Annotated in this window: 44 protein-coding genes, 1 tRNA gene, 1 rRNA gene, 1 other RNA gene and 6 pseudogenes (2 of these 53 only partly in view); 27 read left to right on the forward strand and 26 right to left on the reverse strand. The window is 35.1% G+C overall.

Annotated features, from left to right (window positions below):
• From ssrA to ispG, 11 genes are all read left to right on the forward strand, one after another.
• Positions 1 to 44, forward strand: a transfer-messenger RNA (tmRNA) gene (gene ssrA / locus OOK97_RS02605); it begins 293 nt to the left of the window's first position.
• Between the two features lie 23 nt (positions 45 to 67).
• On the forward strand, positions 68 to 505 hold the full coding sequence (locus tag OOK97_RS02610; protein ID WP_006279412.1) for a ClpXP protease specificity-enhancing factor SspB: 438 nt from the start codon (positions 68 to 70) through the stop codon (positions 503 to 505).
• 200 nt (positions 506 to 705) lie between these two features.
• Complete coding sequence (locus tag OOK97_RS02615; RefSeq protein ID WP_006279413.1) at positions 706 to 924, forward strand: hypothetical protein; 219 nt, start codon at positions 706 to 708, stop codon at positions 922 to 924.
• Between the two features lie 67 nt (positions 925 to 991).
• Positions 992 to 1,198, forward strand: coding sequence for a type II toxin-antitoxin system RelE family toxin (locus OOK97_RS02620; protein WP_231115925.1), 207 nt, complete (start codon positions 992 to 994; stop codon positions 1,196 to 1,198).
• Between the two features lie 105 nt (positions 1,199 to 1,303).
• Positions 1,304 to 1,525, forward strand: a complete 222-nt coding sequence (locus OOK97_RS02625) for a hypothetical protein (RefSeq protein WP_006279415.1) — start codon at positions 1,304 to 1,306, stop codon at positions 1,523 to 1,525.
• Positions 1,516 to 1,791, forward strand: a complete 276-nt coding sequence (locus OOK97_RS02630; protein WP_015588829.1) for a type II toxin-antitoxin system RelE family toxin — start codon at positions 1,516 to 1,518, stop codon at positions 1,789 to 1,791. Before OOK97_RS02625 ends, OOK97_RS02630 begins: the two co-directional genes overlap by 10 nt.
• 171 nt (positions 1,792 to 1,962) lie before the next feature.
• Positions 1,963 to 2,241: a YggT family protein gene (locus OOK97_RS02635; protein ID WP_006279515.1), complete on the forward strand. Its 279-nt coding sequence runs from the start codon at positions 1,963 to 1,965 to the stop codon at positions 2,239 to 2,241.
• Complete coding sequence (locus OOK97_RS02640; protein ID WP_264705559.1) at positions 2,242 to 4,356, forward strand: FtsK/SpoIIIE family DNA translocase; 2,115 nt, start codon at positions 2,242 to 2,244, stop codon at positions 4,354 to 4,356.
• 154 nt (positions 4,357 to 4,510) lie between these two features.
• Positions 4,511 to 5,056, forward strand: coding sequence for a hypothetical protein (locus OOK97_RS02645; RefSeq protein ID WP_264705560.1), 546 nt, complete (start codon positions 4,511 to 4,513; stop codon positions 5,054 to 5,056).
• Between the two features lie 188 nt (positions 5,057 to 5,244).
• On the forward strand, positions 5,245 to 5,871 hold the full coding sequence (locus tag OOK97_RS02650; protein WP_264705561.1) for a TRP75-related protein: 627 nt from the start codon (positions 5,245 to 5,247) through the stop codon (positions 5,869 to 5,871).
• A gap of 25 nt (positions 5,872 to 5,896) precedes the next feature.
• Complete coding sequence (gene ispG, locus OOK97_RS02655) at positions 5,897 to 7,177, forward strand: flavodoxin-dependent (E)-4-hydroxy-3-methylbut-2-enyl-diphosphate synthase (protein ID WP_264705562.1); 1,281 nt, start codon at positions 5,897 to 5,899, stop codon at positions 7,175 to 7,177.
• Positions 7,178 to 7,972: 795 nt separating this feature from the next.
• Here ispG and gyrB read toward each other — a convergent pair.
• The 4 genes from gyrB to OOK97_RS02675 form a co-directional block, all read right to left on the reverse strand.
• Entirely contained in the window at positions 7,973 to 10,360 is a 2,388-nt protein-coding gene (gene gyrB, locus OOK97_RS02660) for a DNA topoisomerase (ATP-hydrolyzing) subunit B (RefSeq protein WP_264705563.1), read from the reverse strand.
• Positions 10,361 to 10,576: 216 nt separating this feature from the next.
• Positions 10,577 to 11,185, reverse strand: coding sequence for an SCO family protein (locus OOK97_RS02665; protein ID WP_010962368.1), 609 nt, complete (start codon positions 11,183 to 11,185; stop codon positions 10,577 to 10,579).
• Positions 11,186 to 11,229: 44 nt separating this feature from the next.
• Positions 11,230 to 11,925: a DNA polymerase III subunit epsilon gene (dnaQ, locus tag OOK97_RS02670; protein WP_010082574.1), complete on the reverse strand. Its 696-nt coding sequence runs from the start codon at positions 11,923 to 11,925 to the stop codon at positions 11,230 to 11,232.
• Positions 11,926 to 11,942: 17 nt separating this feature from the next.
• Complete coding sequence (locus OOK97_RS02675; RefSeq protein ID WP_010962367.1) at positions 11,943 to 12,593, reverse strand: Tim44/TimA family putative adaptor protein; 651 nt, start codon at positions 12,591 to 12,593, stop codon at positions 11,943 to 11,945.
• Between the two features lie 164 nt (positions 12,594 to 12,757).
• Here OOK97_RS02675 and secB point away from each other — a divergent pair, with 164 nt between their 5' ends.
• The 3 genes and pseudogenes from secB to putA all read left to right on the forward strand — a co-directional run bounded on the left by secB (position 12,758) and on the right by putA (position 19,240).
• Positions 12,758 to 13,261, forward strand: coding sequence for a protein-export chaperone SecB (gene secB, locus OOK97_RS02680; RefSeq protein WP_006279761.1), 504 nt, complete (start codon positions 12,758 to 12,760; stop codon positions 13,259 to 13,261).
• Between the two features lie 14 nt (positions 13,262 to 13,275).
• On the forward strand, positions 13,276 to 15,861 hold the full coding sequence (acnA, locus tag OOK97_RS02685) for an aconitate hydratase AcnA (protein ID WP_264705564.1): 2,586 nt from the start codon (positions 13,276 to 13,278) through the stop codon (positions 15,859 to 15,861).
• Positions 15,862 to 15,995: 134 nt separating this feature from the next.
• A pseudogene (putA, locus tag OOK97_RS02690) lies at positions 15,996 to 19,240 on the forward strand (bifunctional proline dehydrogenase/L-glutamate gamma-semialdehyde dehydrogenase PutA).
• A 141-nt stretch (positions 19,241 to 19,381) separates the two neighbouring features.
• Here putA and OOK97_RS02705 read toward each other — a convergent pair.
• The 8 genes and pseudogenes from OOK97_RS02705 to OOK97_RS02740 form a co-directional block, all read right to left on the reverse strand.
• Positions 19,382 to 20,629 (reverse strand): annotated as a pseudogene (locus OOK97_RS02705) (transposase).
• Between the two features lie 266 nt (positions 20,630 to 20,895).
• Positions 20,896 to 21,240 (reverse strand): DMT family transporter, encoded by a 345-nt coding sequence (locus tag OOK97_RS02710; protein WP_096616925.1) that lies wholly within the window; start codon positions 21,238 to 21,240, stop codon positions 20,896 to 20,898.
• 16 nt (positions 21,241 to 21,256) lie between these two features.
• Positions 21,257 to 21,571, reverse strand: a complete 315-nt coding sequence (locus OOK97_RS02715) for a DMT family transporter (RefSeq protein ID WP_264705566.1) — start codon at positions 21,569 to 21,571, stop codon at positions 21,257 to 21,259.
• Between the two features lie 99 nt (positions 21,572 to 21,670).
• The gene (locus OOK97_RS02720) at positions 21,671 to 22,777 is read right to left on the reverse strand and encodes a D-alanyl-D-alanine carboxypeptidase family protein (RefSeq protein ID WP_264329766.1); all 1,107 of its coding nucleotides are present in this window, start codon (positions 22,775 to 22,777) and stop codon (positions 21,671 to 21,673) included.
• A 718-nt stretch (positions 22,778 to 23,495) separates the two neighbouring features.
• A complete protein-coding gene (locus tag OOK97_RS02725) occupies positions 23,496 to 24,254 on the reverse strand; it encodes a cell division protein FtsQ/DivIB (protein ID WP_006280710.1) in 759 nt (252 codons plus the stop codon).
• Entirely contained in the window at positions 24,235 to 25,188 is a 954-nt protein-coding gene (locus OOK97_RS02730; RefSeq protein WP_264705567.1) for a D-alanine--D-alanine ligase, read from the reverse strand. The genes OOK97_RS02725 and OOK97_RS02730 overlap by 20 nt, the downstream gene beginning before the upstream one ends.
• An 88-nt stretch (positions 25,189 to 25,276) precedes the next feature.
• Positions 25,277 to 26,062 carry a hypothetical protein gene (locus OOK97_RS02735; RefSeq protein WP_264705568.1) on the reverse strand — a complete coding sequence of 262 codons (786 nt, stop codon included), beginning with the start codon at positions 26,060 to 26,062 and terminating at the stop codon, positions 25,277 to 25,279.
• Between the two features lie 193 nt (positions 26,063 to 26,255).
• Positions 26,256 to 26,630, reverse strand: coding sequence for a ferredoxin family protein (locus OOK97_RS02740; RefSeq protein WP_264705569.1), 375 nt, complete (start codon positions 26,628 to 26,630; stop codon positions 26,256 to 26,258).
• Between the two features lie 61 nt (positions 26,631 to 26,691).
• On the opposite strand from OOK97_RS02740, the pseudogene OOK97_RS02745 reads away from it, so the two are divergent.
• Together OOK97_RS02745 and OOK97_RS07270 are read left to right on the forward strand one after the other, a co-directional pair.
• Positions 26,692 to 27,444: pseudogene (locus tag OOK97_RS02745) on the forward strand (DNA-processing protein DprA); the annotation flags it as partial.
• A 225-nt stretch (positions 27,445 to 27,669) separates the two neighbouring features.
• Positions 27,670 to 28,005 (forward strand): annotated as a pseudogene (locus OOK97_RS07270) (DprA-like winged helix domain-containing protein); the annotation flags it as partial.
• A 74-nt stretch (positions 28,006 to 28,079) separates the two neighbouring features.
• On the opposite strand, the gene OOK97_RS02755 reads toward OOK97_RS07270, so the two are convergent.
• Positions 28,080 to 28,808 carry a triosephosphate isomerase gene (locus tag OOK97_RS02755; RefSeq protein ID WP_264705571.1) on the reverse strand — a complete coding sequence of 243 codons (729 nt, stop codon included), beginning with the start codon at positions 28,806 to 28,808 and terminating at the stop codon, positions 28,080 to 28,082.
• A 24-nt stretch (positions 28,809 to 28,832) separates the two neighbouring features.
• Positions 28,833 to 28,905: transfer RNA gene (locus OOK97_RS02760), tRNA-Thr, on the reverse strand.
• 78 nt (positions 28,906 to 28,983) lie between these two features.
• Here OOK97_RS02760 and rsmA point away from each other — a divergent pair.
• From rsmA to secD, 4 genes and pseudogenes are all read left to right on the forward strand, one after another.
• Positions 28,984 to 29,796 (forward strand): 16S rRNA (adenine(1518)-N(6)/adenine(1519)-N(6))-dimethyltransferase RsmA, encoded by an 813-nt coding sequence (gene rsmA, locus OOK97_RS02765; protein WP_264705652.1) that lies wholly within the window; start codon positions 28,984 to 28,986, stop codon positions 29,794 to 29,796.
• A gap of 116 nt (positions 29,797 to 29,912) precedes the next feature.
• Entirely contained in the window at positions 29,913 to 31,406 is a 1,494-nt protein-coding gene (gene guaB, locus OOK97_RS02770; protein WP_264705572.1) for an IMP dehydrogenase, read from the forward strand.
• A gap of 63 nt (positions 31,407 to 31,469) precedes the next feature.
• Positions 31,470 to 32,451 (forward strand): annotated as a pseudogene (locus OOK97_RS07570) (IS3 family transposase).
• Positions 32,452 to 32,615: 164 nt separating this feature from the next.
• Positions 32,616 to 34,124, forward strand: a complete 1,509-nt coding sequence (gene secD, locus OOK97_RS02785) for a protein translocase subunit SecD (protein ID WP_012673078.1) — start codon at positions 32,616 to 32,618, stop codon at positions 34,122 to 34,124.
• Here secD and OOK97_RS02790 read toward each other — a convergent pair.
• Together OOK97_RS02790 and OOK97_RS02795 are read right to left on the reverse strand one after the other, a co-directional pair.
• Positions 34,121 to 34,906, reverse strand: a complete 786-nt coding sequence (locus OOK97_RS02790; protein ID WP_006280349.1) for an enoyl-ACP reductase FabI — start codon at positions 34,904 to 34,906, stop codon at positions 34,121 to 34,123. The genes secD and OOK97_RS02790 overlap by 4 nt on opposite strands.
• A gap of 95 nt (positions 34,907 to 35,001) precedes the next feature.
• On the reverse strand, positions 35,002 to 36,348 hold the full coding sequence (locus OOK97_RS02795; protein ID WP_264705004.1) for an IS110 family RNA-guided transposase: 1,347 nt from the start codon (positions 36,346 to 36,348) through the stop codon (positions 35,002 to 35,004).
• 409 nt (positions 36,349 to 36,757) lie between these two features.
• On the opposite strand from OOK97_RS02795, the gene OOK97_RS02800 reads away from it, so the two are divergent.
• From OOK97_RS02800 to OOK97_RS07575, 3 genes and pseudogenes are all read left to right on the forward strand, one after another.
• Positions 36,758 to 37,573, forward strand: coding sequence for a hypothetical protein (locus tag OOK97_RS02800; protein WP_264705573.1), 816 nt, complete (start codon positions 36,758 to 36,760; stop codon positions 37,571 to 37,573).
• A gap of 62 nt (positions 37,574 to 37,635) precedes the next feature.
• Positions 37,636 to 38,808 carry a porin gene (locus tag OOK97_RS02805; RefSeq protein WP_141456814.1) on the forward strand — a complete coding sequence of 391 codons (1,173 nt, stop codon included), beginning with the start codon at positions 37,636 to 37,638 and terminating at the stop codon, positions 38,806 to 38,808.
• Between the two features lie 170 nt (positions 38,809 to 38,978).
• A pseudogene (locus OOK97_RS07575) lies at positions 38,979 to 40,065 on the forward strand (IS3 family transposase).
• 48 nt (positions 40,066 to 40,113) lie between these two features.
• Here OOK97_RS07575 and OOK97_RS02830 read toward each other — a convergent pair.
• Together OOK97_RS02830 and coaE are read right to left on the reverse strand one after the other, a co-directional pair.
• Positions 40,114 to 41,517 carry an NAD(P)H-dependent flavin oxidoreductase gene (locus OOK97_RS02830; protein WP_264705575.1) on the reverse strand — a complete coding sequence of 468 codons (1,404 nt, stop codon included), beginning with the start codon at positions 41,515 to 41,517 and terminating at the stop codon, positions 40,114 to 40,116.
• Positions 41,518 to 41,866: 349 nt separating this feature from the next.
• On the reverse strand, positions 41,867 to 42,454 hold the full coding sequence (coaE, locus tag OOK97_RS02835; RefSeq protein WP_006280338.1) for a dephospho-CoA kinase: 588 nt from the start codon (positions 42,452 to 42,454) through the stop codon (positions 41,867 to 41,869).
• A 168-nt stretch (positions 42,455 to 42,622) separates the two neighbouring features.
• Here coaE and OOK97_RS02840 point away from each other — a divergent pair, with 168 nt between their 5' ends.
• Both OOK97_RS02840 and OOK97_RS02845 read left to right on the forward strand, forming a co-directional pair.
• Positions 42,623 to 43,579 carry an IS5 family transposase gene (locus OOK97_RS02840; RefSeq protein ID WP_253303449.1) on the forward strand — a complete coding sequence of 319 codons (957 nt, stop codon included), beginning with the start codon at positions 42,623 to 42,625 and terminating at the stop codon, positions 43,577 to 43,579.
• Positions 43,576 to 43,830, forward strand: coding sequence for a hypothetical protein (locus OOK97_RS02845; protein WP_264705576.1), 255 nt, complete (start codon positions 43,576 to 43,578; stop codon positions 43,828 to 43,830). The genes OOK97_RS02840 and OOK97_RS02845 overlap by 4 nt, the downstream gene beginning before the upstream one ends.
• A 33-nt stretch (positions 43,831 to 43,863) precedes the next feature.
• Here OOK97_RS02845 and OOK97_RS02850 read toward each other — a convergent pair whose 3' ends face one another.
• From OOK97_RS02850 to OOK97_RS02870, 4 genes are all read right to left on the reverse strand, one after another.
• Positions 43,864 to 45,042, reverse strand: a complete 1,179-nt coding sequence (locus tag OOK97_RS02850; protein ID WP_264705653.1) for a ribonuclease D — start codon at positions 45,040 to 45,042, stop codon at positions 43,864 to 43,866.
• 839 nt (positions 45,043 to 45,881) lie between these two features.
• On the reverse strand, positions 45,882 to 48,377 hold the full coding sequence (gene mutS / locus OOK97_RS02860) for a DNA mismatch repair protein MutS (protein WP_264705577.1): 2,496 nt from the start codon (positions 48,375 to 48,377) through the stop codon (positions 45,882 to 45,884).
• Between the two features lie 275 nt (positions 48,378 to 48,652).
• Entirely contained in the window at positions 48,653 to 49,468 is an 816-nt protein-coding gene (locus OOK97_RS02865) for an ankyrin repeat domain-containing protein (protein WP_264339309.1), read from the reverse strand.
• A gap of 185 nt (positions 49,469 to 49,653) precedes the next feature.
• Positions 49,654 to 49,836 carry a hypothetical protein gene (locus tag OOK97_RS02870; protein WP_006279522.1) on the reverse strand — a complete coding sequence of 61 codons (183 nt, stop codon included), beginning with the start codon at positions 49,834 to 49,836 and terminating at the stop codon, positions 49,654 to 49,656.
• 397 nt (positions 49,837 to 50,233) lie between these two features.
• Between OOK97_RS02870 and OOK97_RS02875 the strand changes: the two genes are divergently transcribed.
• Positions 50,234 to 50,941 carry a TerC family protein gene (locus OOK97_RS02875; protein ID WP_038199715.1) on the forward strand — a complete coding sequence of 236 codons (708 nt, stop codon included), beginning with the start codon at positions 50,234 to 50,236 and terminating at the stop codon, positions 50,939 to 50,941.
• A 32-nt stretch (positions 50,942 to 50,973) separates the two neighbouring features.
• Here OOK97_RS02875 and guaA read toward each other — a convergent pair whose 3' ends face one another.
• The 4 genes from guaA to OOK97_RS02895 form a co-directional block, all read right to left on the reverse strand.
• Complete coding sequence (gene guaA, locus OOK97_RS02880) at positions 50,974 to 52,536, reverse strand: glutamine-hydrolyzing GMP synthase (protein WP_151807741.1); 1,563 nt, start codon at positions 52,534 to 52,536, stop codon at positions 50,974 to 50,976.
• Positions 52,537 to 52,817: 281 nt separating this feature from the next.
• Positions 52,818 to 52,967: a hypothetical protein gene (locus OOK97_RS02885; protein WP_264705578.1), complete on the reverse strand. Its 150-nt coding sequence runs from the start codon at positions 52,965 to 52,967 to the stop codon at positions 52,818 to 52,820.
• 546 nt (positions 52,968 to 53,513) lie between these two features.
• On the reverse strand, positions 53,514 to 55,298 hold the full coding sequence (locus OOK97_RS02890) for a ribonucleoside-diphosphate reductase subunit alpha (RefSeq protein WP_264705579.1): 1,785 nt from the start codon (positions 55,296 to 55,298) through the stop codon (positions 53,514 to 53,516).
• A 58-nt stretch (positions 55,299 to 55,356) separates the two neighbouring features.
• Positions 55,357 to 56,433, reverse strand: a complete 1,077-nt coding sequence (locus OOK97_RS02895) for a methyltransferase domain-containing protein (protein WP_264705580.1) — start codon at positions 56,431 to 56,433, stop codon at positions 55,357 to 55,359.
• A 335-nt stretch (positions 56,434 to 56,768) separates the two neighbouring features.
• On the opposite strand from OOK97_RS02895, the gene OOK97_RS02900 reads away from it, so the two are divergent.
• A 23S ribosomal RNA gene (locus OOK97_RS02900) occupies positions 56,769 to 57,671 on the forward strand (it continues 1,863 nt past the right edge of the window).

Genomic DNA, 57,671 nt, shown 5'->3' on the forward strand with positions numbered 1-57,671 from the left:
CTAAAGCACGGTTCAGGGAACGCCGGGTAACAGAAGTTCCCCCAAAATTTACGTATGTGAAAGTTATATGGAGCAAACAGATTACAAAAAACTGCTTAATTCTGCTAAGTTTCAAGTTATCAAAAAGACTTTAGATGTTATATCAGGTAATGGTTTTATCCCTCACTTAGAAATATTATTTTTCACATATTTTAATGGTGTGACCATGCCAGATCGTTTGAAAAAGTCATACCCTACTCAAATGCTTATTATATTACAGCATCAATTCTATGATTTAAAAGTTTCTGAGGATAAATTTAGCGTCAGTTTGAGTTTTCAAGGAAAACAAGAGCGAATTACTATACCGTTTTTTGCTATTAGTGAGTTTCGTGATAAAATTTCAGGAGATGTTTTAATATTTGACAAAATCAGTATCGACTCTGATAAAGAATACAAAAGTGAAAAGTGTACTGAAAAACTATCAAACGGTAGTATTATATCCATAGATCAACTGCGTGATGAGTAACTGCTCATCTTTATAAACAAAAAATATTAATAGAAAAAAGTGGTCTAACTTAAGTAATAGAATAGAGGGTAGATAAATATGCTAAATCTTTAATTATTTATTAACGCAGGTGGCAAAATTTTTCTTACATATCATCAACTTCCTTTATTGAAAAATTCAGAAAAATGTTGTATAATTATTAGTAGACTTTGGTAAAACATATGACAGATTCAGGAATTAGTATAACTTTTGACCCAAAAACTTCACATAACCTTACTAAGTTAGCTGAAATCACCAAGGAATCCGTTCAAGAACTAGCAAAAAGGTTAGTCATCGAAGGAATCGAGTGCGAAGTAGAAGATATTGCGTTATATAAAACTATTAAGGAATGTGAGGATGTAGACTGGAACACAGTACTATCTGAAAGGGAGAGGACATAAACTGAAATACGATATTGTCTACTCAAAAAACTTTACTGAAAGAGATTTTCTAAATCTTCCAAAAACAATAAGATCAAGGATTACAAAAGCGATAAACGAGCGGCTTACAACTGATCCAATTAAATTTGGTAAACCATTACGTGGCAGGCTAAAAGGGTATAGAAGAATAAGGGTTAGTGATTATCGAATTATTTATACTGTAAATATTGCAAAACATAAGGTATTTGTTGCTACAGCAGGACATAGAGACACCATTTATGAGAAGGCTACTTGATAAACATTAAATATATTTTTATACAGCCCTCCTTCCTTCCTTTCTTTCTTTATTGAAAAATTAAAAAAAATGTTGTATAATTATTAGTGGACTTTGGTAAAACATATGGCAAATTCAGGCATTAACATAGCTCTTAGCGAAGAAACTTTAAAGCATCTTGCTGAATTATCTGAATTTACTAAACAGCCCGTTCAAGAATTAGCAGGAAAACTATTTAGAGAAGCAGTTGAGCTTGAAATGGAGGATTTTTTAGTATCTAAAATTTCTGATGAGCGTGATGTTGAAGGTGCAGAAACAGTTGATTTTGAAGATATTAAGTGGGATTAGAGCGTTACAAGGTTAAGTCTCTAAAGAGTGTTGTTGAAAAAGATTTACCAAACCTTCCAAAGACAATAAGGCTAAGAGTTCAAAAGGCTATAAAAGAACGTCTTACAGTTGACCCAATAAATTTTGGTGAACCACTACATCATAACTTAAAAGGATGTAGAAGGCTAAGAGTTGGTGACTATCGTGTAATTTACAGAGTAAATCAATTAGATCATATAGTAACTATCACAGAGATAGGACATAGAGATGATATTTATAAGAAATAAATACCAACATTAATATATATTATACACCCCTCCTTCCTTGTCCATTCTCTACTTTAGGTGGCTTTGCCCAGCTCAAAAAATGAAGTTTTTTTTGGTTCAGCAAAAACAACATTTTGAGTTTGAAAAGGCTAAATACTTGTCTTTTATATAACTTTCGTGTAATAGATATGTATGCATCCAATCATATATCTACTCAATACGTTACTTGATCTTTATAGCTTCATTCTAATATGTTGGGTTGTCCTAAACTGGCTGGTTAAACTTAATATGGTGAACATATATAATGAAACTGTCAGTAGCATAATGCACATCTTGAACCAATTGACATATCCACCACTAAAGATTATTAGAAGATATATACCACCGTTCAACGGATTAGATTTATCTATAATGATATTGCTAATAACAATTCACTTTGTAAAATATACAGTAGCTTACTACTTTAGGTAGATGTTAAAAAAATATCTAAAATCAGCAATATATCTATCCCTTTTAATATATATATATATATCAGTTTTTAGCTATAACTATAAAGATCCTTCCTTAAACACGGCTACAAATGAGGAAGTGACAAATTTAGGTGGAATAGTAGGTTCATATTTAGCTGATATATTGGTTCAATTTCTTGGATTAACTAGTGTTACAATAGCTACAACCATAGTTTACTTGTTGATCTTCAGGCCAGCAAAAATACTGCTGAAAATTCTCTATTTAATATTAATCAATTTAGGGGTATGTGCTATATTACCACAACTTTCGCTAGGCATCACAGCAAGGTACAGACACAGTGGAATAATAGGGAATGCACTCGTTAATAACTGCCCGTTTTATGTATTTGTGATAGTAACATTAATAGGTCTTGTAGGATCTGTTGGTTGGAAGAGAGCAATTTACTCTCTATTCTTCTTATGTAAAAAAATAGCTTGCTTATTTGTAAATGTTCCATTCTTCAGATCACATAAAACTACTGAGTATTCAATTGCACCATTAGTAGTAGAAGAAAAACATAGAACTAAAATCATTACTAAACAACAACCAAAAGAAAGACAGAAAAAAGCTACCAAAGAAATTTTCAGTGAGTTCGAATTTCCAAGCATTCATTTACTTTCCAAAGCAGAGGAGTCTTTGCAGAGAAAACAGCTGAATGAAATGGAGAGCAATAAAAATTTATCTCTGCTGGAACAAGTCCTGAGTGATTTTGGCGTGCAAGGAAAAATTATCAGTGTATGCTATGGGCCGGTTGTGACTTTATACAAACTTGAACCACAAGCTGGTACGAAATCTGCAAGAGTAATTGGCCTTGCAGATGACATTGCACGTTCGATGAGTGCACTCTCTGCACGTATTTCAATAATTCGTGGGCAAAATGCTATGGGAATAGAGTTGCCGAACAAGGAACGGGAAATTGTAATGCTGCGTGATTTGCTTGAATCACCAGAATACCAAAATGCAAACTTAAATCTTCCAATTGCGCTTGGCAAAGAAATAAGTGGAAAACCAGTTATTGCAGATCTAACTAAAATGCCTCACTTGCTCGTTGCTGGAACCACAGGGTCTGGTAAATCAGTTGCGATTAACACTATGATTCTTTCACTCGTTTATCGATTAAGTCCTGACGAATGCAAGATGATAATGATCGACCCCAAAATGCTTGAGCTTTCAATATATGATGCAATACCACATCTAATAACGCCAGTGGTAACAGAGCCAAAAAAGGCTGTAGTCGCTCTTAAGTGGATAGTGAAAGAAATGGAAAACCGCTATCGCATGATGTCGTATTTGAATGTACGCAATGTTATAAACTATAATCAAAAAATCACAGAAGCGATGAATAGTGGAATAGAATTGGAGCGCGTTGTGCAGATTGGCTTTAACTCAACAACAGGCAAACCTCTGTTTGAAAAAATACCAATCAAGATGGAAACATTTCCATATATTGTAGTGATCGTGGATGAAATGGCAGATTTGATGCTTGTTGCCGGCAAAGAAATAGAGTGCTCTATTCAACGCTTAGCTCAGATGGCTCGTGCTGCAGGAATACACATCATAATGGCAACACAACGCCCATCTGTGGATGTGATCACAGGTGTGATAAAGGCGAACTTTCCAACGAGAATCAGTTTTGCTGTTACTTCTAAGATAGATAGCCGTACAATACTTGGCGAACAAGGGGCTGAACAATTGCTCGGCATGGGTGACATGCTCTATATGGCCTCTGGTGGTAAGATCATTCGAGTTCACGGCCCATTTGTAAGTGATAATGAGGTGCAAGATATAGTTGATCATCTGAAAATGCAAGGTGAGCCAAACTACATGGAGGAAATCACTAAAGAAGATGAAAATTCTTCTACAGAGTCACACGATGAAACGGAGGATGAAGAAAATGACCTCTATAACCAAGCAGTGGCCATCATTCAAAGAGATCAAAAAGTTTCAACCAGTTACATTCAAAGGCAGCTTAGAATAGGCTATAACAGAGCAGCAAACATCGTTGAAAGAATGGAAAAGGAAGGTATTGTCAGCGCTCCAAATTACTCAGGGAAAAGAGAGATATTGGTTGAATAACAATCTTGTAATACCTTAATTTAAGTTTCCGCACTTTCAAAAAGCAAGTCAAACAAAATTATTAAAAGGTCAATACATAATGACAGTTAATTTAATAATAATTTAAACATTGGGAATGTAAAATTATAATATATTAATTAACTAGGGGGTTAAAATGGTAAAAGGAATTTTGTGCAATTGGTTAGGTATAACAGAATTGCAAGAAAGTCAAAAAATCGATGCTGAGCAGTTTGAAAAAGTTTTTGGTGCATTAAAAGAATGGCAAGAAGCTCAAAAGATAGATGCTAAACAGTTTGAAGAGGTATTTAGTGCATTAAAAGAATGGCAAGAAGCTCAAAAGATAGATGCTGAGCAGTTTGAAAAAGTTTTTAGTGCATTAGAAGACAAGATTGGTACTGAGCAGTTTCAAGCTATGCAAGAGCACTTAAACGGCCTGCAAGAAAAAGTGGAAACACTTGCAGAGGCAGTAGCAGATCAAGAAAAAACACTACTAATTTGTACCATAGCCACTGCTGTTGCCGTAATAGCGATAACTAGTTTTGTTGCATTCTGTATCTATCAGGGAGTTAAGTGTGAAAGGGAGAAAGAAAAGAACTTGTCTAAAGATACACCAGACGCAAAACTTAATAATGTAGATGCTACCGATGGTACTAAAAAACTACGGAATGACTTAAAAGTTGACAAACATATAGCTGCATAACACTTTTCTTGAAAAGGTGTTACGCAACTTGTAACACCTTCCTCTTCTCTTAGCCTATGTAGATTTTTTGATAGTAAACATATCACTTTTTAGAAAAATATTTGTATTGTAAAGTTAGTAAAGATTCTGGTTTACTTAAAGTTTGTTAATTGCTATCTTTTAAAACACGATATTTACTATAGCACCATATGCTTAGGATTTTTTCTAAAGTTTTGTTTATATTAATGTTTTTGGTTTCTAGCTTTTTTACTGTGCATAGTGCTGAAGCTAAATCTAAGCTCAGTAAGAGATACATACCTCCTGGTAACCCTGGTGGTGCAAGCTTTCATACAGATGAGGATTTTGCTGAGTCATATAAACTGTATGAGAAGCGTAGGGAGCTCCTCAAGAAAAAAAAGTTACAAGATCGAGCTATAAATAAAGAAGATCTAATCAAAAAATTAAAAGAGAAAAAAATTGCTAGTCTTGATAATGAGCCAAATAACATGGAAGCTTGCATAGTCGACGATGAAGAGAGCGCTATGATAAATCAGCATGGTATTAATATCGCACGTTTAAGGGGTGCTGTATTTATAGATCAAGAGCCAGTTTCCCAGTATGAAAATAAGCAGTATGAAAGTGAGCAGCATGAACAAGAAGGAAAAAAAATTACTTCAACACGAGAAAAAAAAGTTTCTCCTATGAATATCACTATAAAAAAAACTCCATCAAAAAGAACATGTTCACATGATTCTATTGCTAATTTGGATAACGTAGATGCTTATAGTTTGAATGGTTCGAGTTCATTTGGCAGTGTAGCTGACACAGTAAAATAGTATCACAATATTGGCCATTAATAATATGCTAGATAAAGACCTGATATTGAATGATAAAGCATATGAATTATCGCCGATTTCCAGGCACAAAACTCATGTTGTAGAAGTTGGAAAAGTAAAGATAGGTGGAAATAATCCTGTAGTTGTACAATCTATGGCACTTGGCGTGCATATAGATTCTGATAATATAAAAAGTAGCGCAAAACATTATGCAAAAGAGATAACAGAACTAGCACGTGCAGGTTCAGAGTTAGTACGGATTGCTTTGAATTCAGAGGAGGTAGCAAGAGCAATACCTTATATAGTAGAAGAGATAAATAAAGAAGGTTTTGACGGTAAAATATTGGTAGGCTGTGGTCAGTATGAGCTAGATAAATTAGTTCAAGATTATCCAGACAACATCAAAATGCTGGGTAAAATTAGGATAAACCCAGGCAATATAGGTTTTGGCAACAAACGTGATGAGAAGTTTGAAAGGGTTATAGAGTATGCAATAATGCACGACCTTCCGGTTAGAATTGGAGTAAATTGGGGTAGTCTTGATAAATACCTTTTGCAAAAATTGATGGATGAAAACTCTTCGCTTAGTAATTCAAGGCCTTCTGACGTTATACTGCGTAAAGCACTTGTAATGTCTGCTCTTGATAGTGCAAAAAAAGCTGAAGAAATTGGTCTAAATTCAAACAAAATAATCATTTCATGTAAAGTTAGCAAAGTACAAGATTTAATTTTAGTTTATACGGCACTTGCAAAATCTTCCAATTATGCGCTGCATTTGGGTTTAACTGAGGCTGGTATGGGCAATAAAGGTGTGGTAAACACTACAGCAGGGCTTACTTATTTATTGCAAAATGGCATTGGAGATACAATACGGGCTTCTTTGACTCAACGTCCTGGTGAATCGCGTACTAATGAAGTGGTGGTGTGTCAGGAAATATTGCAGTCTATAGGCTTGCGATACTTTAACCCTCAGGTTAATTCATGTCCTGGTTGTGGGCGCACGAGTAGCGATCGTTTTCGTATATTAACTGAAGAGGTGAATGGCTATATAAAAACTCATATGCCGATGTGGAAGAAAAAAAATCCAGGTGTAGAGCATATGAGCATTGCTGTTATGGGATGCATAGTAAACGGCCCTGGAGAAAGCAAACACGCAAATTTGGGAATCAGCTTACCTGGATATGGAGAAAAACCTGTTTCAGCAGTCTACAAAAACGGCAAATATTTCAAAACTTTACAAGGTGATAATGTCTCTGAAGAATTTAAGGCAATTATTGATAATTATGTGAAGAAGCATTACACGTAACCTTTCACGGTTAATTATGACCTTACCCATAAATGGAAGAAGATCTGATAGGCTTTCATATACTTAACTTCAATATTAGCTTTTCTTGATCTCTGGTTTCCACCTTTAGTAACTTCTAGAGAAATTTTCTTTTTTACTGGCAGTTGAGTGATGCGTGTTTGCAAATCTGTTTTTCCGACTTCAGTACAGATAAATCTTCTATTATAGCTCTTTTTACAATAATCCGAACAGACCGTAATATGCTACTGGCCTGCTATAGCCATAAACACATATCTTATCGCATTCGGACTATTATAAGAAAGGCTATAGCTCGATTGCGGATTACATAAAAACTACCTAACGTCTCAGCCACCCATAAAAATTTGAAGATGTCTGCTTCCCTATCACCAAGGGTAACAAGTTGTACATTTGGAGGAAGGTTGTTTATAGTTTCTTTGAGAGCTGTTATCCACTTATAACTTTCTTTTTCTTCTATGGAGGTACGGTATTTTCTGTTTGCTTTTTCTTGTGCCGTTTCTTCTTCCCTAATAGAACGCGCCCAACATTGTTGGGAAGATAGACCTAAAGGTAATCCGTCTTTGCTAGGCACTATGCAACAGTAAACCCATTTTATGCTTTGTATAAGCTTTAGAAATACTGCCTAGTCTCTTGGTCTTTATATGAGAGTCAAAATCCAAATAACTGGATTCCAGTGTCAAGCACTGGAATGACACCGTTATAAAGGAACCAGTGTCAGCTACTTGAATGACACAGTCTTTGCTTAAACCCGTAACGTTCGTACATTTTGCTAAAAGTTCAAATATCAACATCATGCACGTTGAGTGCATTGCTATTAATAAAATCACGGCGTGGTTCAACTATATCACCCATTAGTATTGAAAATATGGAATCAGCTTCTTCACAATCTTTTATTTCAACCTTCAGTAAAGTTCTAGCCTCAGGATTTAACGTAGTATCCCATAGCTGATCAGCATTCATTTCACCAAGACCTTTAAATCTCTGCAGAGTTAAACCTTTTTTACCATAGTCCATTATTATTTTTGCAAGCGTACTTGGAGAAGTGATTCTTATTTCAGTTTCTTGTGACTTTAAAAATGAATCACCATTAAATAAATTACTTATACCATCAAGCAAACTTAATATGCTTTGCATATCTTTGCCTTCAAGCATACTAAGTGCAAATATATATTTGTCTGCCAATCCTTGAAATAATTTAGAGATGTGAATTTCTTTTTCTTCATCTTTTATTTCCACTTCCCAAGTGTATTCGCTGTACATTAATTTTAAATACTTTAATATCTCATCAGCCGATGATAGAGCATTCTTTTTGCTTAAAATTAGCAATGACTCTAGGAGATTTTGTGGTATTTCTCTATCATAATTTTTGCTAATATTAGAAATGCTAACGCATTTATTCAAAATAAGGCGCAAGTCGTTAAATTCTGTAGCTGTACCACTTAGTGTTAGTCTTTTAACTGCTGAGTTTATTATATACTCTTCAAAAGTTTCGTCATCTTTAATATAAGTGTCTTTGGCATTCTTTGTAACTTTATAGAGGGGTGGCTGTGCTATGTATAAGTAACCTTTTTCAATAACTTCACGCATGTGTCTAAAAAAGAAAGTCAGAATCAAAGTTCTTATATGTGAACCATCAACATCTGCATCTGTCATGATGATAATTTTATGATATCTAGCTTTTTCAATATCGAAGTGTTCACTACCTATTCCAGCACCAATTGCAGTAATTAAAGAGCCTATTTCTGCAGATGAAAAAATACGATCTAAACTTACACGTTCTACGTTTAGAATTTTTCCTCTTAAGGCAAGCACTGCTTGTGTTTTACGATTACGCCCCTGCTTTGCAGTACCACCTGCTGAATTACCCTCTACTATAAATAATTCCGATAACTCAGGGGCTTTTTCCTGGCAATCAGCAAGCTTTCCTGGCAGAGTTGCAATATCAATATTGTTTTTGCTTTTAACTAACTCGCGTGCTTTTCTTGCGGCTTCTCTTCCTTTTGCTGACCTAATTGCTCTTTCTACTATGCTTGCCGCTAATTTGGGATCAGTTTCAAGGATTGTGCTTAATTTATCAGAAACTATACTTTCTACAACTGCACGTGCTTCAGAACTAACTAGTTTATCTTTTGTTTGTGAAGAAAACTTAGGATCAGGCATCTTGAGAGATAAAACACAAGTTAAACCTTCTCTAACGTCCTCTCCAGTTAAATTTACTTTTGCTTTCTTTAAAAACCCTTCATTAGTTGCATAGGTATTGATACATCTAGTTAGTGCAGATCTAAATCCTGCCAAATGCGTACCACCATCCCGTTGTCGTATATTGTTAGTGAAACACAACATATTCTCATAGTAGGAATCATTCCATTCCATCGATACTTCCAAGCTGATGCCAAGATCTTCTGCATCTCCTTTCATACTGGCAATTTTAGTTACATGTGTCTTATTCTTATCTAAGTACCGCACAAAATTCGCTGTACCAAAATTGTCTTTAGATTGATTGCTCTGATTGAAATGAGACTCTGTATATGGTTCATTGCGCAGATCACGTAAAGTAATGTCGATATTTGAATTTAAAAATGCTAATTCTCTTATACGACTTTCAAGCGTTGAGTAACTGAAATTAATGCCATTAAAAGTCTCTGTTGATGGCATGAACGTGACTTTAGTTCCTCTTTTGTTTGTATTTTCGTTGACTACCTTTAAAGGTTCAATAGACTCACCATCTTCAAAACGCATAAAGTGTTCTTTCTTATTGCGCCAAATAGTTAATTCCAACCAGCTTGATAATGCATTCACAACTGAGATTCCAACACCATGTAACCCGCCAGAAACCTTATAGGTATTGCTGTCAAATTTACCACCAGCATGGAGTTGAGTCATTATTACCTCTGCTGCTGATATTCCTTCTTCTTCATGAATGTCAGTTGGAATGCCACGACCATTATCAGTTACAGATACCGAACCATCTTTATTTATGCTAACTTCAATTTTATCACAATATCCAGCTAAAGACTCATCTATTGCGTTGTCAACAACCTCATATACCATGTGGTGCAAGCCAGATCCATCGTCAGTGTCACCAATGTACATACCTGGACGTTTCCTTACAGCATCAAGACCCCTTAAGATTTTTATTGCATCGGCATTATAACTATTTTCCATTAGATTGCTTCATTTATACACGTTAATTGATGTTACATTCAGATATACTAGTTAGCAACATTTTTAAACTGATAACCCATATTAAAAGCACAACTTTACGAATGTTTATTTTTGAAGACAGCAAATAGTGTCATTCCAATGTGTCTTCCAGGTGGAGATTAAATTATAACGCTCATGCAGTTGCATGCTCGACTAATTAACAGAAAAATCTATAATTCAGTTTACGTATTTTCTTATCTCAGCCAAAATCTTATCAGATTGACTTTCGTCTGAATTTAAATCAGCTGCAAAGTGTGTAACATATTTTCCTCCAGGGCCAATAAGGTACATTATTGAAGAATGGTTGATTTCTTCTTCTCCACCAACTTTGCTAGCATATACTTTATACTTTGCAATTACTTCGTCTATTTTTTCTCTTTCACCAGTTAACATTTGTATTCTGTGGTCAAATTGCTGCTGAAATTCTTTAAGTCTTTCCGTGCTATCGCGCTCAGGATCGACTGTGATGAAGAATGTTTGTAGCTTGTTGTTAGTTTTCTCATCTAACTTTGCAAGTGTTTCTGAAATTATTCCAAGGTTCATAGGGCAAATTCTTTTGCATGAGGAAAACCCAAAGAAAATCATCATGTATTTATCTTTAAAATCACTACTGCGCAAGATCTGTCCGTCCTGATTAATTAAAGAAAAATCTCCGCCTATCTTAACTTCTGCGTTGTGAATCGCTGCTGGGGCAAATATGCCTTTTTTAGTGAAATAACAATAACCTAAAAAAACAACTGCTAATGCTGCTAGCACATTAGATAATAATCTTATAAACCTTACCATTAGAATGCTCTCAGTAAAATTGAATTGTATCTTTATTGGTTAACCTATTCAATATATTTATTCCAAAGTGTATTGTTAATTTTGTCTAACAGTTTCTTATGTTCATCAATTTCTTCACTATTTGGTAAATGTTCTCTGGGAGTTAGATTACGTACTTTATGCTGAACGAATGTGGAGTTACTGTCCTGATTGCATTCATTATCAAACAGAAAGGTTTGTAACCCTCCTGTAAGTTCAACATATACCTTTGCAAGCAATTGAGCATCAACTAGTGCTCCGTGCAATTCTCTATTCTCTAGCGATATATCAAAACGCTTACATAATGCATTCAAAGAAGCAGGTGATCCTGCGAATTTTTTCCTCGCAAGAGGTAATGTATCTAGCACTCTGTCTGAGGAAATTAACCTAGCATTCAGCTTGCTTAACTCCATGTTAAGGAACTTAACATCGAATTCAGCGTTGTGAATTACCAAAATATCATTAGATATAAAGTCAAGAAATTCAAGTGCAACATCTGAAAATAATGGTTTATCTTCTAAAAATTCTTCACTAATACCGTGAATCTTAAACGAGTGATAAGGTATATCTCTTTCTGGGTTAAGGTACCGATGGAATACTTTACCTGTTGGAATACGATTAATTAATTCCACACACCCTATTTCAATAATTCGATGACCAGATTCAGTGTCAAGACCTGTCGTTTCAGTGTCAAGTACTATTTCGCGTAGCTTGCTTTCCATTTCAAATAAAACTCATCTTACTTATCATTTGTCTTATCGTTACTTGTCTTTTTATAGTGAATAGAAACAAGCAACCAGCTTGGGTCTGATGAATTAACATTTTTTTTGAATTGCCATACATCCTCAACTTTATTAATAGTGGATGTACTACCTGATATTATATCTCCTTCATTGTTCTTAACGAAGTTAATTTGCTCTGAAAGGAAATATACTGCAATAAACACTGCGTTTTTTACTAGCTTTATTTCTAAAATCTTTTGTGAAACGATAGAAACAATTATAGACTCGTGCACCTCTTTACGATGTTTAATCTTCTCTGCAAAATTATCATATAAGTCTTTATCGAGAAGTGGTTTTAACTGAGACAAATTTCCTTGATTGAAACATTTTATTATTAATTCAAAAGCTATGCTTGAACCTTCTATAAAGTGGGAAATAGAAAAATCTTTGTTTTTTTTTAATATTTGTTTATAAGTAACTTTTATTGAATTTTCATCATTGCTATCAATGTAACCCTCAATGTTTTCTACTACATCTTCTCTACTTCGGCTTACATCCAATACATTAGTTAGCTTTTTTAGGTTGAGGTTGGCTGACCTTCCTAAAGAATTATACAAACGTGAAAAAATGAACGCCGCTAATAAAGCATATATTACAAGCTCTATCATAGTAACTCAACTCCTTGGCATATAAAGTATCCGAACATTATTAATTATTAATGAAAATATGTTTTTCATATCAACTTATAATCAGGTTTGCTATTCGTTTGTAAATGAATATATTATATAAGAAAGTATTAAATATCTCAACTTAATTAAAGGAGACGTAAGAAATGCCACAACAAAAAATGAGAATTCACGGTCAATATGTTAAAGATCTATCATTTGAGAATCCGAATTCGCCATTCCTTTCTTCTAGTAAAGCTCCAGATATTAACGTAATGGTTAATATCAATTCAGCAAAATTAGAAGGGACGAAAAACAAAGAAGAAGTGAATGAAGAAAAATCTTTCCATGAAATTACTTTGCATATAGAAGTCAAAGCAACGGTAAAAGATGAAGGCATAAAGGATGGCGTAGCTTTCATTTGTGAAACGAAATATTGTGGCATTTTTTCAATAGAAAATTTAAAAGAGTTGAGTGAGGAAGAAGTAAGACAAGCTTTGTTTATTGGTGGACCTACTTTTCTTTTTCCTTTTGCAAGAGAAATAATTGCAAGAGTTACAAGTAGTGGTGGATTTCCCCCACTGATGCTAGATCCTATAGATTTTGAAACTATGTATGAGCAGCAAGGTCAACAACAAAAAAGTAACGGTAGTAATTCCAATTTTAACTAATATAGTGTGATAGGATGAACAATTCTTTAAACGCAAAAACGACTTTAAACATTGACGGGAAGTCATACAACTATTTTAGCCTAAGTAGTGCTAGTGAATTTTTAGGGACAGATGTAACTAAATTGCCCTGCTCACTTAAGGTGCTGCTTGAAAATTTATTGCGTAATGAAGATGGAGTAAACGTAAAGCTGGATGACATAAGAGTACTAGCAGACTGCGTTAATAAACACACTAATCACGAAATTAGCTATAAACCAGCAAGGGTGTTGATGCAAGATTTTACAGGGGTTCCTGCTGTTGTTGATCTAGCTTCAATGCGGAGCTATGTTAAGAAAAATGGAGGAAACCCGAGCAACATAAATCCTTCTGTACCGGTTGATCTTGTGATTGACCATTCTGTTCAAGTAGATAATTATGGAAGTGTTTCCGCATTCAGTAAGAATGTTGAGCTAGAAGTAAAAAGAAATTTGGAGAGATATCAATTTTTAAAGTGGGGAGAATCGTCCTTCACAAATTTTAGAGTAGTGCCGCCTGGCACAGGGATTTGCCACCAAGTGAATCTTGAATATTTAGCGCAAGTTGTGTGTAATAATGATGGAGTCATATATCCTGATACTTTAGTTGGTACTGACAGCCATACTACAATGGTTAACGGATTATCAGTTCTTGGTTGGGGTGTTGGAGGCATAGAAGCTGAGTCTGTGATGCTTGGTCAACCAATTAGTATGGTGATTCCAGAAGTAGTTGGATTTAAATTAATTGGCAGATTGTCGGAAGGAGTAACTGCGACCGATTTAGTGCTGACGGTTACCAATATCCTAAGAACAAAAGGCGTTGTTGGTAAGTTTGTAGAATTTTATGGTGATGGTTTAGATTATTTATCTTTGGCAGATAGAGCCACTATAGCAAACATGGCCCCGGAGTATGGCGCAACTTGTGGATTTTTTCCAATTGATCAAAAAACGCTAGATTATTTAAGCTTAACCGGAAGGCCAGAAAAGCTGATTAAGCTAGTTGAGGCTTATGCGAAAGAGCAAGGACTGTGGCGTAGTAGTGACGAGTTAGCATTTTTTGACACACTAGAGCTTGATTTATCAAGCGTGGAGCCAGTAATGGCTGGTCCCAAAAGACCACAAGATAAGGTTTTTCTTTCACAAGTGGCAGAGTCTTTTTCTAAATCATTTTTAGTTAATGAGTCAAAGGAAAGCGATAAACTCCAAGATGGAAGTGTAGTTATTGCAGCAATAACAAGCTGCACTAATACTTCTAATCCAAGTGTGATGATTGCTGCAGGTCTTGTAGCTCGTAATGCAATTAAACTTGGATTAAAATCAAAGCCTTGGGTTAAAACTTCTCTTGCTCCAGGGTCACAAGTTGTAACAGAATATTTAGAAAAGTCTGGATTGCAGGTAGATCTAAATGCTTTGGGTTTTAATCTAGTTGGATATGGTTGCACAACTTGCATTGGGAATTCTGGTCCACTTAATAAAGATATAGAAGATGGCATTAAAAACAAAAACTTAACCGTTGCTGCAGTTTTATCTGGCAATCGTAACTTTGAAGGAAGAATTCATCCGTTAGTCAAAGCTAATTACTTGGCATCTCCGCCACTTGTTGTTGCATATGCACTTGCTGGTACTGTGCAAATTGATCTGACAAAAGATTCAATATGCAAAGATAAGAATGGAAATGACGTCCATCTCAAGGATATATGGCCAACAAACAATGAAATCGAAGATTGTGTTAAAAATGTGGTAACACGTGAGATGTTTATACAAAAGTATAAGGATGTTTTTTCTGGTGATGAACATTGGCGAAAGATAAAGTGTGAAAAAAGTGAAATCTATAATTGGGATGCAAATAGCACTTACATACAAAATCCGCCCTATTTTGATAATTTATCACCTAAAAATAATAAAATCGATATAAAAGGTGCACAAATATTGGCAATGTTTGGCGATAGCGTAACCACTGACCACATTTCCCCTGCTGGAAATATTGCCTCAAGTAGTCCTGCAGGTATATATTTAAAAAATCTTGGAATTGAGCCACAGGACTTTAATTCGTATGGGTCTCGTCGTGGTAACCACAATGTAATGATGCGTGGGACTTTTGCTAACATTAGAATAAAAAATGAAATGGTAAGCATCGAAGGCGGCTATACAAAATATATTCCTTCTCAAGAAACTATGTCGATTTTTGATGCAGCAATGCGCTACAAGGAAGCTCTCATCATTGTGGCAGGAAAGGAGTATGGCACAGGTTCAAGTAGGGATTGGGCAGCAAAGGGTACTTTATTGTTGGGGGTTAAAGTTGTCATTGCAGAAAGCTTTGAGCGTATACATAGGTCCAACTTGGTCGGCATGGGTGTTCTTCCACTTATATTCCAAAATGTAATAACCAGAAAGATATTTGATGGTAGCGAGGTAATAAGCATAAAAGGTGAAATAGTGCCAGGTGGAAATCTAGAATGCATCATCAAAAGAAAGGATAATTCAAAGCAATCAATTCAACTCAAATGCTGTGTACAAACCGCAACTGAGACTAAATACTTGATGTGTGGTGGAGTGTTGAGCTACATACTTGCACAATCTTTTTGATTTAGTGAAGTTATTGCATGGACTTCTTTTAGCCAGCCCTGATCCCTTTGTAAATAGCAATTTGCTCTGCGCAAAGTTATGATATAATTTCACCATACATATGGTGTCGGAGTATTTTTTGGAGATAATTATATATGATAAGCTCTATACAAGAACCTAATGAACTCAGAAAACGTTTACAAGGATTTTATCGTACTGATGAAAAGAGTTATATACGTTATCTTGTAGAAAAAGCAGAGCTTTCGGCTGATTCAAAAAATAGAATTTATAATATTGCAAAACAAGTTATTGAAAAAATCAAACACAATAAATTAAGTATTGTAGATTCCTTTATGCAGCAATACTCGCTTTCCAATGATGAAGGAATAGCATTGATGTGCCTTGCTGAATCGCTACTTAGAATACCAGATGATTATACAATAGACGAGCTAATCAAAGATAAAATTGCCAATCAAGAATGGAGTAAATATTTAGGATATTCTTCTTCATTGTTCGTCAATGCTTCCACGTGGAGTTTAATGATAGGTAGCAGTATATTGAGAGATAATGAAGGCGATTCGAAGTTCTATTACGCAATTTCTAAGTTACTTAAGAATTTAGGAGAACCGATCATTCGCAAAGCAGTAAAACAAGCAATGTCTATGCTTGGTAATCATTTTGTTGTTGGAGAAACCATAGAAGAAGCTTTAAGGTACGCAAAACTAGATGACAATAGTAAGTTTTTATACTCTTTTGATATGCTTGGCGAAGCTGCTCACACAACTGAGGATGCAGAAGAGTATTTTAATTCATACATGCACTCAATAAAAGCTATAGGTGAATCCACTGAAATAAATGATTGTTTTAAATCCCATGGAATTTCAATCAAACTTTCTGCTTTACGCCCACGTTATGAATTTAGTCAATTTGGCCGAATTGCTGGTGAGATATTCACTAAGGTTTTAGAGCTCTGCCGCGAGGCAAAAAAATACAACATTTCACTATGCATAGACGCAGAAGAAACAGAAAGGCTTGAAATTTCCTTAATCTTGTTTGAACAATTACGGCTTGATGAATCACTTTCTGAGTGGGAAGGGCTCGGCTTGGCTGTACAAGCATATCAAAAACGTGCTTTGTCTGTTCTTGACTTTGTAGAGGATGTTGCTATTCGATCAAATCATAAAATTATGGTGAGGCTTGTAAAAGGTGCATATTGGGATTCAGAAATCAAGCGTACGCAAGAATTGGGATTAAATGATTACTCAGTATTTACAAAAAAAAGCTATACTGACGTATCTTACCTCGTGTGCGCACAGAAACTTTTGAGTAAACCAAACAGCTTTTACCCATGCTTTGGAACTCATAACGCCTATACTTTTGCTTCTATCATGGAACTTGCTGATAAAAACCACCCTGGATTTGAATTTCAACGCTTACATGGAATGGCAAAAGACTTATATGATTATGCAATGTCAGAGCTTGCAACAAATGTTAGCTGTCGTGTCTACGCACCCGTTGGGGAACATAGTGACTTGTTGCCTTATCTTATAAGACGCCTTCTTGAAAATGGAGCTAATAGTTCGTTTGTTAATCAAATAAGTGATCCTAACGTTAAAATCGATGAGTTAATTTCAGATCCACTGGAAAAAGCTATAAATTTTAATTATGAACCTCATCCAGGCATTCCATTACCACAAGATATTTTGGGACCAGAAAGAAAAAATTCCTTGGGGATGGATATTAGTGATTCTGTGATAGTCTCACAATTTGCAGATGATATAAAGGATTTTAGTGAAAAAAAGTGGCAAGTTGGACCAATAATTGATGGAAAGGCACTATTTGATAGTGCTGAATTTATCGAAGTAGTGAATCCTGCACATTTGGAAAATGTAATTGGAGAAGTGTCAAGTGCAACAAGCGATCAAGCTTTAAACGCTCTTGAAATAGCACATAGTGCTTTTACTAAGTGGCAGAATATTTCAGCAGTAGAGCGCGCTAAATACCTCGAAAAAGCTGCAGATTTGCTTGAAGAAAGGATGAAAGAGTTAATTTACATTCTGATCGTAGAAGCAGGAAAAATTTTATCTGATGCAATAGCGGAAGTAAGAGAGGCAGTGGATTTCTTACGTTACTACGCAACGATAGCAAAAAATGAACTGAGCGACTGGAAAAAATTGCCAGGTCCAACAGGTGAAGATAACTTCATCTTTTTTGAAGGTAGGGGAGTTTTCCTGTGTATATCACCGTGGAATTTTCCACTTGCTATCTTCATTGGGCAGGTTTCAGCTGCACTTGCAGCAGGTAATGCAGTGCTGGCAAAACCGGCAGAGCAAACGCCGATTATTGCCTATGAAGCTGTTAAGATACTACATGAAGCTGGGATACCAAAAAATGTGTTACACCTCATTCCTGGGGATGGTGGATATTTAGGCAAAATATTAGTTCCAGACAATAGAATTGCCGGAGTAGCTTTTACTGGCTCAACACAAACTGCTCAAATAATCAATAAAATGCTTGCAAATAGGGATGGTCCTATTGTGCCATTTATTGCTGAAACTGGCGGATTAAATGCTATGATTGTTGATAGCTCTGCTCTCTTAGAGCAAGTGACTACGGATGTTTTGCTTTCTGCGTTTCGCAGCGCTGGCCAACGCTGTTTTGCGCTTAGAGTGCTGTTTATTCAAGAGGACATAGCAGAGAAGCAGATAAAAATGATATGCGGTGCAGCGCAAGAACTCAAGATTGGTGACCCAATACAACTTAGTACTGATATTGGTCCAATAATTGATAAAGCATCTATCGATATGCTCACTCAACATACGCAAAAAATGTCAGAGGATAAAGATTCAAATCTGTTATTTAAAGTACCCATGGATACAAATTCTCATAATGGTTATTTCTTTCCTCCATATATTTATGAGATACAAAAAATTTCGCAATTATAGCCTTTCTTATAATAGTCCGAATGCGATAAGATATGTGTTTATGGCTATAGCAGGCCAGTAGCATATTACGGTCTGTTCGGATTATTGTAAAAAAAGCTATAAAGCAAGAAGTATTTGGTCCTATTTTACATATCATACGTTTTAACAAGTCACAATTAAATGAAGTTATAAGTGATATAAATAGTACTGGATATGGACTTACGTTTTCTTTGCAGAGTCGTATACAAAGTCAAATTGACACTATAAGTAAAAAAATATCAGTTGGAAATGTCTACATCAACCGTAACCAGATAGGTGCAGCAGTTGGGATACAACCATTTGGTGGTAGAGGACTATCTGGCACTGGGCCAAAAGCTGGTGGTTCTCATTATTTACAGCGTTTTTCTACAGAAAAAGTTGTAAGTGTTAACACTACAGCATTTGGTGGTAACACTACACTTATGTGTTTGGATTAATTTGCAGGCCCTAATTTTTCTTACCCCTAAACTAGACGTTCGTGCAGTTATGTACACAGCGCTAAAATCCGAAAAGGACCAGCTCATGCACTGAAATAAATCGTATCCATTCAGCCAATGACGTCAACTTAAGAACTTTCATTAGCAAACTCTCCTAAAGACATGATGGCGTTTAGGCTTATCTACTTTATTGCGGCTGTCCCGGTCGGATTTTAACTTTAGCGCGTATATAGCCTTTCTTATAATAGTCCGAATGCGATAAGATATGTGTTTATGGCTATAGCAGGCCAGTAGCATATTACGGTCTGTTCGGATTATTGTAAAAAAAGCTATACTTAAAAAGGGCTTGAAAGTTTTTTGGTGCAATAAGTACCTGATAGAGTTTCTGTCTCATTACACTAAATAAAACTGAAAAATTTAAACGATACTCAGTAATTTGATCTGGGTTCCAAGGCCCTTGTGCATCACACATATGAAGCGATAATATATTGCACATGACCAAGTTTGCCCAAAATTCTTGTAATACAGCCTCTCCAGAAAAATTCTCTAACTCTGCTCCTACTTTGAGTCGTTTATAGCACTTCTCTATGTGCCACCTTAACACATAAGCTTTGCTCCAAAGTCTCGGTCAAAAACTCTGTTTCTCAGTTGGCTAATGTCAGCACTATAACTCTTACTTTCTGTCCTTTCATTTTATTTTTTAGCTTTTCATTTTCTAATATAAAATCAAAATCTAATTCGCCAGCGTTCCCATAGCTTACTATAATTTCTTTTTTGCAAGCGAAAAATAAAATCTACTTCCAAATCATAATGCTGCTGAATGAATTTTACTGAAGACGATCATAGATAAATAATAATTTCTCTTGATTTAATAAACGCATTTGAGTGATAACTTCGGGTAATTGCTCTGCCGCCAACGTTTGTTCACCTATATTCCAAGCTGCAAGACGAGCACTGCAAATCAATGAAGTACACAAATCAACAAACAAATTGCCAATGGTGCCTGTTGTTCCATTTGGTTCAAACTCGGATACAATTTTCTCAGAGCTGGGTAATCTCATACCAGAACCATCTGCTGCAATAAGTCTATAGCCTCTCCAACTCAGGTTCATCCTGATAGGCTGTTTGGATGCTTAAATTCTTGAAAGCCTGTATGGCAAATCTTATACCTTGCTTTAGAAAAAGCTTGCTTTGAGGGTACATGTCAATGGCTCCATAAGTTCACATTCTATTCCCAAACTTTTTTTAACTAACTTTAAAATCATAGAAAATACTGTCGAAAAAGGAAGTTTTCTTGTTCGTGTAAAACTCAACACAATGGATTTTCTGAAAAGTTTTCGAGTATATTGCATTTTTAATTTGTAGAATAAGGTTTTTTCCTTTTTGCATGTTTCACCTAAAAAAGACACATTTTAAACTTTTTTGTTGCAATAAAATAGAAACAAAAGTGCTGTTTCTTGCACTCTTTGGATAATTTAATGATAAAAAATTTAGAGAGAAATTTTATACACAATCTCTGACATTTTTCCTTAAGTTGACGCCATTGTGTGAACGGTTACGGTTTCCCGTCTTCACCATGCTATATAGAAAAAAGTCTGGATTCCAATTTGCATGACAATATGGAGTATCTGCTTCTTTCATCCCAGTGGGATCTTTTATTCCATTTTATCAACAGTTTGTTTTGCAGTATCAAACAATTTTAATCCTATAATCCCGAATGTAACTAAAATAAAGCATATTACTTCGAATAAATTAACTGGTTCATTAAATAGATAAACTCCAAGTATCGAAGCTCCTATAGCACCTACTCCAGTCCAAATTGCATAGCATACTCCGATAGGTATAGAACGTATAGCGAGCGAAAGTAAATACGTACTAAGAGCCATGGAGAATATGCTAATTATTGATGGTACGAGATGAGTAAATCCACAACTATGCTTAAGTGTTATGACCCAGAACACTTCAATTAGTGACGATAAGAGTAAATATATCCAATTCATGCATAAACTTTTAGGTTTAAATAGAGAGCTTTAGCCCTATGGTTCCTATTACAATTAAAATGATACATAAAACTTGAGATAAATTAATATTCTCTGTGAAAGCGGTTGCACCAATTATAGTTATTCCAATTGTGCATATTCCAGAGGAGACTGCATAGCATACTCTAATAGGTAGAAAGCATGCTGCAAGAGATAAAAAGTAAATGCTAATGGTCATAATTACCAATGTTGCAATCGAAGGCACAACTTTAGTAAAACTGTTACTAAACTTTAATGTTACAGCCCACAGTATCTCTAGGATACTGGACAGCAACAAATATAACCAGCACATTTTCGTAACACTTCAATCTTGTATTGTAACAGAAATTGTTAGTTAAAACTACACTAAAGTGCAATAGATCTCTCTTTCGAAATTGCTTTAATATCAAACTTAAAATAACATCCTAAAAAACTTTTCTACGAAATTCAATTCCTGCACGTCATTTGCTGCATAAAGTGGTGTAGTTTGTTGCTCAATACCTGGTATTTCTACAAAAACTTTGCCCACTTCTTGACCTTTTTTAATTGGTGCAGGTATCATATCTTTATATTCAATACGCACCTTAATTTGGTCATGCAATTTGCGGTTATAAGTTATGGTAACATCGTTTGCAACTGTAATAGGCACTTTTTTATCTTTTCCATAGAGAACATTTACTTCCTCAACTACGCTATCCTTAGCGAATATTTTCTTGGTGTTAAAATGATTTAAGGAATATTGTATCAGTCTTTTTGCTTCTTCTATTCGCTCTTTCTCAGTGTTTAAGCCATTTACGACAGCAAAAATTCTCCTATCATTTCGTTTTGCAGATGCTACAATGCCATAACCACCAGCATTTGTATAACCGGTTTTTAAGCCATCAACCCCAATGTCGTGAAAAAGTAGAAGATTTTTATTCTTTTGTACAATTTCATTATATGTCAAATATTGTTCAGAAAATAAATCATAATATTCAGGAAAATCGGTGAAAATCCTTTTTGCCAGCATTACCAAGTCTTTTGCGTTCATAAAATGATCTTCATCTGGCCACCCGCTTGAGTTGACAAAATGACTGTCATTCAGATTCAAATTTTGTGCAACTTCATTCATTTCAGCCACAAAATTCTCTTCTGATCCTGCAATGCCCTCGGCTAGTGTTATGCAGGCATCATTGCCTGAGACTATTGTAATTCCTTCAAGTAATTCCCTCACCGTAACGGATTGACCTTCTTTCAAAAACATAGAAGAGCCTCTCCTTTCCCACGCTTTTCTACTTACTCGAAATTTATCCTCCATGTGTATTATTCCAGCTTTTAGATAATCGAAGGCTATATATAAAGTCATTAGCTTGCTCATTGAAGATGGGGCCATTTTTTCGTCAGAATTATGGTCAAAAATGAACGAGTCTGAAGCTAAATCTAAGACTACTGCTTGCTTTGCTTTGGTTCTAAACTGGTATGAGTATGAAGAAAAAGGAAGTATAAAAACTAATAGCAAAATTACCAATCTGCTTAACATATCTATAATTTTAAATTTATAGTGTACTAATTAATAGTATAATTTTACAGGGGCATTTCAATAGATCTCTTGCATAAAAATTCCTTGACACATTTCGCCAGCCCCCTTATCATGAAACTGAAGCTATTTATTTATCTTCTCTGTACAGATTAAATGACAAAAAAACTCACGTATCTGGCGTCTCATGTTTGATTTTTTGCACTATGTGCACCTTATGTCTTTATAAAATTTCTAGGTTTTTACCTAATATAAGCTAAAATGCGCTTATAAAGCATTTAAAACATAAAAAAACGCCAACTTAAAAAATGGATAGTGAATAACTAGCTACCCTAGGGTTTCTTTTGCCTTTTTTTCTGTTTAGTAAATTTCTTAAACATTTATGACTAAAGGTTAGTTGCATTAAAAAGCAGCTAAATCGCGGTTATTAAGCGTTTAGAATAAAAAAACGCCATACTTGAAAGTATAATGTAAGTAATTAGCCAACCACGGGGCTTCTTTTGCCTTTTTTTTCGTTTGGTAAATTTCTTAAATATTTATAGCTAAACGACAATCGTCATCCCGCTACGTGTTAGCGGGATCTATGTTAAGGTATGGCGGTTAAATAAGGGATCTATGTTAAGAGATACCGCGAATGAATCGCGGTATGACGGTTCGCGGCGGGATTCCAGTGTCTGGGCACTGGGATGACAGGAAAAGGGGCTACTTGGATTACAGCAGATCACCTCTTCACAAAGATTTTATCAGTAATACGCATATCAATAATACTCCAATCGCTGAAAGTAAAATCAGTTGTATTGTGTAAGTGGTTTAAATAGTCCCATGCACTATAAGGGTTATCTTCAGGCAGTTTTACTGTGGAATCGTTATCAAGTATGATATTCCATCTTCTATTCCCTATATAAGCAAAAGAAGAAATGTGGTCTCTTAATTGAGTTTTACTCTCCAACACATCTCTAACAAATTCTAGGTTTGATAACGAGTTTTGTCCTGTAATTACAACAAGATCATCTACTAGATAGTCATCTACGATCACTTTACCTTCAAAATCAATTACCGAGGTTTTGTTATTATCTTTCCAGAGAGCAAACGGTTTATGCTCATCTATATTAATGTGTAGAGTATTGGGCAAAATTCTGTGAACTCTTACGTGTTTTATCCATCTGCTTACGGATTGTATGTTACCGGCAAGTTTTGAAAGTGATATATACAGGATAGGTTGCGTTCTATCTGTCAAACTTAGAATATCCTTTTTGTTTGTAAATTTATTGCCGCTCACGACTACTTCGTCGATTGAAAATCCACTACTGAGTAATAAACTAGATAGGCAGTCATTATACCAAGTAAAGTAGTAATTAAATCGATTTATTATTTTATCAAGTGAGCTGTAAAGTATTAGCGTAAGAAAAAGTGCTGTGATAATAACCAAGGCACACTTACGCAAAAAACTCCTTTGGCTTCTAGTAATACTGCTCAACATGACTTAAATCCCTAATATTTTTGTGCTGCAAACTATCTTCAATAATAATTTTAACTAATTCATTAAAATTGATTCCTTTTGCCAATTTTGCAATTTCTGGCACTAACGATAACTCAGTAAAGCCAGGATGTGTATTAATCTCAAGCATTTTTAAAGTGTTATTTTTGGGATTATAACGGAAATCTGAGCGGGAAATAGTTTTGCATCCTAAAAATTGATGAACTTTCAGTGCGTGTTCCAAGGTCATTTTATATATATTGTTAGGAATTTCAGCAGGAAATATATGTTCTGCAAATCCATCTGTATACTTTGCTTCATAATCGTAGAATTTATTTTTTGGTCGTACTTCTATAGTGCCAATTGCTTCATCCAGCAATACAGCAGTATGTAACTCTATGCCCGGTATGTATTCTTCTACGATCATCTTTTCCATTATAGTAGAACTATTATCTTTCAGTTCTAAGTAATCCTCGTGCGAGAAAATTATGTACACTCCAATACTTGAACCTTCATTAATTGGTTTTAAGACGTACGGATAATCGATTTTAATATTATTTTTTAGTAGATCTTCTCGGCTAATTACATAACCTTTTGGAGTATCAATACTAAGGGGCCGGAATATATGCTTTGACATTGCCTTGTTCATAGCAACAGCCGAAGCCATAACTCCTGAGTGTGTATATTTTATACCTAAGATTTCCAATAAACCTTGAATACAGCCATCTTCACCATAAGGTCCATGCAGAGCTATAAAAGCAAGGCCCGGATTAATTTTTTTAAGCTTTTCAGCAATATTGCTGTCAACATCTATTTCTATTGCATTATATGAAAGGCTATCAAGTGCCTTCTTTACTGCTTTTCCGCTCATAAGCGACACTTCTCTCTCACAAGAAAACCCACCACTTAAAATTGCTATAGTTGGAACCATAAGCATTCTATGTTTTACTATATAGCATATATAATGGTTACATTAAGCTTATTAAATACCTACTTTGGCTAACTATAAGACCTTCTTACTTTCTTCAAGCACTTTTTTTATCCACTTCAAATAGCGTGCTCGGCAACGGTACTGGCATGTTTGCTGCACCTTTATACTGTTCACAGACAAGCTTTTCTAAATCCTCAGCAGATTGTTCTTTTGCTTCTTCTTTTTTCACTACTCCACTAGTTACTAAATCAATTAAGGCTGTAGTGTGTGTTATCATTCGATTATTTAGTTCATATATTTTTTTTGTATCAAGTGAAGGATTTCTAATTAAGGCAGATAGTGCATGCATATATTTGTCTATATCAGAAAGATTTTTGCTTGTATCATAGCTGCTAACTAACATATATTCCTTCAAACGCTCAATTTCTTCTGGAGTAAACTTGTAAACTTCATCAAGTTTCCTTATTAAAGATATAGTAAGTATTCTACTTAGAACTCTTAATTCTCTAATAAATTGTACTCCTTCTCCTTCAGGATAAGACATTTCTTCCTTTTTATATTTTTTGAATAATTCTTGATCATAAGACTTCTTAAAATCTGACATTATTGCCAATGCTAACTCTTTTGAACCTAACTTATAAGCTTCGTTGAAGCTATTTGCATTGGCGTCTTGTGCACCACCTGCAGTAATTCCACAACTCCAAGAAATCTTTTCAGACAAGCTATGACACTCTTTTATCATCTCTTCCAGCAATATTTTAATATCATCTTCGGTTAACTCTACTGTTGATAATAGATCACATGCTTTTTCAAAATTACCGTTCACTTGAAAAAGTAACCCTTCAACCTTTTTAATGGTTTCTCTTTTATTTATACTCACAACTTACCCCCAAGATTTGATGCTAACAGCTAGTTCTATAATCAAATATTTCAAAAGTCAATAAGCCTTTTTCCTTAATCCTTAAGTTAATCGATACTAATTTATCAGCATAACAACTTAGATAACGCAACTATTTTCAGCAACCAAAAACAATAACCCTGAAATACAAAAAGTTTCTTTTCCTTCAGTAGCATTATTCTAAATTTTCATCAAAATAAGTTGTTTTATCCTTTTTTTCCTTATACTCTTCTGCAGTATAGAGAGGTTGTTTTTTAGCTGTGATATTTGGCCATTTTTGTGAGTATTCTACGTTTATGTTGTAAAATGACTTGAAAGTTTTTTGTTCGCTGTTCAGCAACTCTTCATCTAGTTCTAAAATATCTTTTATGGAATCATCAGTTACAATTGCATCCACCGGACACTCAGGTATGCACACTCCGCAATCAATACATTCATCTGGGTTAATCACGAGCATGTTTTTACCTTCATAGAAGCAGTCAACGGGACATACTTCCACACAGTCCGTATATTTACATTTTATGCATTTATCTGTAACAAAATGCGTCATAAAACACTGTATATTTGTATTATCTTGGGTACACTAAATTGATAAGAAATTCAAGTCTTTTATGAAGATAAATAAATTGAACAACAAAGAATTAGAAGTATGGTTAAGCTTGGCTAGAACTATAGGACCAGTAAAGTTCTTTAGTATACTAAGAACACACGGATCGCTAGATGAGGTGCTAAAATATCTCAATAGGGTGGCTAATAATAAGGTGTATGGCATTCAAGATGCACGAGAAGAAATCAATAATGCAGAAAGAATTGGAGCTAAAATTATACCCGCATGTGACCCAGATTACCCTGATCTTTTAAGAAATATCTCTAGTTGTCCTCCTGTAATAACTGCACTTGGTGATATATCATTATTAAGCCGTGAGATAATTGCAATAATCGGTGGGCGTAACTCTTCGATGAATGGAAGAAATTTTGCCAATAAGTTGGCACTTGATTTAAGCGAAGCTGGTTTTGTTATCGTTTCTGGACTTGCAAAAGGAATCGATACCGCAGCAAACAGTGTAATATACAAAAATCATCCCACTATTGCTGTTACAGCAAGCGGAATTGATGTGGTGTATCCAAAAGAGAATTTTGATCTATACAAAAAAATCACTGGGAACGGTGGGTTAGTAATTACTGAGCTTCCATTTGCTACTAAACCAAAGCCTCAATATTTCCCTCAAAGGAATCGAATTATATCTGGTCTATCGCTGGGTGTTGCAGTGATTGAAGCGTCGAAACATTCTGGCTCTCTAATAACAGCAGATTTTGCTTTAAATCAAGGGAGAGAGGTATTTGCAGTTTCTGGTTTCCCTTTAGATTCACGTTCTTACTATTACCCACAAATAAAAACATAGTATTGTATTTATTCAAATAATTTAATTTTATTAACCTGAAAGCTTATTAGATTAAAATTATTAAACTAAGAGTTATAATTTTAGCAACTAAAAGCTGTAAATTGCACCATATAAACAGTTATTTCAAGCACAAGTTATGCCATTAAGAGCTATGCAACAAACATTTATATTTGTGGGTAATAGTAAGATTCACGTTGTAGTGGTAGTAATTATTTAATTAAAAACGGTGCTAAGCTTATCGAGTCCGCTGATGACATAATAGAAAGTGTTAGGTTTAGTCTACCTCCGCAGCAAAAAAAACTATTTGATGTTGAGCACTATGCTGTTAACCAAAAACAAGAAAAATTACAACAGGCAAAATCTGTTATAGTTGATCATATTAACTCTGTACCTGTTGATATAGATGAACTTATATTAGCAAGCGGACTTTCTACCAACATAGCTCTAATGGCTCTTTTAGAACTAGAGTTGGAAAACAGAATAGAGCGTTCCCCGGGGAATAAAATATCGTTAATTTTCTAGATTACTTTAGCTATACTAGATGCTCGTACAGACATATGCTTGACACTGGAATGATGCCATTTGTTATAGGATTCTTAGTTGCTGATTTTAGAATTGATAAGAGAAAACTTTTTTTCAACTTGTTGTATAATTTTATAAAAGTGATCGAAATCTAAGCTTGCACTGCCAATTAAAACTCCTGATAAATTTGAGATACTGAGCAAATTTTCTATATTTTCTGAACTGACTGAACCACCATATATAATGTGTTTTTTACCAGTACACAATTTTATTACCTCTATCACCTCAGTAATTGCATCATTATTTGGCACATGACCTGTGCCTATTGCCCATATTGGCTCATATGCTACGGTATATTCACCGTGTGTTGGCAAGCGGTTTTTACATTGATATTCTATTACTTCTTTTGTTTTTTCATTCTTATAATCTTCTGAATTTTCACCTACACAGATAATTGGGTGTAAGCCTGATTCTATTGCTATTTCCGACTTAAGTTTTATTTCACTATCTTCTTCATTGGCCCTTTCAGAGTGCCCAAGTATTACGTAAGTACACCCTAGTTCTTTTAACATTTCTGCACTAATTTCACCTGTGTAAGAACCGAACTTTTTATAATGGCAATTCTGTGCTCCTATATTAATATTATTGTTCAACTCTATACTGCGTGGAAATGACGTAAAAGGAGGGCAAATTACTAATTTAGAGGTAATTTCGTTGCTCTTGTCGTTAAGTTTGCCTATAAAGTCAACAAATGAAGAACGCATTCCATTCATTTTCCAATTTGCTACTATTAAAAAGGACATCAACTTTACTTATATAGGCAAGAGTGCCGGCTGTCGGACTTGAACTGACAACCTACTGATTACAAGTCAGTTGCTCTACCAATTGAGCTAAGCCGGCGTTAAACACATTAATAATATACAATTATCAATGAATTTTAGTCAACTGATTTTTAAAATACTGTACAATGAAAATAATATGAGAAAATTTTTACTGAAGCCAAAAAAGAGTCTAGGGCAAAATTTTATTTTATCGAGTGAGATAACAAAAAAAATCGTCGCTTTAGCTGGTAGTCTGGAAAATTTTAATGTCATTGAAATTGGTCCTGGATATGGTGCATTAACAAGAGAAATATTGGTGCATAATCCAAAGTCTCTACTTTCTATAGAAAAAGATAGAGATTTAGTAAAACACCATGACCAACTGCTAAATGAGCATCAAGGAAAGTATAGAATTATAGAAGCGGATGCACTGCATGTTACAGAAGAAGAGCTGATAGAGCGCCCAGTTAAAGTTATTGCTAACTTGCCTTACAATATCTCGGTAGCGTTATTTTTAAAGTGGTTAAATAGTATAAAATTTTTTACGAGTTTGACATTAATGTTTCAAAAAGAGGTAGCAGATCGCATTACAGCAAGACCCAATTCTAAAGATTATGGTCCCCTATCAGTGCTAAGCCAATTACTATGCGATATAAAAAAGGAATTTGATATTGAACCTAAAGAGTTTTTTCCAAGACCAAAAATACATTCTTCAGTAATTACAGTAAATCCTTTGCCTGCCCCAAAGTTTGTAGTAAACTTGGAAACCTTAATAAAATTAACACGTGCTGTTTTTTCTCAAAGAAGAAAGATGCTGAGAAATAGCTTGCAAAATATAACGAACCACGCTGAAACTGTCCTTGAAAACGCTAAATTGAGCGGAAACCAGCGTCCAGAAAACTTAACTATTGAGCAGTTTTGTTTGCTGGCAAATAATGTAGAATGCTTATTTTGCAATAAAATGTATTAGCAACCATATAGCTTTTCTATCTCCTAAAAACAGTTAGAGCTATACAATTAAAGGCTCCTAGCTAATTTTGCCTATTGCAATTTAATTAATTGGCGTATAAGCTTTAAATAAAGCCTATGAAAAAAATGGAAGCTTGTTATTCGTTTGACGATATACTTCTTTTGCCAGCCTATTCTAATATATTGCCTTGCGATGCAGATACAAAAACTTATTTAACAAATAGTATAGAACTAAATATCCCTCTCATATCCTCTGCAATGGATACTGTTACTGAATCGGGCTTTGCAATAGCTATTGCCCAACATGGAGGGATAGGTTGCATACATAAGAATTTATCAATAGATGAACAAGTTTTAGAAGTGAGAAGGGTGAAAAAATATGAAAGTTGGATCGTGTATAACCCAATTACGATTTCACCGGATAAAACAGTTGCGGAAGCAATTTCATTAATGAGAGAGCACAATTATTCTGGCATTCCTGTAGTCGATCAACGCAAGTTAGTTGGAATTTTAACTAACCGAGATGTGAGATTTATTGAAGACCAGAACATGAATGTAAAAGTTTCCGAAGTGATGACAAAAGATAAGTTAGTGACAGTGCGGGAGCAGGGAGTGAATAGTGCCTCAGCAATGAAATTGTTGCATGAAAATAGAATAGAAAAGCTTTTGGTCGTAGATGAAAATTCTTGTTGTATAGGTTTAATTACGGTTAAAGACATTGAAAAATACAATAGATACCCAAATTCATGTAAAGACAGTAAAGGGCGTCTCAGAGTTGCCGCTGCAATTGGCACTGGTAAAAAAGATGGTATAGACAGATGTGAAGCTTTGATCGGAGAAGAAGTTGATGTAGTTGTTGTGGATACTGCTCACGGTCATTCCGAAAACGTTATCAATACCATTAGGGAAATAAAAAAGATGTATCCTAATACGCAATTAATTGGCGGAAACATTGCAACAAAGGAGGCTGCTGAAGCGTTGATTGATGCGGGTGTTGATGCAGTGAAGGTCGGAATAGGACCAGGATCAATCTGTACAACCAGAATAGTTACAGGTGTTGGTGTGCCGCAATTCTCTGCAATCAAGAATGTTGCAGAGTTATGTAGAGCAAGAAACGTCAGACTAATTGCTGATGGTGGGGTAAAATACTCAGGAGATGTTGCAAAAGCTATTGCAGCTGGTGCTGACTCTGTGATGATTGGTTCGATTTTTGCTGGCACTGACGAAAGCCCAGGTGAGATTATCATGTATAAGGGCAGAGCATATAAAGGCTATCGAGGAATGGGATCTATTAGTGCAATGAAACGAGGTTCAGCTAGCCGTTATTTTCAAGATAAAGATTCAAAACTCAAATTAGTTCCACAAGGAGTGGAAGGAAGAGTTCCATTTAAAGGTCCAGCTTCAGGAGTGATCCATCAATTAATTGGCGGATTGCAAGCTGCAATGGGTTATACTGGTAACAGGAATATAGAAGAAATGAAGAAAAACTGCAAATTTGTGACTATTACTGCATCAGGATTAAGAGAGAGTCATGCTCATGATATAGTCATTACACAAGAAGCTCCAAATTATGCTTATCAAGCGTCCAATTTGTCAACCGATTCGGAGTAGTCCAGAAAAAGTAGAGAGAAAGTTAAGACGTTTTTGGAGTAAAATAAAACGTTTTTTCAAAATATGACAAATAGAAGAGAATATACAGCAGAATTCAAATTAGAAGCTGTTAAGCTGGTTAAAGAAACAGGTCAAGCAAGTACAAAAATAGCAAAAGATCTAGGTATAGATGGTAGTATGTTAAGTAAGAAAATATGATGGAAAAATGTCTGGAGCATACACATTTCCAGGCAAAGGCTCCTTATGACAAAGAAAGATTTGATCTAAAAAAAGAACTAACAAGAGAAAGAGACATTTTAAAAAAAGCCCTGGGCAAAGAAAAAGAGTAAAGTATTCTTTTATATAGAAATTGCTATAAAACACAGGAACTATGTAGGGTTTTGTACTGGTGGTATTGGTTGCTAAGGAAAAAAGCAGTAAAGAATTAGCAAAAGAAGGGCTTCTAGCAGATATTCAAAAAATACATCAAGCATTCTAAATGCAGATATGGAGCTCCTAAAATTCACGCTGAATTAAAAGCTTTAGGCAAAAATTAAAACAGTACAAAGTGTTATGCAAGAAAATGGCATTAAAACCAAGCTTAGACGAAGGTTCAAAAATAAAAAACAGCAAATAAGCAACCGAGTTGTGGCTCCGAACACATTGGATCAAAATTTTACTACTGATCAGCCAAATAAAGTTTGGGATTACCTACATAAAAACTAAAGAAGGTTGTTGGCGGCAATAATTGACCTATATTCACGCATGGTGGTTAATGAGTAACATGATAATTAGTTATAGATTCTTTATTGATGGCCGTTGATAAACGCAAACCCGATAAAAATCTGCTGTTACATAGCGATCAAGGGTCACAGTATACTTCTCAAAATTACCAATTTCTATTGAATACAAAAAACATCATTTCCAGCATGAGCCATAAGGGCTGTTGTTACGATAACTCTGTTGCAGAAAAGTTCACTTAAAAGGGAGCTGCTTATTGATACTTCTTGCTCAACAAACCAGAACTGCCATATTTGAATACATAGAAATCTTTTATAACAAATAACGTAGACATTCTACTATTAACTATTGCATTCCTGCACAATTTATTCTCATGATAAAAACGTCTTAACTTTCTCTCTACTTTTTCTGGGTAAGGTCAAATAGAGAATTTTACAAAAATCTATTTTTAACTTACAATCAATTATTACAATTTTAAACCTACAACTTATGTACAACAGACTTATAGTCAAATCTTTTTCAGTATTATGCATCTGTTTATTTGCTTTATACATAACACTGCCAAATTTCTTTGATAATAAGCTTTTTATTTCGAAAAAAAGAATAAACTTAGGCCTTGACCTGAAAGGAGGGGCATCTTTGCTTTTAAACATAGACTTAGACTTCTATTTTAAGGAAAAGCTAAGCATGCTAGCTAACGAAATAAAAGAGACATTGCTAACAAAAAATATTGAATCTAACGTACAAAATAGCGTTATAACTTTAAATAATATTGATGATTATAAAAAAGCATCTGTGTTGATTAATGCGATAAATCCAAATTTAGAGCTAAATAGAAAAGATTCTTCGATTCTCATTTCGTATAAACCCCATTATAAAAATTCTTTGATCAGTGAAGTAGCTGCAGAATCAATAAACAATGTCCAGCGCCGTTTGGACAAACTTGGCACAAAGGAAGTCAGCGTTCAAAAACAAGGGCAGAATAAAATATTAGTGCAGGTGCCTGGAGTAGAAGACACCAAGCAGATAAAATCTTTACTTGGCAAAACTGCTAAGCTAGCTTTTCATTTGGCAAACACTAACATAGCCAAGGTGCAGGATATAGATCACGAAACTACTGTCATGCTCAAGGATTCTTTAGGTAATTCTTATCCAATATTCCGCAAAACTGAAATAGGTGGCGATTCGCTGGTTAACGCGTCAGTTAGATTCGGCAATTTAGGTAAACCGACAGTGCATTTTAAATTTGACAGCATAGCGAGTAAAAGATTCGCGAAAATCACTAAAGAAAATGTGGGAAAACCTTTTGCAATTGTTCTGGATAACACAGTCTTAACAGTACCTACAATACGTGAGCCAATTTTAAATGGAGAGGGAGAAATTAGCGGTAATTTTACTGAAAAACAAGCAAGCGAACTTGCAATACTTTTAAAATCTGGAGCACTGCCAGCACCACTTAAAATAATTGAAGAAAAAAACATTGGCCCAAGTCTTGGAGAAGAATCAATAAAGGCAGGGGAAATGGCAGCAACAATCTCTATTATAGCCGTGGCTTTATTTATAATCATCACTTACGGCAAATTAGGTGTATTGGCCTCTGTTGCACTTTTTTCTAATGTAGTTCTTATATTATCAATTCTCACTCTGCTTGAAGCAACTCTAACTTTACCTGGAATTGCCGGTATTGCACTTACTGTTGGTATGGCGGTGGATGCAAATGTTTTAATATTTGAGCGAATTCGTGAGGAAATCAAATCTGGCAAGAGAGTGGAACGTGCTATTGAAGAAGGGTTTAAAAACGCTATAAAGACAATACTGGATTCAAATATCACTACATTAATTGCTGCAGGAATAATGTTCATTATTGGCAGTGGAGCAATAAGAGGCTTTTCTGTCACTCTATCAATAGGAATTTTATGTTCGATGTTTTCTGCAATCACAGTCACAAAACTCCTGATAGAGTTGTGTATGAACCCGAAGGAACTAGTGCTTTGTTAGTCAACTACCTTCATTCCCACAACGTTATATCCTGAATCAACGTGCAAAATTTCTCCAGTAGTGCCACTACTTAAGTCGCTTAATAAGTATAACGCTGCCTTGCCAACATCCTCTATTGTAACATTGCGTCTGAGCGGAGAATTATTTCTATTCCATTCTGATATGGAGTGAAAATCGCTTATTCCAGAAGATGCTAAAGTTCTGATTGGACCAGCGGAAATTGCATTTACTCTGATATTTTGTGGCCCGAGATCACATGCTATATATTTTACACTTGCTTCAAGTGCCGCTTTACATAAACCCATAACGTTATAATTTGGCATAACTTTTTCAGCGCCATAATAAGATAAAGTAAGTAAACTACCACCATTTGACATCATTTTTTCAGCCCTTTGCGCTAAAGCAGTAAAAGAATAGCACGATATATGCATTGCATTGAGGAAGTTATCCAGTGAAGTATTGACATATTTACCATCTAACTCATTTTTATCGGAGAATGCTATTGCATGCACCAAAAAGTCAAGAGTACCCCATTTTTTCTCTATTATTTCGAAAGCGTTATCTATGATTTTTTCATTTGAAACGTCGCAGTGTAATATTAGCTCCACATTTAGTTCATCTGCTATTGGTGATAGTTTTTCTTTTATTATTTCATTCTGGTAGGTGATTGCAAGTTCTGCTCCGTGCTCTGAGAGAGTTTTTGCTATACCGTATGCTATTGATCTCTTATTTATTATTCCGGTTATTAATCCCTTTTTGCCTTGTAATAGACTTGTCGTCATAGAACTATCTGTTTTTTTATAATTTGGAATATTAACTAGGTAAAGTCAAGATATCACTATGTTTTAAAATATTTTTTGCAGTAACTTGAAGTCTCCTAAGAAACTCCCTCAATTAGCTCTTCCTGTTGCACCAAGATATAACCAAAAACCCGTGCCTTTTTGATCAAATTTTTCACGACTCTCTCTTTGTAACGTGTTTCGTAATAGTTCATTCCTTTTTCCACATACTCTTGTCCGTATCTCAACATTTGATAGAAGATACACGCTAATTTCCTTGCTGTAGCAGTAATTGCTTTTGGGGATCCCAGTTGCTTTTTTAATCTTCTATAATATGCACCCAATGCACTCTTACTTTTTCCCACGGCATAAGCAGCCATTCGAAATGCATTCGCAGCACGATTGATAACCTCACGAGTTCTTGTCCTAAATACTTTTTCCCCTGTAATCTTATTAGCAGGACTTAGCCCCAACCATGAAGTAAAATGCTTTTCTGATTGCCATTTACTGTAGTTAATACCAACTTCCGAAATAATAGCTTGTACAGTTAGTACATCAAATCCAGGAATTTTAGTAAAATCTATACCGGTTACTCGATACAATTCTTCACGCAAGGCAAAGTTTAGCTTATCTTTTCGATACTTACTTCTTTCCTTGCTTAACTCTCTACTCTCGTCAGATTTTGCTTCAAATGTCTTATAGTGGTTTTCAATATTTTTGTCACACTCTGCTATTTTTTCCTGATAAACATTGTATAGTTCAAATTCCTGCTGTAATGCAAATAAATGTTCCTCTCTGTAGTCACCTGTTAGTGCTTTGGCAATAGCCGATTTATCACTCTTTATTCGCACATCCCTTAATTCAGCTAATTTATTAGGATTTCTTTCACCTTCGATTATAGCCTTAATAATTTGCATTCCAGTGACACCTGTTATATGGCTTATTACTTTATGTAACTGAATATTCATTTGTACTAACGCCTTTTGCATCCTATTAATGTGTGTAGTCGCACTTTCTGTAAGATTTTTACGTTGCCGAACATAACTACGCAATATGCACATTTGATCATCTGGCCTAAACGATCCTTGGATTAACCCATAACTGTGTAGTTGTTGTAGCCATTGGCAATCCTGGACGTCTGATTTTCTCCCAGGTACATTTTTTACATGCCTTGCATTTGCCAGTTTTACTTCGAATCCATACGATTCAAGTACTTGGAACAAAGGAATCCAATATACTCCTGTTGACTCCATAGCTACTGTAGTAACTTTACACTTCTTTAACCACTTTGCTATATTGTGAAGATCTTCTGTGAAGCAGCTAAACTTTTGTACACGTTGTTCATCTCTTTCTTCAGGTATACATACATAATGCACAGATGAACCGATATCTATTCCTGCTGCGTTAGGATTCATTATCTCTAATTTACTTTTTGCTTTTTTCATGGTAGCTCCTATAATTTATAATAACGAAGCGCTTCAGCTTGGGAATGGTTAAGATTATACAATCTCCTAAACGAGGTAGTCATAAAATATGGCTCCATCAATGGTTCGAACGTTCCTCCCAAAACCATGCTATAAAACGGGCACTTATGGCACCAGTGAAACATTCGGTTATAACTGCAAAAGCACCTCCTGTACAATTGTACTTAAAAACTACTAAAACTTAAATTGGAGAGTTTCTTCCTGGTTTGACAGATTTTTCTGTTCGGTGCTATTAACAGTAATCTTGATTCTTCTACAACAAAGCCATCCCGTATGACATTTTGTCTATACCTAATTAAGCATATCAATAAGTAAGTAAATCTTAATATAATCTTATTATACTTATAAATACGCTGTATAGAATGAAAGTATGGATGATTTCATAACTGCAAGAAGAAAAGATGATGCTGTGGTATCTGTTTGTCAGGATAATAAGAAAAAAAACGTGTTAATTTTAGGGCTCAATCAAGTTGCAAGGGATTTGTTAAAATATGAAGAGGAGAATTTGCTTAATAAGCCATTAATTAATATCTTAAGCACAAGAGCAGCTGACAACGTGAAGAATTATTTAGAGTATACCGAAAATGGGCACGATTTACTTGATATATTACCTAAAGTGATAGATTTTTCCTTAACTGATGCTAAAGGAGAAGATATCAGGACAAAAGTAAAAGTTTTCCGCACTGCACAATTTGCCAGTAATAAAATAAATTATGAGCTATTAATACGTGATATCAGTTTGTCCCATAAACTAGGAATCTTTAGAGATAAATATCTAATGGGTAAAAAATATAAAAACCATGACTTATTCGATATACCGGGCAATGAGTCCACTATTCTAGAGTTATACGTTATATTAAATTTTGCCTTTCAACATCAAATTAATGCAGCTATAGGAGTAATTGGCTTAAATAGTAGCTGTAGTGAGACAAATAATGCACTGAAAGTTATCATAGAACATTTTTATAAAAATTGCCGTAGTGATGATTTTCTAGGGTATATTGATGAGAATAAAGTGCTTTTTGTTTTGATTAACTGCGATGTAAAAAGTATATCTAAAATAATTAATCGTATACATTCTGCCATTAATAAGCAGTTATTAAAGCGAAAATTACCAAGTGTATCAATAATTTATGGGAATATAGCTCAAAAACAGGCAGCAAAATCTACCAGCGGTGCCTTCTGAAAAGTTGTTTTTTATTTATATTGAGTTTAAACTTAAATTTTTATAAAGATTTAAGTTTATTTATGAAGTTAAAGTACTACCTGGTAGCACTGCTTTCATCATTGTTTTTGCAGAATAGTGCTAGCTCTAAAACAATTTTGGATAAGGAAATATTTTATGCAGAACTAGACGGAAAAATAGATTTGAGATTCGGCTACGCCTTCAACAGAGATTCTTTCAATGCTAAGCCTAAGGATAAAACTTCAAGTTATTCATACTTGCGCTTTCTTTATTTACAGCAAGTTTATCCAAATACTCAAATGGGGGTTAATGTTAAGGCAGGGGTTTCTGGTATTGCAAACCTAAAAGCGTTAGACATAGAAAAGTTAGACATGGAGGAATGGTATTTTATCATAAAAAACCAGGAACTTGGATCAATTGAATATGGTAAAAGAAGTTTAGTTGGTCAGAGCATGTTAATTAACACTTCAAAAATTTATGCAGCTGCTGGAGGAGTAAATGGTCATTGGACAAACTATGCAAATTTGCGCGGTGATCATAAAAAAGATGGTGACCCTGGATATGATCAAGACAAGGTGTTCTGGGTCAAGCCCAATATTTATAGCGATTATAATGAACTCGAACTAGGGTTAAAACAATCATCAATTAACTACATCTCCCCTGAAATCTATAACTTTCAACTCGGATTCAGTTATGTTCCAGGAAAAAATAACTTACAGTACAGCAATTTAATTGCTGCTGGCCTTTCCTATAAAAACAGCTTGTCAGATGATATAGGTTTTACTACTGCCTTAACTGGTGAATTTGCAAGAGAAAATTTAACTGATTGCTCAGATGGGACTTCTAAAAATTATGAATGCCGCAATCAATTACTACACTGGAATTTTGGTTTGAAGCTAAAATTGTTCGATCTTGACTGCATTTTTTCGTATGGTAATGGTGGTAAATCTGGTGAGAAGCGTAATCCTGAAACAAATAATACGTATTATATGAATGCAGGTATCGCTTACCGTTCTGATTCTTACAAATCGAGCTTAACATATTTTAGTAGTGGTAGGGATATTGCAGGCGAAGGTACAAACGAGTTAACATCATATGCTTTAAGTCTTGAAAATTCTCTTTTTTTAGGTACTTCATACTATTTCGATATTGTAAAGTTTAGTACAAAAGAGCCTAAAATAGAAAATAACAACTCTGGTTATGTGTTCTTGGCTGGACTGAAATTAAGTTTTTAATATTGCCTCCTTCCAACACTCTTTTCTGTCATCCAAGGTAACCGTTCACAGGTTTCCACTTAATTTTTCAATCTCACTCATGGAGAGGCCAGTAAACTGACCTTACCCAGAAAAAGTGGAGAGAAAGAAAGGAGTTTTTTCGGGTAAAATAAAATTTTGGAGGATTAGAAATGGTAAGAGAATATACAGCAGAATTCAAATTGGAAGCTGTTAAACTGGCAAATGAACAAAGAAAGGCAGGTCAAACAATTACAAAAATAGCAAAGAATTTAGGAATAAAGGGTGGTTTATTAGGAAAATGGATAAAGAAACACAACGAAAAAAAGTCGGCAGCAGATGCATTTCCAGGTAGAGGTAACATGGCTCCTTACGACAAAGAGAGGTTTGATTTACAAAGCAAGAGTAACAAGGGAAAGAGACATTTAAAAAAAAGCCCTGGCCAGTCAAAAAGAGTAAAATATTTTTTTATATAGTAACTGCTATAAAGTACAGGAATTATGTAGGATTTTCTGCTAGTGGCTACTATAAGTGGACCACAAGAAAAATAAGCAGTAGAGAATCAGCAAATAAAGAGCTACTCGAAGCTATTCAAAAAATATATCAAGTTTCTAAATGTAGATATGGAGCTCCTAAAATTCATGCTGAATTGAAGGCTTTGGGTAAAAGTTGCAATTTGAAAACGGTGCAAAGTATTATGCAGAAAAATGACATCAGGGCTATACTGAAAAGAAAGTTTAAAATTAAAAAACAACAAACAGATAATAGAGCTGTAGCTCCCAATATACTAGATCAAAACTTTATTGTTGATCAACCAAATAAAGTATGGGATTACTTACATCAAAACCAAGGAGGGATGGCTATATTTGGCAGCAATAATTCTCACGTATGGTAGTTAATGAGTAGTGCAATAAATAAACAATTGGTTATGAACTCTTTATTAATGGCCATTAATAGGTGTAAACCTGTTAAAAATCTACTGCTGCACAGTGACCAAGGTTCACAATATACTGCGCAAGGGTATCAATATCTCTTAGCTGTAAAGAATATAGATGAGTAATAAAGGCTGTTGTTACGACAATTCTGTTGCAGAAAGCTTCTTTAGCTCATTGAAAAGAGAAATACTTATTGATACTTCACAACACTCTGCTCAACAAACTAGAACTGCAATATTTGAATACATAGAAATTTTTTATAACAAACAACGTCACTATTAACTATTGCATTCCAGAACAATTTGATGCATCATTCTTTTTGTAAAAAACATTCCACACTTTCTCTCCACTTTTTCTGGGTAAGGTCACTGACTCAATACCCAGTCAATATCCTTTCCACCAGTTCTTTTACTGCCGGTACGTAGCCATTCTCATAAAATGGATCTTGCTTAAATTTGTACACATTGTGCCCGGAAAACATGAGTTCGTTCTCAATATCACCATCGTGTATAACGTTTTGCAGTGTTTTTTGTATGCAAAAACTACGCGGATCTGGCTTTCGTCCTGTTGAATGGTCACCATGATCTTTCCAATTGCTAAACAAACAATGACTTAAGCATCCCATACAATTGATTTGATCTTGTCTTATCTCTGCAAACCTGCCTGGCGTCACAAAAATAACAGTTGTATCTGGAGTTTTCATTGCTTTTGTATACCCTGCTTTAGTCCATGTATTTGCCAGTTCTTTGTCTTTTGCAGTAAGGTAGATCTTTCTACCTCTGCTACCCATTGCAAATTCATTATTAAATTCTTCGCTAGCATTTTCTGAAAACTTTATTTGACGTGAATTCCGTTCCTGCAACTCACGTATGAAGTTATTTTTTACTGCAGATGAGTAAAACCCTGTTGGACTGAATTTATTTAAAAATACATCACCTTCTTCTAAAGTGAGTAGCTTCTTTTTCCACTCTGCAGAAATTGGGCTTTCTTTCGTCAAAAGTGGACGAGTGCCAAACTGAAAAGCTATTGGTCCAATTTGCAGATTGTCAAACCAATGTTCCCAATCTTTCAAATGCCACACTCCTCCTGCCATAACAATTGGTGTTTCTGAAAGACCGATCTCGTTCATGAAAGATCTAAGCTCTGCAACTCTTTCAAATGGAGCCTGTGGTAGCTCTGGGTCTTCACTGTTACTCAGTCCATTGTGCCCTCCAGCAAGCCATGGATCTTCATACACTACTCCACCAAGCAAATAGGAAGATATTCTTTGGTAAGCACGCTTCCATAATGCTTTAAAAGCACGCACCGATGAGATAATAGGGTAATAATAAACCTGATATTTAGCTGCAATTTCTCCAAGCCTATAAGGCATACCAGCACCGCAGGTAATACCATGAATCAAACCTTTCGCTCCTTCTAATATGCCATGAAGCACGCGTTCTGCTGCTCCCATCTCCCAAAGTACATTCATGTGTATTCTTCCATGACCTTTTGATATTTCATTTGCTATTCTTGCCTGACTAATTCCAGCTTCAATACTATACTCAATCAATTCACTATGCTTTTCATTTCTTGTTTTGCCTTTATAAATTAGTGGCACTAACTCGCCATTATCATCAATAAGCTTAGCATTTGCACCAGAAAATGTACCCACAGCATCTGCTGCAGCAAATGCTCCGCTTGATCTTCCATCACTAACTGCAATGCCTTTGCCGCCCTCGATGATTGGCCACACTTCCTTTCCTGAAATTACTATCTTTTTTATCTTATTTTTCAAAACTTCCTTGCAATCTTTCACTCTATTTTACTTAATTACTAAAAAAATGATAGCTGTTTATTTTTTCTTGTATCATTAAAGCTTCTATAGCTACTCATGCTGTTGTAGTTTGAGAGCAGTTCCCATCGGAAGGGTGTCATTCCAGTGCTTGACACTGGAATCCAGTTTTTGATCAAAAATGTTGCTATAGTGCACAATCAATTTTCCTGGATCCCAGTGTCTGGGCACTGGGATGACACCATAGGGGGCTACTTGGATGACAGGGGAGGGAGGCTGCTGGGATCCTGACAACCGTCATCCCGCTGCTTGTTAGCGGGATCTAGAGATACCGCGGCGGTATGACGTAGAGCTACGTGTTTAGGTTTAATGAATCCACTATATCTTTTACTTGAGAAAAAACATACTCTTTGCTTACACTGGTATCGATAATAAAGTCACTCATCTTCCTTTTCTCCTCAATAGATAACTGAACATCGGAGATTAGATTAAGCTTTTCTTTATCTATGTTGCGTTCGTTAAGTCTTTGAGCTTGCACAACGCTATCTGCATGAACAAAAACAATAAGGTCGCAATATAAATAAAATTTTGTTTCTAATAGAAGTGGCACATCTAAAACTAAAAGTTTTCTATCGATCTTTTTTTCCTTGGCAATAAAAAATTCTAATTCACGCAGCACAGCAGAGTGAACCAAAGATTGAAATTGTTTCCAATTTTCATCGTAGGCTAAGAAATATTTAGACAGTACTGTTCTATCTATTTCACCATTTACTACCACTCCAGGAAAATTTTTCTCTGCATAACTTATTATGCTTTTATCCACTTTATAAAGTTGGTGTACAACAGAATCAGCATCAAATACAACAGCACCAAACTCTTGAAAGCAATTAGCTACAAAGCTCTTTCCTACCCCAATTCCGCCTGTTAGACTTATAATCATATAACAAAATACATTCGACTTCTTTTGAAACTATAGCTAAGGTTTCTCTATATATATTAACTAGATTTTCTAGATCCCAGTGGGCTTTGTTGCATAGCAACTGAAAAAATCTGGTGGCTACTGACAAAATTCATTATAAAATAGCCATTTAACCTTGAAAGAAAAAATATGCCACAAAAAATGAGGGTCAGTAACCATAGCGAATATAACAAATTTCTAGAAAAAAGAGGAAATATTTTTCATTATATCAACGAAGCCATAGAAAAGTGGTACGAGAATGGTCCAAAAATACCAGGTGGCAACAATATTTATAGCGATAAAGTTGTAATTTTGGTGCACATAATAACTTGTTTATTTAGAATAGGCCTGAGGCAAACAGTTGGGTTTATAGCAGGATACCTTGAGCAAATTGGGAAAAATTTGCAAGTTATCAGCTATTCACAATCATCAAGAAGGTTTAAGAAACTCAATATTAAGATCAATGATTGCAGAATTGATAAAAATAATATGGAAGATATCGAAATTACTATAGACAGTACAGGAATTAGTATATACAACAACACTCCTGGTCATAGCAAAGAAAATAGCGAAGATAGAAAGTATCGCAGCTATGAACAGACAAGAAAATTGCATGTAATGTTGAATACAAACAGCAAAAAAGCCATAGCTGTAAAATACAGTAACGGTGTCTACTCTGATCACTATGGAGCTTGTGATTTGCTAAAAGAAGTCGATTTTCAGTATGTCATAAAAGTACTATATGCAGATAGGGCATATGACAGAGAAAAGCTCTATAAGCTGTGTAATCAATATGGTATAAAAACGAAAATTCCTCCGAAAAACAACGCAGCAGAGCATCCAAAATTGGATTATATGCTTGATAGAAATGCCGCTATTCAGTTAATGAAATTACATGGTGAGAATGGTATAAAAAGATGGAAAGAAGAAGTAAATTACGGAAAAAGATCGTATATTGAAGGATTTTTCTCAAGGTTGAAGCGAATATTTGGGTTTAGTTTTAGGAGCAAATCTGAGATTAATCGTGAGAAGGAACTGCTACTCAAGTGTTATTTGCTTAACAAATTTACTGAAATAGGCATGGCTAAGTTTGAGATAGCTTCATGAATTTATTGTACGTTACCTACTATCCGAAGAGCGATGCAACAAAGCCATCCCAGTGTCAAGCACATAACTATACGAACATTGCAATTTGTAGGTGGTGTCATCCCAGTCTGGGATCTAGCTTTTTGGTAATTTTATCGAAAATGTTTGCTCGTTTACAATCAATTTTCCTGGATCGAAGTAGTCAAGGCACTGGGATGACACCCTACTTAACCGTCATACCGCCGCGGTATCTCTTAGCCACTAACACGTAGCGGGATGACGATTGTCGATAAATCTAAGTTACTTTAGCAACAGTTATTCTCCACTAAATTACTCTGAATTTTGGTTATATTATTTGCGGATTTCACTGCTGAAATCTCAAATTTTGAGCTTGTGTTCAAGAATGATTCAACTGACCTGCCAAAAAAATCATATCTCCATCCCTTGAATAATTTATCTGTCTGTCTAGATATTGACCCGGTTAACTCATCTTTTGAAGAAACTAATTTCCTTGATATGTTACTTTCTTTACATTTACTATCTAAAATAATTGAGAGTATATCAAGTACAGATTTATCATAATTACTCGATAAGGTGTTGTTTTGCTGCATCCAATTTCTCTCATTTTCATTAAAAATATTCACAAACTCTAGTAAATCCGCATCTTTTATATTTTTTGTATTCCTCTTGAGATCATCTAAAATCTCATCAACATGCTCTACATTTTTTTCAATAAAATCAGCTATTACAGCATTATTGATTATTTTATTACGGTTCATATTATAGCGCTGTGCTAAGGTTTCTTGCCACTCACTAACTGCTTTAACAGTTAGTATCAATCTTGGATTTACTTCATAATTAAATTTAATCCTCTTCCATGCATCTTTTGGGCTATGTAAATACTTATTTATATCAACTATTGATTCCATCTCTTCTTGAAACCAACCCATCCTATTATTTTCTTCAAGTTTATTGCACAATATTTGGTATAGGTCATATAGGTGTACCACGTCGTTTACTGCATAATCTAACTGATCTTCGGACAACGGACGCCTTAACCAATCTGAATTTTTAGCTTTAATTTTATTCAGTGCTATTCCTTGATATTGCTCCACTACTTTTGAGTAACCAATAAAGTCATGATAATAATGACAAAACATAGCGGCAACTTGGGTATCAAAAATGGGAGTGGGAATACATTTAAATACAGTGAGTAAGGATTCTATATCCTGCCGGCAGCTATGAAACACTTTGGTTGTCCCCTGATTTAGCATTATTTTCTTAATGAATGATAAATCAATTTCTGGCACTAATGCGTCTACAATAAAACTCTTCTCTCCGTAAGAAATTTGAATTAACGATAATTTTGGGTAGTAGATTAAATTATTTCTAATGAACTCCGTGTCAACTGCTATAAATTTTGGCTTTTTTGCTATCAACCCCTCACATATGTCCTCCAGCTCCGACGTTGTATTAATTAACATATGTTTTTTATTCAGTGGTTCTACTTTACCACTTATATTAAATTTTTGCAATTAATGACTTCTTGCAGAACTTTCTATCACTCATTGGCATAACACAAATAGCCTTTTCCATCCCAATCCCAGTGCTTCCTTCTCCTGTCATCCAAGTAGCTGACACTGGGATCTAGAAGACTTAATTTCAACCAAGTGGCTGCATAATAAAGGCTGGATTCCAGTGCCAAGCACTGGAATGACAGCACTCTACGTCATACCGCCGCGAACTGTCATAACGCCGCGGTATCTCTAGATCCCGCTGCGGGATGACGATTGTCGTTTAGCTATAAATATTAAGAAATTTACCGAATAAAAAAAAGGCAAAAGAAGCCCTGGGGTTATTATCCGCTTTAAAATATTGGCGTTTTTTATGTTTTAAACGCTTGACAAGCAAGATTAAGCTGCTTTTAATTGCAACTAACTTACGCTGCAAATGTTTAAGAAATTTACTAAGTAGAAAAAAAGACAAAGAATCCCCGAGTTAGCTAGTCTTTTACTATCTCTGTCGAGTATTGGCATTTTTTGATGTCTTGTAACGCTTTATAAGCGCGTTCAGCTTATTTAGATAAAAATCTAGATGTAGATGAAGTTTTGTAAAGACATACAGTATCTATATACTGCAAAAAATTGAACATAAGACGCCGATACATTAAGTAATCCTTACCTTTTAATCTGCAGATTGGCGAAAGCAAATACAATAGCTTCACTATCATGATAAGGGAGCTGGCGAAGGGTGTCAAGTAAGTTTTTCGTTTCTATAGCTACTACCACGATTGTATAGGTAATTCTTCACTTATAATAATGATTCAAGCCTTCAGCTCCTCAAACACTTCACTTGCTCTATTTAAAACAGAATCAGGAAAACCAGCAAGTTTTGCCACATGTATTCCATATGACTCATCTGCAATGCCTTCAATTACTTCATGTAGAAAGATAACCTCTCCGTTCCACTCTCTTATTTTTACACAAAAACATTTCACGTTCTTCAAGTATTTGCTTACTTTAGTTAATTCATGATAATGAGTTGCAAAAATGGCGCGGCACTTATTTACATTGTGAATATGTTCAATCACCGCCTGTGCAATAGATAATCCATCATACACCCCTGTGCCCCTACCAATTTCATCAAGTATCACCAAGGAACGGTCCGTTGCCTGATTTACTATCGTTGCTGTTTCGATCATCTCTACCATGAAGGTAGAATAACCAGCTGTTATATTATCCGTTGCGCCAACCCTGCTGAATATCTTGTCAATCACTCCAATATGTGCACTCTCTGCTGGCACAAATGACCCCATGTGAGCTAAAATTGCAATGAGAGCGTTTTGCCTCAAGAAAGTGCTTTTTCCAGCCATATTAGGACCAGTAATTAGATGTATACCAGCTAAATTGATGCTATTTGCAATGAATTTATCGTTAACTTCAACCACTGGATGTCTTCCGCTACAGATATTGAACTCTTTGCTGTCATCAATAATGGGTTTTACGTAATTATTTTGCACTGCAAGCTCTGCAAACGCGGTTCTAATATCAAGTTTTGCCAAAGCATTTGCAGCAAGAGCAATTTTTTCAGACTCTTTAGCAATTTCACTACACAGTTCACTAAAAATTTTCATTTCTAAGCCGATTGCAGCATCACGTGCCGTAAGAATTTTATTTTCTAGTTCTTTCAATTCATTAGTAGTGTAGCGCATGCTATTTGCTAAGCTTTGTCTATGAATAAATATATCCGAAGTTATTTTGTGATTTGCCGACACTTCAACGTAATAACCGAGTATGTTGTTATGTAATATTTTAAGTGCGGCAATACCAGTTAGGTCGCGATAAGATTCACGGAGTTTGGTTATTAGTTTATTACTATTATTTAATACATAGGATAACTCAGATAATTCTGAGTTGTATTTTGAGTGAATAAATCCTCCTTCTTTCACGGAACTGAGGTTATTATCGAGTATAGCACTATTTAACAGTTCAAATAGGTCTTTATGATTGCCAAGGCTTTTATGTATTGTGCTGAGTTCACTCTCGTCTGATTTTACTGTTATTCCAGCGCGTGACGCTGGCTGGATCTCAGTTTGGATGACATATTGTTGTGGGAGAGATCCATTTTCACCTGATTCAATTTTACATAAGAACTCAGACAATTCTAAAGTCTTTCCTAGGCCTATTTTCAATAGGTTCATATCCTTTGGTGAACCACGCCCTAGTATTAAGCGCGATAAAGACCTTTCAATATCCGGAATGTTAGATAATATCTCTCGTATTTTTCTGCGTGGCTCATGATTATTTACAAAAAATTGAGCGGTGCTGAGCCTCAAATTGATTGCCTTGGAGCAAGCAAGGGGTGAAGCGAGCATTTGTTTGAGCAGGCGTCCACCAGAGGCTGTAACTGTGTGATCAATAACTGAAATTAGTGAACCTTTCTTTTCACCAAATTGAGTTGAAAATAACTCAAGATTTCTCCTTGCTGAAGCATCAATAAGCATGAAATTTTGTTGCTTATAGGTTTTTGGGAATTCAAGCCTTGGAATGGAGCCCCTTTGTGTTACTCTGACATATTCAAGCAGTGCACCGCACGCCATGATCTCTACTTTGCTGAAATTTCCTATACTCCCAAGTTCCCTGATTTTATAAAACTCGCATAACGTTCTGTGAGATTTACTATACTCAAAAAAACTCTGGGCGTGTTGTGTAATTGATATTTTATAGTTTTTTAAAATCGATCTAATTTTTTCGTCCTCAGTGAGTTTTTCAGAAATTAATAATTCTCTTGGTGATATACGCAACAAATCACTATCTAGAGCTTTCAAACTCGTTAAAGTGTGAAAAAATTTTCCCGTCGATAATTCAAGCCAACTAATAGCATATTCGTCATTTTGTTCAACTATGGACGCGAGATAATTATTGCTTTTATCCTCCAGTAGTGAATCTTCTATAATTGTACCTGGAGTTACAACTCGCACTACATCACGTTTTACTATGGATTTATAGCCCCTCTTTTTTGCTTCATCAGCAGTTTCTAATTGGTCACAGATTGCTACTTTGAATCCTAAATCTATTAGCTTGTGTAGGTAAGATTCACTACTGTGTGCTGGCACTCCACACATTGGTATTTCTTGCCCACACGAATTACCTCTCTTAGTGAGCACTATATTCAGCAATTTCGCAGCTTTAATAGCATCATCGAAAAACAATTCATAAAAATCTCCTAGCCTATAAAATAGCAGATGATCTTTGTATTGAGCTTTCAGGTTCAAATACTGCTCCATCACAGGGGTGTTTTTTTCTTTTACGAAGCTCATAATATTTTTTAATATATTGTATTGATAAACGTTATTATAGATTATATTGCACATGTGAATAACATAAATTTTAAATAGGTGTATAGAGGGGAAAATTTAAAACAATTAAATTTCTTGGATCCAAGTAGTCAGGACACTTGGATGACATAAAGAGTAGGAGTATTTGATGACAAAAAAACAAAAAACGCAGTTGTCATTCCAGCGCGTGACGCTGGAATCCAGAATATCCTAATTACAAGGTTTATTATTTAGTTTGAAAAATACTATAGCTTTTTCTATGTAAGTTGTTGCCCTTCTTTATCATTTTTACCATTTGCAGCACCAACAGATATTTCAGAGCTAACAGAGCTAACAGTGCTAATAGTTTTTTCTATCGCTTTAGCCTGTTCATAGTCTTGACTCAAAAAATACATGGCCAGCCCAACAGCTATACTAGCAACAAGAACAGATGCTATCATTACACCTAGTATCATACCACCAGAAAGACTTACTGCAACATACACACCAGCTCCAAGTACAACACCAAGAAAACCACCAATCATTATGCCAGGCACTAAACTGCCTATCATAGCGCTTTCTTTTTTCGTATGAGCTTGTTTTTTCATACTTTTAATAAGCACTTCTTTTGTTTTTCCTTGAGCTAAATCTGAAGGAATTTTATTATCCGCGTTTTGTATCAAAGGATTTGCACTATATGTAACAAGAAGGGTGGTTATTTCTTCAGTTTTATTACCTATAACTGCATGATGTAGTAATGTATTTCCCTCTTCATCTTTAAAGTTTATATGAGTACGAAATTCTTCATCTAGATTTCTTATTGGGTTGTTTTTTGCATATATCCCAGATTGTATTGCTCTATCTAAGCATTGTATCACTTGTTCTAGTGATTGCTCGCCAGGATTTTGTATAAAATGAAGCAGAATTTCGTGTACTATCGCTTCCTTTGTAGTTTTTGGGCATCGTAAAGCGTAATTAAATGTCTGTGTAGTAATAACTTCTTCTTTTCTTTTTTTAAGAACAACCCTTAAATCTTCAATCGCCTTTTCACCATCTTTTATTCCAAGAATTATTGAATCCAAATTATTTATCATGCTATCCTCCTTGGTTTGATTGCATTACTCATTAATAAATAATATAATAAATCCTGCTAAAAGTCAAGCAATTAATTAATAAGTTAATATAATCCTCCAAAAGGAGCTCCTTACTTTTTGTTCAGCATGTCCATTGGATCAGACTCTTTAAGCTTGCTGTTTGCTGAATTTATTCATCACAATAGCTACAATGTGCTATCGAAGTTCTCTGTAATCTTAGTTGGTTCTTCTAGAATATTCAAAATATCAGTTGCACAATAAACCCGATCTCTCTTTCCTTGAGAAGTTTGTGAAACGATGCCTAAATCTTCAAGCTTTACGATTGCTCTTTGGGCTGTTGTAAATACGACACCTAAGTTTTCAACCACTTTCCTTATAGTAAAGTAAGGGTTTAAAGACTATTAACTAAATCATTGTCCCATTCAAATTTTGGTGGCAAGGGGCTTGGTATAAATGCCTGATAACCAGCGAATACTTTGCCTGATGGTGATCCTTTAATATACATTCATTCAACCGAGCACACTATTTTTATAGTATATATTATTTTCAAATAAAGTCAAAAATGAAAATAAGGCTTTATCTTATTTGCGTGCATGAAAATAAGAAACTCTCTTATTATTGATTTTGCTCAAAAACGAAAATAGAAGAAGCTGCTGAACTTTATATATCCTGTTTTTCTGGAGAACTGCTATAAAACTTCTGAGTGAAGTCACTTAATTTTTACACATCTATTGTAGAGTAAGAAGAACCGAATTTGAAACAAAAATGCTAACTGATGCTTGGACTTTACTGACACTTACACTACTTGAAACTATACTTAGTGTAGACAATTTAATCTTTATTTCTCTAGCAATAGATAAGGTACCAAATGCGCTGAGAGAAAGAGTGCGCCTTATGGGCCTTGGATTAGCACTATTAATGCGTTTTGTAATACTATTTTTTACATCATCTATATTATCAATGCAAAAACCTATATTTCACACTGCATCAGCAAGGGATTTACTTATGATCGCAGGGGGATTATTCCTTATTGTTAAGAGCTCTATGGAGTTACGGGATGACATCTTTGTATGTAAGAAAAATAAAAAGAAAGCAAACGTTAAATCAAAATTTTTTTTAGTTGTGCTACAAATTATATTAATAGATTTAGTTTTTTCGGTTGATTCGATATTAACTGCTATAGCACTAACTTATAACATGGTAATAATTGCTACAGCATTTACATTTTCCATGCTAGCAATGCTGTTTTTATCAAGTTATACCGCCCAGTTAATCAAATCTAACCCAGGGTTAAAAATAATCGCCATTTTATTTATTTTACTTGTCGGTGTGTACCTCATACTTCATGGATTTCATATAGAATTACCAAAAGGATATTTGTATTCTTCATTTATGTTTGCACTGCTTGTGGAAATTATAAGCAAAATAAAGAAAATTAACCGTCATACCGCGATTCATTCGCGGTATCTCTAGATCCAGCTAACAAGCAGCGGGATCTTTTTGATTTACTCCCACTCAATAGTTGCGGGTGGTTTAGAAGTGATATCATAAACAACTCTATTTACTCCGGGAACATTATTAACAATTATACTGCCGACATTGCGTAAAAAATCCCAAAATACTAGCAAGTGTTGATCCTTATCTTCAAATGGAAATGCATCGGCTGTCATACCATCAGATGATGTTACAGCCCTTAAAGCACAAACATATCCATACGTACGACCATCTCCCATAACGCCTACAGTTTTTATTGGTAATAATACAGCAAAAGCTTGCCATATCTTATCATATAGATCGTAATTTTTCATCGTATTAATATATATTTCATCTACTTCTTGCAATATTTGCACCTTTTCTTTATCGACTTCACTTATAATCCTCACTGCAAGTCCGGGTCCAGGAAATGGATGTTGAAATATTATCTCGTCTGAAAGCCCAATTTCTTTTCCAAGTAGCCTTACCTCATCTTTAAAGAGGTAACGTAAAGGCTCCACTAACTTCAGATTCATCTTTTCTGGCAACCCACCAACATTATGGTGAGACTTAATTGTACTAGTGTTGTCTGAGGCATGCCCTGACTCAACTACATCAGAGTAGATGGTACCTTGCATCAAAAAATCCACATCACCTATTTTTTTTGCTTCTTCTTCAAACACTTCAATAAAAGTGTTACCGATAATTTTTCGCTTTTCTTCTGGATCAGTTATTCCCTTCAACCTACTCAAAAATAAATTTGATTTATCAACGTAATTTATCGGAATCTCTTTCAACATAGCGATGGTTTGGTTCTTGCGTAACAACCCAGTATCGATAAAAATACAGTTCAATTGTTTTCCTATAGCTTTATGTGTGAGAGCCGCTGCAACGCTTGAATCAACCCCACCACTTACTGCAGCGATTACTTTTTTCTCTCCTACTACATTTTTGATTTTTTCCTTTTGCTCCTCAATAAACGACTTCATTGTCCAGTCTCTTTTGCAATTTGCAATATCCAAGAAGTTAGAGAGCAATTTACTGCCATTTGTTGTGGGCTTAACCTCAGGATGGAACTGAGTACAGTAAATCTTCCGCTGTTCGTTGACAATCATTGCAATTGTTTGATTTATCACACCTGATGCGATAACAGTAAATCCCTGTGGTATAGTATCAACACTGTCCGCATGGTTCATTAATACATCCACTTCAGAATTAACATCCCAGGTATCCTTTACAATGGGGGATTCTTTTAGTATCTTGATTTTAGTTCTACCAAACTCCTGTTTGAAACTCTCTTTTACTTTTGCTCCAAAATAATGACAAATGAGTTGCTGTCCATAGCATATTCCAAGTATAGGAACGTTTGTTGCCTCATTAAGTTTTATAATTTCATGTACTACTCTACTTGTTTCAGAACAATCATCATTTACAGATTGTGGTCCTCCAGAGAGAATAAACCCATTGAATTTTGATATTGTTTCAAAACTGATGTTGCTTGGAAATATCTCACAATAAACACCCATTCCTCTTACTTGTCTTGCGATAAGCTGTGTAAACTGTGAACCAAAATCAATAATGGCAATTGCTGACAATTTGCTCCTCCATATTATTTAAAATGATATCTGATAATAAAGAAAATAATGGAGTAAGTAAACCAAGACCTGTTTAAAAGCTTTAACGCGTGGTACAAGTTAGCTATATAGCTAATTTTCCTACACCATACCGCTGCGGCGCTAACTAGTAGCGGAATGACAGCAATCTACGTCATACCGCCGCAGTATCTCAGCCGCTAACAAGTAGCGGGATTATCTTCATGCTGCCACGAACCGTCATACCACCGCGAACCGTCATACCGCGATTCATTCGCGGTATCTCAGCCGCTAACAAGAGATCCCGCTAACAAGCAGCGGGATGACGAGGTTATCGTCATGCCACCGCGAACCGTCATACCGCGATTCATTCGCGGTATCTCGGCAATAGATCCCGCTAACAAGTAGCGGGATGACGATTGTCGTTTAGCCATAAATGTTTAAGAAATTTACCAAATGAAAAAAAAGGCAAAAGAAGCCCCGTAGTTGGCTAATTACTTACATTATACTTTCAAGTATGGCGTTTTTTTATTCTAAACGCTTAATAACCGCGACTCAGCTGCTTTTAAATGCAACTAACCTTAGCTATAAATGTTTAAGAAATTTACTAAACAGAAAAAAGGCAAAAGAAACCCTAGGGTAGCTAGTTATTCACTATCCATTTTTTAAGTTGGCGTTTTTTTATGTTTTAAACGCTTTATAAGCGCGTTTCAGCTTATGTAGGTAGAAGTTTGATAAAGACATAAGGTGCACATAGTGCAAAAAATTAAACATGAGACGCCAGATACGTGAGTTTTTTTGTCATTTAATCTGTACAGAGAAGATAAATAAATAGCTTCAATTTTATGATAAGAGGGCTGGCGGAGTTTGTCAAGAAAGTTTTTTCGTTTCTATTCCCAATAAAAGTGCGTTATATGGTTATGCAAGAAGTCTATTTACCCATTTGCTTAACTTTCTCTCTACTTTTTTGAGTAAGGCCGCTATTGGCATGACAGACATTCATCGTAGTCAATATCTGTTTTTTGTTGCAATATTTCACTTTTTTTGAATATGTCATGCGAGACCTTATCGGCTCTCTGCATTGATTGTGATCTGCAGTAATATAAGCTCTTCAATCCTTTTTTCCAAGCAAGCATGTGTATTTTGTGCAAGTAACGTTTATGTACGTTGGCAGGTAAGAACAGATTTACTGATTGAGATTGACAAATATACGAAGTTCTATTACTTGCATGTTCTATAATCCATCTTTGGTCAAGCTCGTACGCTGTTTTAAATGTCAATTTTTCATGCTCACTAAGAAAATCTAAATGCTGAACGGAACCCTCGTTTGTTGAAATTGAAGACCATATTTTATCATTGTCTTGATTTTTTTCTGCTAATAGTTTTTGTAAGAATTTATTTCGCACTACAAATGAGCCTGTAAGTGTCTTTTGTATGAATACGTTTGCTGCGTATGGTTCTATTCCAGGGGAGGTATTACCTGCAATAATGGAGATCGAGGCAGTAGGAGCAATAGCGAGTTTGTGTGTAAACCTTTCCATTAGATCAACTTCTTTGGCATCAGGACATGCTCCCTTTTCTTCTGCTAATTTTTTAGAAACTATATCTGCTTGCTCGCGTAAATACTTAAATATTTTTTTATTCCATTGTTGTGCTGTTACTGATTCAAAAGGAACCATTTTGCTTTGTAAAAATGAATGAAAGCCCATCACACCAAGACCAATACTGCGTTCTCTGGCTGCAGAATATTTTGCTCGCTGCATTTCATTCGGTGCTTTATTTATGAAATCTTCCAATACATTATCAAGAAAGCGCATTATATCTTCTATGAAGAGTTTATTGTCTTTCCATTCTTCGTAGTACTCAAGGTTTACGGATGATAGACAACATACAGCAGTGCGTGACTTATTCAGGTGATCATAACCTGTAGTTAAAGTTATTTCACTGCATAGATTTGACATCTTGATGTCTAAGTTGAGCTTTTTGTAAGATTCTGGCTTATTGTTATTTGTTGCATCAAGGAAAATAATGTAAGGTTCTCCAGTTTCAACTCTTGCTGTTAATATTTTGATCCATATATCCCGCGCTTTTACAATTGAAATAACCTTATTGTTGTGAGGGCTTATTAAATTCCATTCTTGATCATTCTCAACAGCCTGCATAAATTTATTTGTTACTATTACAGCATGATGTATATTTAACGCTTTGCGATTTGGGTCACCGCCTGTTGGCTTGCGCAAATCCAGAAACTCTTCTATCTCCGGATGAGATACAGGAAGATAGACTGCTGAACTTCCTCGCCTTAGGGATCCCTGACTAATTGCAAGCGTTAGAGCATTTTGCACTACAATAAATGGAACAATTCCTGATGTTTTGCCGCTACCCTTTACGCTTTCGCCTATTGAGCGTAAATTTCCCCAATAACTACCTATGCCTCCTCCACGTGCAGCAAGCCAAACATTTTCGTTCCATAGATCAACTATTCCCTGCAAGCTGTCTTCGGTTTCATTAAGAAAGCAAGAGATAGGTAACCCTCTCTTAGTGCCACCATTGCTGAGTATTGGTGTTGAAGGCATGAACCACAAGTTGCTCATGTAGTCATAAAGACGCTGCGCATGTTCTTTATTATCAGAATAGTAATTAGCAATACGTGCAAAGAGGTCTTGATAACTTTCATTTTCTATTAAATACCTGTCTGATAGAACTGCTTTTCCAAAGTCGGTTAATTTGCTGTCCTTTGCGTAATTAATGGTAATGTTATTCATAAAATTCCTTTTATTCTTTTATTATATATAGATACTTAAAAGTCATTTTGAGCGATTTTTAAGTTAGGTTTTTCGGATTTTCTTGTTGATGCTGTAATGCAAACAAGATACCGTCAACCTGACTGCCATATATTTTACAGTAACTCATATAACTTATTTGCATATTTATTTCTTTTGCAACATGTTGAACATAACTTTCTGAGTGACGAAAATAGTCTCCTTTATTTACAAAGTCAATACCTTCACCTTCCTTTCTTCTTATTAAACATACAATAACTCCTTTTTTGCTCGTAGATCTTTTTGCTAATTTCAATTCTTCTTGAAAGTCATGTAGATAATGTAGCACTTCAGCAAAGATAATTACATCATACTGCTGGTTTTTCTCTTGTTTAAGAAACTCTTTCATTTCCATATGTATTAATTCATTGTAAACAGGCTTACCTTTTATAAAGCATCCTCTTGCGATATTTAGCATTCTACTTGAAATGTCAATTCCTGTTATGTGGTTTCCAATACTATTTATTTTTAAGAAATGACCACATATTCCAGTCCCACAACCAAGGTCAAGTATATTGAGCTCAGAAGTGGAGTTGTTGAAGATTTTTGTAATTATCATGTGTACAAGTTCATGCCCTCTATATTGTTTGGCAATCAACCAATGCTCAACAAAATATTCACCTGTGTAATCAAAATATTGTCTTATGAGGTTTTTTGGCAATTCTGTAATAAGCGCTGAGTTTGTCATTTTTTTTATATAGTAAGACGCCTCCTCGTGGTCATTATCTAATTTTAGTGTCCTTGTTAAATAATTATAAGCTTTGTTAGTATTCCCTACCGCAAAATGACACCTTCCGATGTTATACCAGACTATAGGTAAATGGGGGTAAAATATGCTAATTAACCAAAATCGTAACTTTGCATCTGATATGCTACCTTTATAAAAGTGATATAAACCGATTTCAATGTTGGTGTTTAACAGGTTCTTAGATTTTTTAAGAAGCACTGTCATTTCTTTATGAAGAGTATTATATTTATTCACAATGAAGTGTTTTACTTTCTTAATATTTAATACGCCAATGAGCTTAGACATACAATTTAAAGCAACGTTTTTTATAAAAGAGAGATTACTTTTCATACGTTAGAAATACTCCGAATGTTTATTATCATTTTTAGGCAATTGATTTTAACACATTTTATCTTACAAAATATCTTTTTTATTAATTTTTACTGTATATATAAGTTTACCACATATTTCTCAGATTATACTGTTTAGGATTGCTAGTATATTGTTGTTGATAATATAAGTAAATGTTTTGTGCAAAAAGGCGTTGACATATTATTTATTAGGTTATAATATATAAAAGATTAATTTAGTTTTTAGATGTTTGACAAGTTTTATGGTAGAGATTAATTTAATCTCAATTCAATTTTAATAATATTTAACTCTGCATATTCTGCATATAGTCGGATAAATAAATTATTAAGAGCACTTGATGGATGCCTTGGCGTTAAGAGGCGATGAAGGACGTGGCAGGCTGCGATAAGCTGTGGGGAATTGTCAACAAATTTTGATCCGCAGATTTCCGAATGGGGAAACCCAACTAGTTTAGCTAGTTATTACGTACTAAGTATGTAAAGCAAACTTGGTGAACTGAAATATCTAAGTAGCCAAAGGAAAAGAAATCAACCGAGATTCTGTTAGTAGTGACGAGCGAAAGCGGAAAAGGCTAGTGATTTAAGAATAAGAATTAGAATACTCTGGAAATAGTAACCATAGAAGGTGATAGTCCTGTATAAGTAGAAAGTTTTTAAATCCTTGAGTAGAGCGGGGCACGTGAAATCCTGTTTGAATATGGGGGGACCATCCTCCAAGCCTAAATACTCCTTAACGACCGATAGTGAACAAGTACCGTGAGGGAAAGGTGAAAAGAACCCCGGGAGGGGAGTGAAATAGAATCTGAAATCAAGTGCTTACAAACAGTTGGAGCTCTATATCAATTTATTGATATTTAGAGTGACAGCGTACCTTTTGCATAATGGGTCAGCGAGTTAATCTATGAAGCAAGCTTAAGCCGTTAGGTGTAGGCGTAGCGAAAGCAAGTCTGAATAGGGCGTTTTAGTTTTATGGATTAGACCCGAAACCAAGTGATCTAGTCATGACCAGATTGAAGGTGTGGTAAAACACACTGGAGGATCGAACCAGTTAATGTTGCAACATTATTGGATGAGTTGTGATTAGGGGTGAAAGGCCAATCAAACTTGGAAATAGCTGGTTCTCCGCGAAATCTATTTAGGTAGAGCGTTGTATGTATGTTGTTGGGGGTAGAGCACTGGATAGACTAGGGGGATTCACCGTCTTACCAAATCTAACTA

It is taken from the genome of Wolbachia endosymbiont (group A) of Gymnosoma rotundatum (genome assembly GCF_947250765.1).
GTDB lineage: Bacteria > Pseudomonadota > Alphaproteobacteria > Rickettsiales > Anaplasmataceae > Wolbachia > Wolbachia pipientis.

Bases quoted from the DNA above. Each gene is read 5' to 3' on its own strand.
- OOK97_RS02895 (WP_264705580.1), bottom strand. From the start codon at position 56,433: ATGAAAAGTAATCTCTCTTTTATAAAAAACGTTGCTTTAAATTGTATG.
- OOK97_RS02615 (WP_006279413.1), top strand. From the start codon at position 706: ATGACAGATTCAGGAATTAGTATAACTTTTGACCCAAAAACTTCACAT.
- OOK97_RS02795 (WP_264705004.1), bottom strand. From the start codon at position 36,348: ATGAAAAAAGCAAAAAGTAAATTAGAGATAATGAATCCTAACGCAGCA.
- acnA (WP_264705564.1), top strand. From the start codon at position 13,276: ATGAACAATTCTTTAAACGCAAAAACGACTTTAAACATTGACGGGAAG.
- OOK97_RS02665 (WP_010962368.1), bottom strand. From the start codon at position 11,185: ATGGTAAGGTTTATAAGATTATTATCTAATGTGCTAGCAGCATTAGCA.
- ispG (WP_264705562.1), top strand. From the start codon at position 5,897: ATGCTAGATAAAGACCTGATATTGAATGATAAAGCATATGAATTATCG.
- OOK97_RS02720 (WP_264329766.1), bottom strand. From the start codon at position 22,777: ATGTTAAGCAGATTGGTAATTTTGCTATTAGTTTTTATACTTCCTTTT.
- guaB (WP_264705572.1), top strand. From the start codon at position 29,913: ATGAAAAAAATGGAAGCTTGTTATTCGTTTGACGATATACTTCTTTTG.
- OOK97_RS02730 (WP_264705567.1), bottom strand. From the start codon at position 25,188: ATGCTTATGGTTCCAACTATAGCAATTTTAAGTGGTGGGTTTTCTTGT.
- OOK97_RS02885 (WP_264705578.1), bottom strand. From the start codon at position 52,967: ATGGCTAAACGACAATCGTCATCCCGCTACTTGTTAGCGGGATCTATT.
- OOK97_RS02625 (WP_006279415.1), top strand. From the start codon at position 1,304: ATGGCAAATTCAGGCATTAACATAGCTCTTAGCGAAGAAACTTTAAAG.
- OOK97_RS02740 (WP_264705569.1), bottom strand. From the start codon at position 26,630: ATGACGCATTTTGTTACAGATAAATGCATAAAATGTAAATATACGGAC.
- coaE (WP_006280338.1), bottom strand. From the start codon at position 42,454: ATGATTATAAGTCTAACAGGCGGAATTGGGGTAGGAAAGAGCTTTGTA.
- OOK97_RS02725 (WP_006280710.1), bottom strand. From the start codon at position 24,254: ATGTTGAGCAGTATTACTAGAAGCCAAAGGAGTTTTTTGCGTAAGTGT.
- OOK97_RS02610 (WP_006279412.1), top strand. From the start codon at position 68: ATGGAGCAAACAGATTACAAAAAACTGCTTAATTCTGCTAAGTTTCAA.
- rsmA (WP_264705652.1), top strand. From the start codon at position 28,984: ATGAGAAAATTTTTACTGAAGCCAAAAAAGAGTCTAGGGCAAAATTTT.
- OOK97_RS02635 (WP_006279515.1), top strand. From the start codon at position 1,963: ATGCATCCAATCATATATCTACTCAATACGTTACTTGATCTTTATAGC.
- OOK97_RS02865 (WP_264339309.1), bottom strand. From the start codon at position 49,468: ATGATAAATAATTTGGATTCAATAATTCTTGGAATAAAAGATGGTGAA.
- gyrB (WP_264705563.1), bottom strand. From the start codon at position 10,360: ATGGAAAATAGTTATAATGCCGATGCAATAAAAATCTTAAGGGGTCTT.
- OOK97_RS02840 (WP_253303449.1), top strand. From the start codon at position 42,623: ATGCCACAAAAAATGAGGGTCAGTAACCATAGCGAATATAACAAATTT.
- OOK97_RS02645 (WP_264705560.1), top strand. From the start codon at position 4,511: ATGGTAAAAGGAATTTTGTGCAATTGGTTAGGTATAACAGAATTGCAA.
- OOK97_RS02890 (WP_264705579.1), bottom strand. From the start codon at position 55,298: ATGAATAACATTACCATTAATTACGCAAAGGACAGCAAATTAACCGAC.
- OOK97_RS02640 (WP_264705559.1), top strand. From the start codon at position 2,242: ATGTTAAAAAAATATCTAAAATCAGCAATATATCTATCCCTTTTAATA.
- dnaQ (WP_010082574.1), bottom strand. From the start codon at position 11,925: ATGGAAAGCAAGCTACGCGAAATAGTACTTGACACTGAAACGACAGGT.
- OOK97_RS02675 (WP_010962367.1), bottom strand. From the start codon at position 12,593: ATGATAGAGCTTGTAATATATGCTTTATTAGCGGCGTTCATTTTTTCA.
- OOK97_RS02805 (WP_141456814.1), top strand. From the start codon at position 37,636: ATGAAGTTAAAGTACTACCTGGTAGCACTGCTTTCATCATTGTTTTTG.
- secB (WP_006279761.1), top strand. From the start codon at position 12,758: ATGCCACAACAAAAAATGAGAATTCACGGTCAATATGTTAAAGATCTA.
- OOK97_RS02850 (WP_264705653.1), bottom strand. From the start codon at position 45,042: ATGTTAATTAATACAACGTCGGAGCTGGAGGACATATGTGAGGGGTTG.
- OOK97_RS02845 (WP_264705576.1), top strand. From the start codon at position 43,576: ATGAATTTATTGTACGTTACCTACTATCCGAAGAGCGATGCAACAAAG.
- secD (WP_012673078.1), top strand. From the start codon at position 32,616: ATGTACAACAGACTTATAGTCAAATCTTTTTCAGTATTATGCATCTGT.
- OOK97_RS02790 (WP_006280349.1), bottom strand. From the start codon at position 34,906: ATGACGACAAGTCTATTACAAGGCAAAAAGGGATTAATAACCGGAATA.
- OOK97_RS02755 (WP_264705571.1), bottom strand. From the start codon at position 28,808: ATGTCCTTTTTAATAGTAGCAAATTGGAAAATGAATGGAATGCGTTCT.
- mutS (WP_264705577.1), bottom strand. From the start codon at position 48,377: ATGAGCTTCGTAAAAGAAAAAAACACCCCTGTGATGGAGCAGTATTTG.
- OOK97_RS02710 (WP_096616925.1), bottom strand. From the start codon at position 21,240: ATGAATTGGATATATTTACTCTTATCGTCACTAATTGAAGTGTTCTGG.
- OOK97_RS02650 (WP_264705561.1), top strand. From the start codon at position 5,245: ATGCTTAGGATTTTTTCTAAAGTTTTGTTTATATTAATGTTTTTGGTT.
- OOK97_RS02715 (WP_264705566.1), bottom strand. From the start codon at position 21,571: ATGTGCTGGTTATATTTGTTGCTGTCCAGTATCCTAGAGATACTGTGG.
- OOK97_RS02875 (WP_038199715.1), top strand. From the start codon at position 50,234: ATGCTAACTGATGCTTGGACTTTACTGACACTTACACTACTTGAAACT.
- OOK97_RS02800 (WP_264705573.1), top strand. From the start codon at position 36,758: ATGGATGATTTCATAACTGCAAGAAGAAAAGATGATGCTGTGGTATCT.